This is a genomic window from Kribbella sp. NBC_01484, assembly GCF_036227145.1.
Classification (GTDB): Bacteria; Actinomycetota; Actinomycetes; order Propionibacteriales; family Kribbellaceae; genus Kribbella.
Genome location: NZ_CP109437.1, coordinates 1,875,475 through 1,930,014, shown reverse-complemented (window position 1 = coordinate 1,930,014; position 54,540 = coordinate 1,875,475). Strand labels below are relative to the sequence as shown.

The 54,540-nt window shown below is 69.1% G+C and carries 59 protein-coding genes (2 of these 59 cut by a window edge); 31 read left to right on the top strand and 28 right to left on the bottom strand.

Translation table 11 applies throughout. The features are described from left to right. Window positions 1-421: the 5' portion of a winged helix-turn-helix domain-containing protein gene (locus OG555_RS09455; protein WP_329482435.1), read on the bottom strand. It extends 158 nt beyond the left edge of the window; only the first 421 of its 579 coding nucleotides appear in the window; the start codon lies at window positions 419-421; its stop codon lies beyond the left edge, outside the window. Window positions 422-479: 58 nt separating this feature from the next. On the opposite strand from OG555_RS09455, the gene OG555_RS09450 reads away from it, so the two are divergent. The 6 genes from OG555_RS09450 to OG555_RS09425 all read left to right on the top strand — a co-directional run bounded on the left by OG555_RS09450 (window position 480) and on the right by OG555_RS09425 (window position 10,018). Beyond that, on the top strand, window positions 480-1,691 hold the full coding sequence (locus tag OG555_RS09450; protein WP_329482434.1) for an MFS transporter: 1,212 nt from the start codon (window positions 480-482) through the stop codon (window positions 1,689-1,691). A 9-nt stretch (window positions 1,692-1,700) separates the two neighbouring features. After that, window positions 1,701-3,221 carry a lysine--tRNA ligase gene (gene lysS, locus OG555_RS09445; RefSeq protein WP_329482433.1) on the top strand — a complete coding sequence of 507 codons (1,521 nt, stop codon included), beginning with the start codon at window positions 1,701-1,703 and terminating at the stop codon, window positions 3,219-3,221. 306 nt (window positions 3,222-3,527) lie between these two features. Continuing rightward, a complete protein-coding gene (locus OG555_RS09440; protein WP_329482432.1) occupies window positions 3,528-3,857 on the top strand; it encodes a histone-like nucleoid-structuring protein Lsr2 in 330 nt (109 codons plus the stop codon). A 338-nt stretch (window positions 3,858-4,195) separates the two neighbouring features. Next, on the top strand, window positions 4,196-6,733 hold the full coding sequence (locus OG555_RS09435) for an ATP-dependent Clp protease ATP-binding subunit (protein ID WP_329482431.1): 2,538 nt from the start codon (window positions 4,196-4,198) through the stop codon (window positions 6,731-6,733). A 279-nt stretch (window positions 6,734-7,012) separates the two neighbouring features. Next, window positions 7,013-8,995: a kinetoplast-associated-like protein gene (locus tag OG555_RS09430; protein ID WP_329482430.1), complete on the top strand. Its 1,983-nt coding sequence runs from the start codon at window positions 7,013-7,015 to the stop codon at window positions 8,993-8,995. A 72-nt stretch (window positions 8,996-9,067) separates the two neighbouring features. Then, window positions 9,068-10,018, top strand: a complete 951-nt coding sequence (locus OG555_RS09425) for a hypothetical protein (RefSeq protein ID WP_329482429.1) — start codon at window positions 9,068-9,070, stop codon at window positions 10,016-10,018. Window positions 10,019-10,053: 35 nt separating this feature from the next. Here OG555_RS09425 and OG555_RS09420 read toward each other — a convergent pair whose 3' ends face one another. Next, window positions 10,054-10,932 carry an A/G-specific adenine glycosylase gene (locus OG555_RS09420; RefSeq protein ID WP_329482428.1) on the bottom strand — a complete coding sequence of 293 codons (879 nt, stop codon included), beginning with the start codon at window positions 10,930-10,932 and terminating at the stop codon, window positions 10,054-10,056. A gap of 115 nt (window positions 10,933-11,047) precedes the next feature. On the opposite strand from OG555_RS09420, the gene OG555_RS09415 reads away from it, so the two are divergent. Then, the gene (locus OG555_RS09415) at window positions 11,048-11,680 is read left to right on the top strand and encodes a hypothetical protein (RefSeq protein ID WP_329482427.1); all 633 of its coding nucleotides are present in this window, start codon (window positions 11,048-11,050) and stop codon (window positions 11,678-11,680) included. On the opposite strand, the gene OG555_RS09410 is transcribed toward OG555_RS09415, so the two are convergent. The 4 genes from OG555_RS09410 to OG555_RS09395 form a co-directional block, all read right to left on the bottom strand. Next, window positions 11,651-13,165, bottom strand: coding sequence for a DHA2 family efflux MFS transporter permease subunit (locus tag OG555_RS09410; RefSeq protein WP_329482426.1), 1,515 nt, complete (start codon window positions 13,163-13,165; stop codon window positions 11,651-11,653). The two genes, OG555_RS09415 and OG555_RS09410, sit on opposite strands and share 30 nt — an antisense overlap. Further along, entirely contained in the window at window positions 13,141-13,716 is a 576-nt protein-coding gene (locus OG555_RS09405; protein ID WP_329482425.1) for a PadR family transcriptional regulator, read from the bottom strand. The genes OG555_RS09410 and OG555_RS09405 overlap by 25 nt, the downstream gene beginning before the upstream one ends. Window positions 13,717-13,833: 117 nt before the next feature. Further along, window positions 13,834-14,889: a DNA integrity scanning diadenylate cyclase DisA gene (disA, locus tag OG555_RS09400; RefSeq protein ID WP_328526919.1), complete on the bottom strand. Its 1,056-nt coding sequence runs from the start codon at window positions 14,887-14,889 to the stop codon at window positions 13,834-13,836. 219 nt (window positions 14,890-15,108) lie between these two features. Beyond that, a complete protein-coding gene (locus tag OG555_RS09395; protein WP_329482424.1) occupies window positions 15,109-16,047 on the bottom strand; it encodes a beta-ketoacyl-ACP synthase III in 939 nt (312 codons plus the stop codon). Between the two features lie 251 nt (window positions 16,048-16,298). On the opposite strand from OG555_RS09395, the gene OG555_RS09390 reads away from it, so the two are divergent. Next, the gene (locus tag OG555_RS09390) at window positions 16,299-18,497 is read left to right on the top strand and encodes an FUSC family protein (protein ID WP_329482423.1); all 2,199 of its coding nucleotides are present in this window, start codon (window positions 16,299-16,301) and stop codon (window positions 18,495-18,497) included. Window positions 18,498-18,544: 47 nt separating this feature from the next. On the opposite strand, the gene radA is transcribed toward OG555_RS09390, so the two are convergent. From radA to OG555_RS09355, 7 genes are all read right to left on the bottom strand, one after another. Further along, the gene (gene radA / locus OG555_RS09385) at window positions 18,545-19,948 is read right to left on the bottom strand and encodes a DNA repair protein RadA (RefSeq protein ID WP_329482422.1); all 1,404 of its coding nucleotides are present in this window, start codon (window positions 19,946-19,948) and stop codon (window positions 18,545-18,547) included. Between the two features lie 36 nt (window positions 19,949-19,984). Next, a complete protein-coding gene (locus OG555_RS09380; protein ID WP_329482421.1) occupies window positions 19,985-21,301 on the bottom strand; it encodes a hypothetical protein in 1,317 nt (438 codons plus the stop codon). Beyond that, window positions 21,298-23,070, bottom strand: a complete 1,773-nt coding sequence (locus OG555_RS09375) for a sugar ABC transporter permease (protein WP_329482420.1) — start codon at window positions 23,068-23,070, stop codon at window positions 21,298-21,300. The genes OG555_RS09380 and OG555_RS09375 overlap by 4 nt, the downstream gene beginning before the upstream one ends. Continuing rightward, window positions 23,070-24,317: an ABC transporter substrate-binding protein gene (locus OG555_RS09370; RefSeq protein ID WP_329482419.1), complete on the bottom strand. Its 1,248-nt coding sequence runs from the start codon at window positions 24,315-24,317 to the stop codon at window positions 23,070-23,072. Before OG555_RS09370 ends, OG555_RS09375 begins: the two co-directional genes overlap by 1 nt. Then, entirely contained in the window at window positions 24,307-24,858 is a 552-nt protein-coding gene (locus OG555_RS09365) for a hypothetical protein (protein ID WP_329482418.1), read from the bottom strand. Before OG555_RS09365 ends, OG555_RS09370 begins: the two co-directional genes overlap by 11 nt. Before the next feature lie 104 nt (window positions 24,859-24,962). Beyond that, the gene (locus tag OG555_RS09360; protein WP_329482417.1) at window positions 24,963-25,658 is read right to left on the bottom strand and encodes a class I SAM-dependent methyltransferase; all 696 of its coding nucleotides are present in this window, start codon (window positions 25,656-25,658) and stop codon (window positions 24,963-24,965) included. Window positions 25,659-25,662: 4 nt separating this feature from the next. Beyond that, complete coding sequence (locus OG555_RS09355; RefSeq protein WP_329482416.1) at window positions 25,663-26,895, bottom strand: MFS transporter; 1,233 nt, start codon at window positions 26,893-26,895, stop codon at window positions 25,663-25,665. Between the two features lie 159 nt (window positions 26,896-27,054). Here OG555_RS09355 and OG555_RS09350 point away from each other — a divergent pair, with 159 nt between their 5' ends. Both OG555_RS09350 and OG555_RS09345 read left to right on the top strand, forming a co-directional pair. Continuing rightward, complete coding sequence (locus tag OG555_RS09350) at window positions 27,055-28,479, top strand: beta-N-acetylhexosaminidase (protein ID WP_329482415.1); 1,425 nt, start codon at window positions 27,055-27,057, stop codon at window positions 28,477-28,479. A gap of 152 nt (window positions 28,480-28,631) precedes the next feature. After that, entirely contained in the window at window positions 28,632-30,023 is a 1,392-nt protein-coding gene (locus OG555_RS09345; protein WP_329482414.1) for a WS/DGAT/MGAT family O-acyltransferase, read from the top strand. Between the two features lie 2 nt (window positions 30,024-30,025). On the opposite strand, the gene OG555_RS09340 is transcribed toward OG555_RS09345, so the two are convergent. Beyond that, a complete protein-coding gene (locus OG555_RS09340) occupies window positions 30,026-30,658 on the bottom strand; it encodes a VOC family protein (protein ID WP_329482413.1) in 633 nt (210 codons plus the stop codon). Window positions 30,659-30,832: 174 nt separating this feature from the next. Between OG555_RS09340 and OG555_RS09335 the strand changes: the two genes are divergently transcribed. Further along, window positions 30,833-31,786, top strand: a complete 954-nt coding sequence (locus tag OG555_RS09335; RefSeq protein ID WP_329482412.1) for an NAD-dependent epimerase/dehydratase family protein — start codon at window positions 30,833-30,835, stop codon at window positions 31,784-31,786. Here the strand turns inward: OG555_RS09335 and OG555_RS09330 are convergent. Next, entirely contained in the window at window positions 31,779-32,519 is a 741-nt protein-coding gene (locus OG555_RS09330) for a hypothetical protein (protein ID WP_329482411.1), read from the bottom strand. The two genes, OG555_RS09335 and OG555_RS09330, sit on opposite strands and share 8 nt — an antisense overlap. A gap of 87 nt (window positions 32,520-32,606) precedes the next feature. On the opposite strand from OG555_RS09330, the gene OG555_RS09325 reads away from it, so the two are divergent. Genes OG555_RS09325 through OG555_RS09300 form a run of 6 tightly spaced genes read left to right on the top strand, consistent with a single transcriptional unit; the run spans window position 32,607 to window position 37,080 of the window. After that, window positions 32,607-33,539 carry a Ppx/GppA phosphatase family protein gene (locus tag OG555_RS09325; RefSeq protein WP_329482410.1) on the top strand — a complete coding sequence of 311 codons (933 nt, stop codon included), beginning with the start codon at window positions 32,607-32,609 and terminating at the stop codon, window positions 33,537-33,539. Window positions 33,540-33,546: 7 nt separating this feature from the next. Beyond that, window positions 33,547-34,398 (top strand): sugar phosphate isomerase/epimerase family protein, encoded by an 852-nt coding sequence (locus tag OG555_RS09320; protein WP_329482409.1) that lies wholly within the window; start codon window positions 33,547-33,549, stop codon window positions 34,396-34,398. After that, the gene (locus OG555_RS09315) at window positions 34,395-34,994 is read left to right on the top strand and encodes a TetR/AcrR family transcriptional regulator (RefSeq protein WP_329482408.1); all 600 of its coding nucleotides are present in this window, start codon (window positions 34,395-34,397) and stop codon (window positions 34,992-34,994) included. The genes OG555_RS09320 and OG555_RS09315 overlap by 4 nt, the downstream gene beginning before the upstream one ends. Then, window positions 34,994-35,584, top strand: a complete 591-nt coding sequence (locus OG555_RS09310) for an HDIG domain-containing metalloprotein (RefSeq protein WP_329482407.1) — start codon at window positions 34,994-34,996, stop codon at window positions 35,582-35,584. The genes OG555_RS09315 and OG555_RS09310 overlap by 1 nt, the downstream gene beginning before the upstream one ends. Window positions 35,585-35,623: 39 nt before the next feature. Next, window positions 35,624-36,346, top strand: coding sequence for an ABC transporter ATP-binding protein (locus OG555_RS09305; RefSeq protein ID WP_329482406.1), 723 nt, complete (start codon window positions 35,624-35,626; stop codon window positions 36,344-36,346). Continuing rightward, a complete protein-coding gene (locus OG555_RS09300) occupies window positions 36,343-37,080 on the top strand; it encodes an ABC transporter permease (protein ID WP_329482405.1) in 738 nt (245 codons plus the stop codon). The genes OG555_RS09305 and OG555_RS09300 overlap by 4 nt, the downstream gene beginning before the upstream one ends. 28 nt (window positions 37,081-37,108) lie before the next feature. Here the strand turns inward: OG555_RS09300 and OG555_RS09295 are convergent, their stop codons facing one another. The 4 genes from OG555_RS09295 to OG555_RS09280 all read right to left on the bottom strand — a co-directional run bounded on the left by OG555_RS09295 (window position 37,109) and on the right by OG555_RS09280 (window position 40,494). Beyond that, window positions 37,109-38,170: a hypothetical protein gene (locus OG555_RS09295; protein WP_329482404.1), complete on the bottom strand. Its 1,062-nt coding sequence runs from the start codon at window positions 38,168-38,170 to the stop codon at window positions 37,109-37,111. An 11-nt stretch (window positions 38,171-38,181) separates the two neighbouring features. Continuing rightward, the gene (locus OG555_RS09290) at window positions 38,182-38,685 is read right to left on the bottom strand and encodes a SigE family RNA polymerase sigma factor (protein WP_329482403.1); all 504 of its coding nucleotides are present in this window, start codon (window positions 38,683-38,685) and stop codon (window positions 38,182-38,184) included. 90 nt (window positions 38,686-38,775) lie between these two features. Beyond that, complete coding sequence (locus OG555_RS09285) at window positions 38,776-39,348, bottom strand: dihydrofolate reductase family protein (RefSeq protein ID WP_329482402.1); 573 nt, start codon at window positions 39,346-39,348, stop codon at window positions 38,776-38,778. A gap of 111 nt (window positions 39,349-39,459) precedes the next feature. Beyond that, window positions 39,460-40,494, bottom strand: coding sequence for a DUF695 domain-containing protein (locus OG555_RS09280; RefSeq protein WP_329482401.1), 1,035 nt, complete (start codon window positions 40,492-40,494; stop codon window positions 39,460-39,462). Between the two features lie 155 nt (window positions 40,495-40,649). Here OG555_RS09280 and OG555_RS09275 point away from each other — a divergent pair, with 155 nt between their 5' ends. The 3 genes from OG555_RS09275 to OG555_RS09265 all read left to right on the top strand — a co-directional run bounded on the left by OG555_RS09275 (window position 40,650) and on the right by OG555_RS09265 (window position 43,040). Then, complete coding sequence (locus tag OG555_RS09275) at window positions 40,650-41,579, top strand: proline dehydrogenase family protein (protein WP_329482400.1); 930 nt, start codon at window positions 40,650-40,652, stop codon at window positions 41,577-41,579. 9 nt (window positions 41,580-41,588) lie between these two features. After that, window positions 41,589-42,392, top strand: coding sequence for a pyrroline-5-carboxylate reductase (gene proC / locus OG555_RS09270; RefSeq protein WP_328525863.1), 804 nt, complete (start codon window positions 41,589-41,591; stop codon window positions 42,390-42,392). Between the two features lie 81 nt (window positions 42,393-42,473). Further along, window positions 42,474-43,040, top strand: a complete 567-nt coding sequence (locus OG555_RS09265) for a hypothetical protein (protein ID WP_329482399.1) — start codon at window positions 42,474-42,476, stop codon at window positions 43,038-43,040. A 12-nt stretch (window positions 43,041-43,052) separates the two neighbouring features. On the opposite strand, the gene OG555_RS09260 is transcribed toward OG555_RS09265, so the two are convergent. Continuing rightward, window positions 43,053-43,484 carry a pyridoxamine 5'-phosphate oxidase family protein gene (locus OG555_RS09260; RefSeq protein WP_329482398.1) on the bottom strand — a complete coding sequence of 144 codons (432 nt, stop codon included), beginning with the start codon at window positions 43,482-43,484 and terminating at the stop codon, window positions 43,053-43,055. A 51-nt stretch (window positions 43,485-43,535) separates the two neighbouring features. On the opposite strand from OG555_RS09260, the gene OG555_RS09255 reads away from it, so the two are divergent. Both OG555_RS09255 and OG555_RS09250 read left to right on the top strand, forming a co-directional pair. After that, window positions 43,536-43,892: a winged helix-turn-helix transcriptional regulator gene (locus tag OG555_RS09255; protein ID WP_329482397.1), complete on the top strand. Its 357-nt coding sequence runs from the start codon at window positions 43,536-43,538 to the stop codon at window positions 43,890-43,892. Window positions 43,893-43,896: 4 nt separating this feature from the next. Then, complete coding sequence (locus OG555_RS09250) at window positions 43,897-44,799, top strand: TIGR03560 family F420-dependent LLM class oxidoreductase (protein ID WP_329482396.1); 903 nt, start codon at window positions 43,897-43,899, stop codon at window positions 44,797-44,799. On the opposite strand, the gene OG555_RS09245 is transcribed toward OG555_RS09250, so the two are convergent. The 4 genes from OG555_RS09245 to OG555_RS09230 form a co-directional block, all read right to left on the bottom strand. Next, complete coding sequence (locus OG555_RS09245) at window positions 44,796-45,539, bottom strand: endonuclease/exonuclease/phosphatase family protein (protein WP_329482395.1); 744 nt, start codon at window positions 45,537-45,539, stop codon at window positions 44,796-44,798. The two genes, OG555_RS09250 and OG555_RS09245, sit on opposite strands and share 4 nt — an antisense overlap. After that, window positions 45,536-46,504 carry a tryptophan--tRNA ligase gene (gene trpS / locus OG555_RS09240; RefSeq protein WP_329482394.1) on the bottom strand — a complete coding sequence of 323 codons (969 nt, stop codon included), beginning with the start codon at window positions 46,502-46,504 and terminating at the stop codon, window positions 45,536-45,538. The genes OG555_RS09245 and trpS overlap by 4 nt, the downstream gene beginning before the upstream one ends. 184 nt (window positions 46,505-46,688) lie before the next feature. After that, on the bottom strand, window positions 46,689-47,438 hold the full coding sequence (locus OG555_RS09235; protein ID WP_329482393.1) for a hypothetical protein: 750 nt from the start codon (window positions 47,436-47,438) through the stop codon (window positions 46,689-46,691). Between the two features lie 192 nt (window positions 47,439-47,630). Beyond that, window positions 47,631-48,215 carry a TetR/AcrR family transcriptional regulator gene (locus OG555_RS09230; protein ID WP_329482392.1) on the bottom strand — a complete coding sequence of 195 codons (585 nt, stop codon included), beginning with the start codon at window positions 48,213-48,215 and terminating at the stop codon, window positions 47,631-47,633. 82 nt (window positions 48,216-48,297) lie between these two features. Between OG555_RS09230 and OG555_RS09225 the strand changes: the two genes are divergently transcribed. The 3 genes from OG555_RS09225 (at window position 48,298) to OG555_RS09215 (ending at window position 50,211) form a co-directional block, all read left to right on the top strand. After that, entirely contained in the window at window positions 48,298-48,609 is a 312-nt protein-coding gene (locus tag OG555_RS09225) for a hypothetical protein (protein WP_329482391.1), read from the top strand. A 92-nt stretch (window positions 48,610-48,701) separates the two neighbouring features. Further along, window positions 48,702-49,877: an acetoin utilization protein AcuC gene (locus tag OG555_RS09220; protein WP_329482390.1), complete on the top strand. Its 1,176-nt coding sequence runs from the start codon at window positions 48,702-48,704 to the stop codon at window positions 49,875-49,877. A 118-nt stretch (window positions 49,878-49,995) separates the two neighbouring features. Beyond that, window positions 49,996-50,211: a helix-turn-helix domain-containing protein gene (locus tag OG555_RS09215; protein ID WP_012923942.1), complete on the top strand. Its 216-nt coding sequence runs from the start codon at window positions 49,996-49,998 to the stop codon at window positions 50,209-50,211. A 48-nt stretch (window positions 50,212-50,259) separates the two neighbouring features. On the opposite strand, the gene OG555_RS09210 is transcribed toward OG555_RS09215, so the two are convergent. Further along, window positions 50,260-50,754: a MarR family winged helix-turn-helix transcriptional regulator gene (locus tag OG555_RS09210; protein ID WP_329482389.1), complete on the bottom strand. Its 495-nt coding sequence runs from the start codon at window positions 50,752-50,754 to the stop codon at window positions 50,260-50,262. A 135-nt stretch (window positions 50,755-50,889) separates the two neighbouring features. On the opposite strand from OG555_RS09210, the gene OG555_RS09205 reads away from it, so the two are divergent. Beyond that, window positions 50,890-51,048 carry a hypothetical protein gene (locus OG555_RS09205; protein ID WP_329482388.1) on the top strand — a complete coding sequence of 53 codons (159 nt, stop codon included), beginning with the start codon at window positions 50,890-50,892 and terminating at the stop codon, window positions 51,046-51,048. A gap of 66 nt (window positions 51,049-51,114) precedes the next feature. Then, a complete protein-coding gene (locus tag OG555_RS09200) occupies window positions 51,115-51,549 on the top strand; it encodes a hypothetical protein (RefSeq protein ID WP_329482387.1) in 435 nt (144 codons plus the stop codon). 171 nt (window positions 51,550-51,720) lie between these two features. Here the strand turns inward: OG555_RS09200 and OG555_RS09195 are convergent, their stop codons facing one another. Further along, a complete protein-coding gene (locus tag OG555_RS09195; protein WP_329482386.1) occupies window positions 51,721-52,338 on the bottom strand; it encodes a TetR/AcrR family transcriptional regulator in 618 nt (205 codons plus the stop codon). Between the two features lie 78 nt (window positions 52,339-52,416). On the opposite strand from OG555_RS09195, the gene OG555_RS09190 reads away from it, so the two are divergent. Both OG555_RS09190 and OG555_RS09185 read left to right on the top strand, forming a co-directional pair. Beyond that, entirely contained in the window at window positions 52,417-53,259 is an 843-nt protein-coding gene (locus OG555_RS09190) for an LLM class flavin-dependent oxidoreductase (RefSeq protein ID WP_329482385.1), read from the top strand. A 108-nt stretch (window positions 53,260-53,367) separates the two neighbouring features. Next, window positions 53,368-53,544: a hypothetical protein gene (locus OG555_RS09185; RefSeq protein ID WP_329482384.1), complete on the top strand. Its 177-nt coding sequence runs from the start codon at window positions 53,368-53,370 to the stop codon at window positions 53,542-53,544. A gap of 36 nt (window positions 53,545-53,580) precedes the next feature. Here OG555_RS09185 and OG555_RS09180 read toward each other — a convergent pair whose 3' ends face one another. Together OG555_RS09180 and OG555_RS09175 are read right to left on the bottom strand one after the other, a co-directional pair. After that, on the bottom strand, window positions 53,581-54,087 hold the full coding sequence (locus tag OG555_RS09180) for a GNAT family N-acetyltransferase (RefSeq protein ID WP_329482383.1): 507 nt from the start codon (window positions 54,085-54,087) through the stop codon (window positions 53,581-53,583). Window positions 54,088-54,100: 13 nt separating this feature from the next. Beyond that, complete coding sequence (locus OG555_RS09175; protein WP_329482382.1) at window positions 54,101-54,259, bottom strand: hypothetical protein; 159 nt, start codon at window positions 54,257-54,259, stop codon at window positions 54,101-54,103. A 111-nt stretch (window positions 54,260-54,370) separates the two neighbouring features. Between OG555_RS09175 and OG555_RS09170 the strand changes: the two genes are divergently transcribed. Beyond that, window positions 54,371-54,472 (top strand): 30S ribosomal protein bS22, encoded by a 102-nt coding sequence (locus tag OG555_RS09170; protein WP_008356322.1) that lies wholly within the window; start codon window positions 54,371-54,373, stop codon window positions 54,470-54,472. Window positions 54,473-54,539: 67 nt separating this feature from the next. Beyond that, window position 54,540, top strand: a 1-nt sliver of a protein-coding gene (locus tag OG555_RS09165; RefSeq protein ID WP_329482381.1) for an NAD-dependent epimerase/dehydratase family protein. Its footprint extends 1,007 nt past the window's final position; just 1 of its 1,008 coding nucleotides falls inside the window; the start codon is cut by the window's right edge — 1 of its three bases falls inside, at window position 54,540; its stop codon lies beyond the right edge, outside the window.

Sequence of the window (54,540 nt, the reverse complement as noted above, 5' to 3'; positions counted from 1 at the left end):
GCCACAGCCGGTTCCGGCCCATGGTGCTGAGGTCCTCCCACGGGTCGTCGGCCGACAGTTCTTCGAACTGTTCCAGCACCCGGTCGACGTTGCTGCGCATCATCGCGTGGGTGGCCACCCGGCCGGATTCGGCCGACTGGGACGCGATCTGCAACCCGGTGCCGAGCGCGCGCCAGGGCCGCTCCCGGCCGTCCGCCGAGGCCTCGGCCCGTTCGACGATGCCCCAACGCTCCAGGGCGCGCAGGTGGTAGCTGGTCGCGGACGGGGTCAGGCCGGCCAGCTCGGCGCATTCGGTCGCGGTCAGCACCCGGCCGCTGTAGAGCTCGTCGATGATCCGCTGCCGGGCCGGATGGGCCAGGGCGCGGATCGCCCGTGGGTCTGTGATCACCACGCGCTTGTTCCGGGTCTTCTTCGCGGCCACGAGGTCAGCGTAGCGAAGCCCTTGACGCCGGTAAATATGAAGCATTAACTTCATAGTTGTGAAGCAAACACTTCAGACTTCGATCTGGTCCTACCGCGACATCCGCCTGGTGCTGCCGGCCCGGGCGCTGTCCTACGCGGGCGATTCGGTCGCCCTCATCGCGCTGATGCTGCGCGTCTCCGCCGACGGTGGACCCGGTGCGATCACGGCGCTCTTGCTGGCGTTCGCCGTACCGACCGTGGCGATGATCCCGTTCGCCGGCCGGATCGTGGACGGCCACGACTCCCGCACGGTCCTGGTCTGGTCGGGTTTGCTGCAGGCGGCCGCCGGGATCGGGCTGGCCTTCTCCCACGGACTGATCGAAACCCTGGCCCTGGTCTGCGTCCTCCAGCTGGGCCAGGCCGTCGCCGGACCCGCGTGGAGCGCGCTCATCCCGCGCATCGTCGGCGAGGACCTCGTCGGCCGGGCCACCGGCACCAGCCAGGCCCTTGTCGGAGTGGCCACCCTGGCCGGCTCCGCGGTCGGCGGCCTCCTGGTCGGGTGGTCCGGCGACCGCGGAGCCCTGCTGGTCGACGCCGGCACCTTCGTGGTTCTCGCCGCAGTGGCACGGCTGGTGGTGACCCGGCGGTGCCCCGCGCCCGGCGCCGTACGGGAGAAGGGTGCGATGTCGGCCGGCCTGCGCAGCCTCTTCGGCGATCCGCTGCTCCGGATCCTGGTGCCGTGCCTGTGGGTGCTGGTGCTCGTCGGCGAGGCGATGAACATCGTCGAGGTGTTCCTGATCACCGACGACATCGGGCTCGACGCGGCCGGGTACGGGTGGGTGCTGGCCGCCCAGGGAGGCGGCGCGATCGTGGGTGCGTGGATCACCGGACGGCTGGTCACCGGGATGTCCAGATCCCGGGCCGTGCTGGGTGGGATGGCCGCGATCGGCGCCTCCGCTGTCCTGATGGGGCTGGCCGGCAATGTCATCACGGTCGTTGCCGGCGCCATTGTGTGCGGATTCGGCAGCGGGATGCTCAATGCCGGCACCAGCACGCTGGTCGTCACCCGCTCCGCGGAGGCCGTCCGTGGCCGGGTGAACGCTGCGCTGATGGGCACGGTCCGGGGCTGCAGCCTGGTGGCGCTCCTGCTGGGCGGTCTCCTCGGCGCTGTGCTCGGGGCCCGGTCGACGTTCGTGGCCTGCGGGGTCGCGTGCGCGGTGGCTGCCGTCGCCGCGTCCTTCCTGGTGGTCCGGACAAAGGATTCGGCTGTGGAGGTGCTCAGTCACTAGCCTTTAGGCATGACTGACGCACACGTTGACCCGGTAAACCCCGACAGCGGGCAGGACGACCTGCCCGAGCAGATGCGGGTTCGCCGGGAGAAGCGTGACCGCCTGCTGGCGGAGGGAGTGCAGCCCTACCCGATCTCGGTGCCGCGGACGCACCTGCTGAAGGACCTGCGGGCCAAGTACGACGGACAGGAGCTGGAGCCCGACACCAAGACCGGCGAGCAGGTCTCGGTGACCGGCCGGGTGATCTTCCTGCGCAACACCGGCAAGCTGTGCTTCGTCCGGCTCCGGGAAGGGGACGGGACCGAGCTGCAGGTGATGCTGTCGCTGGCGGACCTCGGTGACGAGGAGCTGGCCCGGTTCAAGCAGCTCGTCGACATCGGCGACCTGCTGTCCGTCCAGGGCGAGGTGGTGACGAGTCGCCGCGGTGAGCTGTCCGTCCAGGCGACCGGCTGGCAGATGGCCGCCAAGACGCTCCGCCCGCTCCCGAACGAGTACAAGCCGCTGAACGAGGAGGCCCGGGTCCGGCTCCGGTACGTCGACCTGATCGTCCGCCCCGAGGCGCGCGAGATGGTCCGGACGAAGGCCGCCGTACTCAAGTCACTGCGTGCTACCTACGACGAGCACGGCTTCATCGAGGTCGAGACACCGGTGCTGCAGCTCACCAACGGTGGCGCGGCGGCCCGGCCGTTCAGCACCCACCTGAACGCGTTCGACCAGGAGATGAAGCTGCGGATCGCACTCGAGCTCGATCTCAAGCGGGCGATGATCGGCGGCGTCGACCGGGTCTACGAGATCGGCCGGACGTTCCGCAACGAGGGACTCGACTCCACTCATGCCGCGGAATTCTCGATGATCGAGGCCTATCAGGCGTACGGCGATTACGACTCGATGGCCGAGCTGATCCAGGAGCTGATCCGGAACGCGGGCGCGGCGATCGGGAAGACCGTGGTCACCGCGCGCGACGGTTCGAGCATCGATCTGGAGCAGCCGTTCCGGCATGCCACGCTTTTCGGGCTGCTCTCCGAAGCGGTCGGCGAGAGCGTCGACGTGACCACGGACCTGGCCGCTCTGACCAAGTTGGCCGAGCAGCACGACGTCGAGCTGCAGCCGGGCCGGAATGCCGGCGAGATCGCCGTCGACTTGTTCGAGAAGCTGGCCGAGCACACCCTGATCCAGCCGACGTTTGTCCGCGACTATCCGGAGTCGGCGCGGCCGCTGGCGAAGCCGCACCGGGAGATCCCGGGACTGGTCGAGGCCTGGGACCTGTTCGTCAACGGCGTCGAGCTCGGGGTCGCCTACTCGGAGCTGAACGACCCGGTGATCCAGCGCGAACGCCTGGTGGCACAGTCATTGCTGGCCGCTGCCGGTGATCCCGAGGCGATGGACCTGGACGAGGACTTCCTCCGGGCGATGGAGTTCGGGATGCCGCCGGCCGGTGGGATGGGGATGGGCCTGGACCGGCTGATCATGCTGTTCACCGGGACCGGTATCCGGGAGACGATTCTGTTCCCGTTGCTCCGGCCGGAGTGATTCCTGCAAACCCGGCCCCGGGGTTGCCGCGATCGTTGCATAGCACAACGGACGGTCACGGCAATTCCCGGGGTCCTTTTCATTCTGGTCTGGCCGGATTCACCCCGGCCGGGCCGGTGTGAATACTCAAGGTGACCTCGGATGCACAGGGTCGATCGCGACCACCTGAGCCGGCGGATTTGGTCACATCTTTCCGGCTCATTCCGGGAGGTGAATGACACGAAGGCCCTTTGTGCGGTACAAATCAGGTGCAACAATTCGGCAGAGGGATTGTGCCCGATGGCGGGCGCGGAAAGGTTGTCATCGATGGCGCAAAGGGTGCAGGTGGTTCTCGAGGACGATCTCGACGGCGGTAAGGCCGACGAGACCGTGACCTTCGGGCTGGACGGCACGATGTACGAGATCGACCTGTCCAAGAAGAATGCCGCCAAACTGCGCGATGCCCTGGCCGGGTACGTCGGTTCGGGACGCCGGGTGTCCGGTCGCCGCGGCGCAGCGGCCCGGTCACGGGGACGGGGCCGGGCGGCTTCGGACTCGGCCGACATCCGGGCCTGGGCCAAGGACAACGGCTACGACGTGAGCGAGCGGGGCCGGATCTCCGCCGAGGTGCGGGCGGCGTACAACGAAGCCAAGTAATTCCGCAGGCCTGCCGGTCCCGGCCCCGTGAGGGTGCCGGGACCGTCCGCATTCCGGTTGTTTCACAGTGTGGACAGCCCGATCCGGGGCGGATGACTGACCGGGCAAGTAGTTCGGTGAAATTCGCTGGTGGCGAACACGCTGTCCGAAGGTGCGCACGCGGGAACACCCTGGAGATCCGCGGGGTTGTTCCCTTGTGATGCCTCCCGGCCGGTCGGCGATGTAGTGATGTTGTGTTCGCCCAGAGCGAGCCTGTCGGCACCGGGGACTAGCATGCATGTACGGGGGTCGGCCCACACGGTACGTCCGACTCCTCTGAGGCAAGGAGCGCTTTGGCGATGTTTGAACGATTTACGGACCGCGCCCGTCGGGTAGTCGTCCTGGCTCAGGAAGAGGCCAGGATGCTCAGCCACAACTACATCGGGACCGAGCACATCCTGCTCGGCCTGATCCACGAGGGTGAAGGGGTCGCCGCCAAGGCTCTCGAGAGCCTGGGTATCTCGCTCGAGGCCGTCCGCTCCCAGGTCGAGGAGATCATCGGCCAGGGGCAGCAGGCACCGAGCGGGCACATCCCGTTCACCCCCCGCGCCAAGAAGGTGCTGGAGCTCTCCCTGCGCGAGGCCCTGCAACTGGGCCACAACTACATCGGCACCGAGCACATCCTGCTCGGCCTCATCCGCGAGGGTGAGGGTGTCGCAGCGCAGGTCCTGGTCAAGCTCGGCGCGGACCTGAACAAGGTCCGGCAGCAGGTCATCCAGCTGCTGAGCGGGTACCAGGGCAAGGAGCCGTCGAGCGCCGGTACGCCCACCGAGGGTGCGCCCAGCAGCTCTCTGGTGCTGGACCAGTTCGGCCGGAACTACACCCAGTCCGCTCGTGAGGCGAAGCTCGACCCGGTGATCGGGCGCGAGACCGAGATCGAGCGGGTCATGCAGGTGCTGTCCCGGCGGACCAAGAACAACCCTGTCCTGATCGGTGAGCCGGGGGTCGGGAAGACCGCGATCGTGGAGGGTCTGGCCCAGCAGATCGTCCGCGGTGACGTCCCGGAGACCCTCAAGGACAAGCAGATCTACTCCCTCGACCTGGGCGCCCTGGTGGCCGGTTCGCGCTACCGCGGTGACTTCGAGGAACGCCTGAAGAAGGTGCTCAAGGAGATCCGCACCCGCGGCGACATCGTGCTGTTCATCGACGAGATCCACACCCTCGTCGGGGCCGGCGCCGCCGAGGGCGCGATCGACGCGGCGAGCATCCTGAAGCCGATGCTGGCCCGTGGTGAGCTGCAGACCATCGGCGCCACGACGCTCGACGAGTACCGCAAGTACGTCGAGAAGGACGCCGCGCTGGAGCGCCGGTTCCAGCCGATCCAGGTGGCCGAGCCCTCGATCGCGCACACGATCGAGATCCTCAAGGGCCTCCGGGACCGGTACGAGGCGCACCACCGGGTGACCATCACCGACGCCGCGCTGGTGAACGCCGCGCAGATGGCCGACCGGTACATCTCCGACCGGTTCCTGCCGGACAAGGCGATCGACCTGATCGACGAGGCCGGGGCCCGGCTGCGGATCCGCCGGATGACGGCTCCGCCGGACCTGCGCGAGTTCGACGAGAAGATCGCGACCGTGCGCCGGGAGAAGGAGTCGGCCATCGACGCGCAGGACTTCGAGCGCGCCGCCGGTCTCCGCGACGACGAGAAGAAGCTGATCAACGCCAAGTCGGAGCGGGAGAAGCAGTGGAAGGCCGGCGACATGGACGTCGTCGCCGAGGTGGACGAGGAGCTGATCGCCGAGGTGCTGAGCACCGCGACCGGCATCCCCGTCTTCAAGCTGACCGAGGAGGAGTCCTCCCGGCTGCTCGACATGGAGAAGGAACTGGCCAAGCGCTACATCGGCCAGGAGGACGCGGTCAAGGCGCTGTCCCGCTCGATCCGGCGTACTCGCGCCGGCCTGAAGGACCCGCGTCGCCCGAGCGGCTCGTTCATCTTCGCCGGCCCGTCCGGTGTCGGTAAGACCGAGCTGTCCAAGGCGCTGACCGAGTTCCTGTTCGGCGACGAGAACGCGCTGATCAGCCTCGACATGTCGGAGTACTCCGAGAAGCACACCGCCTCCCGGCTCTTCGGCTCGCCGCCTGGTTACGTCGGCTACGAAGAGGGTGGCCAGCTGACCGAGAAGGTTCGCCGCAAGCCGTTCAGCGTGGTGCTGTTCGACGAGGTGGAGAAGGCCCACCCGGACATCTTCAACTCGCTGCTGCAGATCCTGGACGAGGGTCGTCTGACCGACGCCCAGGGCCGCGTGGTCGACTTCAAGAACACCGTGATCATCATGACCACGAACCTGGGCACCAAGGACATCGCGAAGGCGGTCTCCCTGGGCTTCTCGCAGGCCAGCGACGTCGGCGGCACGTACGAGAAGATGAAGGCGAAGGTGACGGAGGAGCTCAAGCAGCACTTCCGCCCGGAGTTCCTGAACCGCGTCGACGAGATCGTGGTCTTCCACCAGCACGACATGGCGGCGATCGTGAAGATCGTCGACCTGATGGTCGCGCAGGTGGAGGAGCGGCTGAAGGACAAGGACATGGGTATCGAGCTCACGCCGGCGGCGAAGGAGCTGGTCGCCAAGCGGGGCTTCGACCCGGTCCTGGGCGCCCGCCCGCTGCGCCGCGCGCTGCAGCGCGACGTGGAGGACATCCTGGCCGAGAAGATCCTGTTCGGGGAGCTGCGTCCCGGCCAGATCGTGGTGGTCGACGTCGCCCCCGAAGGCACGGTCGACGCCGACGGCGTGACCGAGTACTTCACCTTCACCGGCAACCCGAAGTCGTCGACTCCGGACCTGGAGCTGACCGACCTCGCCGCCGGCGGTGGCTCGGGCCTGCAGGACTCGTAGTCGACAGCAACAAAACAGCAGGCCTCGCGCGGTCGCGCGGGGTCTGCTGTTTTTCGTAGGCTTCAGGCAGTCGGGGGGACGACTACTGGTCCAGGCCACTGGCGCGAGTACTGCGCCGGTAGCGTGCGTACAGGGAGACACGCGTGAGTTACACGGAGCGACCCGGATGGCCGTATCGTCCTGTTACTTCCCGCCCACGTACCGCGTTGTAACGCTGTGACCACGCTGATGGGACCCGGACTGTCGGAAAGGGGGCCGGGGATGGAATCATCTCGTCGCATGGACGCTCCGCGTCTGCCATTGACCCAGGAACCGGTCGCCGACACCGGTTCCTTTGGCGTGCGGCAAGCGGGTGGCGTGCTCGAGCGGGCCCAGCGGATCGCCGACACCCTGCGGGAGCAGGCGGAGCACGAGAACGACCTCGCCCGTGAGGACGCCGACCGGATCCGGTCCGAGACCGAGCACCTGAAGGCCGAGGTCGAGGCCGCCTCGCAGAAGCTGCGGGCCGACTCGATGGCTGCCGCCCAGCGACTGCTGAACGACGCAGAGCGGGCCGCTGACCAGCTCCGGACCGAGGCCGAGACCGAGGCCGAGCGGGTCCGCTCCGAGGCCGAGGAGGCCGCCGAGCGGCTCCGAGCCGAATCCACCGCCGAGGCCGACCGGGTACGGCGCGATGCCGCCATCGCGGCGCATCAGCTGCGGACAGAGTCGACCGCCGAGGCCGAGCGGGTCCGGGCCGAGGCCACGATGATCGCCGAGCGGCTGAAGGCCGACTCCGAGGCTGCGGCCGAGCAGCTCCGGGTCGCGGTCGCCGACGAGGTGGCCAGGCGCAGGGCGGACTCCGAGGCCGCGGCCGAGAAACTCCGGACCGAGAGCCAGGCGGCCGCCGACCGGCTGCGGGCCGAGTCGCAGGCCGCCGCGGACCGCCGGATCGCCGCGGCCGAGGCCGAAGCGGCCCAGCTGAAGGAAGCGTCCGACGAACTGCTCGAAGACGCCCAGCTGGCCCGCGAGTCGGCGCAGGCGATGGTCGACCGGGCCGGCCGCGAGGCGCAGCAGCTGGTCGCGGACGCCGGTGAGCAGGCCAGGCTGGTCTCCCAGGCCGCGGTGCGCAACGAGGCCGACCTGATCGCCCGCGCCGAGACCGAGGCGAGCGATCTGCGCGCGGCGGTCGAGCGCGAGGTCGAGGCCGCGCGGGAGAAGTCCCGGATCCAGATCGCCGAGGCACACGCCGAGATCGAGCGGCTCCGCGGCGAGAACCGGTCCGAGCTGGAGCGCCGGACCGCGGAGCTGGAGGAGACCGAGCGGGCCAAGCTCGCCGCGATCTCGCTCGAGATCGACAAGCTCCGGGCCGAGGCCGTGGCCGAGATCGCCGAGCGCAAGGCCGAGACCGAGGCCGGTAACGAGCGGCTGATGGCCGACGCGCGGGCCCAGGCCAAGCTGGTGGTCGATTCCATCGAGGCGGATCGCCGGACGGCGACGGGCGAGGCGCAGCGGATCGTCGAGGACGCCAACCGGGCCGCCGAGGCGGCGCTGGCCGAGGCCGAGAAGCAGACGCTGTGGAGCAAGAAGACGGTCGACGACCTGATCGGCGCGGCCGAGTCCGAGGCGCAGTCGATCCGCGACCAGGCCACGGCCGAAGCGACCGACTACCTCCGGCAGAAGCGAGCGCATCTGCGCCGCGTGGTCGGCCGTTCGACCAGCCGGCTCAAGCAGACCCAGGACGCGATCGCCAGAGAGAACGCCGAGCTGACCACGCTCGCGGAGACGAGGTTGTCGTCGGCAACCGAGCAGGCCGAGTCGACGCTGGCCGCGGCCGAGCAGGAAGCCGAGAAGATCACCGCCAGGGCACACGCCCGGGTGGACCGGCTGAAGGCGTCCGCCGGGTCGGACGCCGCCGAGATCATCGAGCGGGCGAACCGGCGCGAGGCCGAGGCCGAGGCCAGTACCCAGGTCCTGCGCGAGCGTGCGGCCAACGATCTGGCCGACGCGCAGCGCCAGTCGCACGAACTGATCCGTAGATCCCGCGCCGAGGCCCAGCAGATCGAGGCGCAGGCCCGCGAGCACGCCGACGACCTGCGTGCCCAGGCCCGAAAACTTCTCGCCGACGCCGAGGCGAGGGTCGCGGCACTGAACCAGCGCCGTGATGAGATCACCAAGGAGCTCACCCAGCTTTCGGGTGTGATCGAGGCACTCGCTGTACCCGGCTTCCGCTCAGGTGGTGGAATGTCCTCCAGCGAGGGTTCCACGGGGGAATCAGGATGAGGACGTGACAGTCAGATCCTTGTCAGTGACAATGTGTGATCCACCCACCCACCGAAGTGAGCATCAGAAGACATGAGCAGTGAAAGCCCAACCCCGTTCCGCACCGTTCTGCGTGGCTACGAGCCTGCCCAGGTGGACCAGCACATCCGTGAGCTGACCACCTCGCTGACCGCGCTGCAGCAGCAGTCCGAGCAGCTGCAGCGGCACGTTCAGGAGCTGCAGTCCCGCACGGACGCCGCGGAGTCGGCCGTCATCTCCGCCCAGGAGGAGAGCAAGGACCGCACCCCGACCTTCACCGAGTTCGGTGAGCGGGTGGCGAAGATTCTGTCGCTGGCCGACGACGAGGCCCGTGACCTGGTCACCCGTGCCCGCACCGACGCCGAGGCGATCGTCGCCGACGCCGAGGCGCACGCGAAGAAGGTCCGCAAGGAGGCCGAGCAGTACTCCCTGGACTGGAAGAGCGAGGTCGACGCGGAGGCGGCTCGCATCCTCGAGGAGGCCCGCACCCAGGCCGACGACATGCGTGACGAGGCCGAGCGCGACGCGACCGCCCGGCGCAGCGAGGCCCAGGCGCTGTACGAGCAGGAGCGGGCCAAGTCCGCCCAGGCCGCGGCCGCCTTCGAGACCACCCTGGCCGAGCGCCGGGGCAAGGTCGAGCAGGAGTTCGCCGCCCGGACCGCACTGGCCGAGCAGCAGCTGGCCGCCGTCACCGACCGCGCCGCGCAGGTGCAGCGCGAGGCCGACCGGGCTCGTTCCGAGGCCGAGCGCCTGGCCCAGCAGCAGCTGGCCGACGCGAACCGTCAGGCGCAGGAGATCGTTGCCGCCGCGAAGGACAAGTCGGAGCGGATCCGGGCCGAGTCCGAGCGCGAGCTCGCCGCCGCGACCCAGCGTCGCGACAGCATCAACGCGCAGCTGACCAACGTCCGCCAGATGCTGGCGACGCTGTCCGGCAGCCCGGCGATGCCGCTCGACCTGCTGGCCGACGACGACGAACAAGCCACCACCGGCAGCAAGAAGAACTGAAGGACCCGAGGCCGGCCCGGATCCCGGGCCGGCCCTCAACTCGGTAGCCGATAGTGGCTGTGGGCAAGCGGCTCCACCAGACCGTCGGCCACCAGGCCGTCCAGCGCGCGCTCCCGCTGAGCCACGTCGTGCCAGCAGGCATCCAGCGCCGTCTTGGGTACGGCGCCTTCTGCGGACCGCAGCACGGCCAGCAACCGGCCACGAACCTGCCGATCGGTGCCCTCGTACGTCTGCCCCTTCCGAGGCGGCCCGTCGTACGGCGGACTCCCGGCCAGCACCCAAGCACACCGGCCACGAATCGGGCACTCGTCGCACTTCGGCGTACGTGCGGTGCAGACCAGTGCTCCTAGTTCCATCGAGGCAACCGCCCAACGGGCGGCTGTCGGCTCGTCAGCGGGGAGTGCGGTCACCGCGAGCCGCTGGTCGGCCGCAGTGGGGGAGATGCTCGGCTGCGCGACTCCGGTGAGGGCTCGCGCGAGCACTCGGCGCACGTTGGTGTCCACGACCGCGTGCCGCCGGCCGAACGCGAAGGACGCGATCGCAGCCGCCGTGTACGTCCCTACGCCGGGCAGTGCGAGCAGTGCGGCGTGATCATCCGGCACCTCACCACCATGGCGCTCCACGATCGCCTGAGCCGCCGCGTGCAGTCGCAGGGCGCGTCGTGGGTACCCAAGCCGGTCCCAGGCCCGCACAGCCTCACCTGGCGCCTCTACGGCCAGGTCCACCGGCTTCGGCCACCGCTCCAGCCACACCTGGTACGCCGGCAGCACCCGACTGACCGGTGTCTGCTGCAGCATGAACTCGCTCACCATGACTGCCCACGGGCCCGCGTCCGGCTCCCGCCAGGGCAGTACTCGCGCGTTGGCGTCGTACCACTCCAGCACCGGCTCGTGAAAGGTGCTAGCTCCGGTCATGGGGCCTCCCGGGAGTCGCAGCCCCATGACCCGCCGTGCCCCAGGCGCGGCATGGGCACAGCGGTGAGCGGCGAGCCTGACTGGTCGAGCACAGAGCCGATATTAGGGTGCGAACATGAGCAGCCTGCTCCGTCCGGTCGGGCATCTGCCCGCCAGCGTGTACTGGTTCCGCCGGGGACTGGTGCTCGCCGTACTGGTGCTGCTGTTCCTTCTCATCGTCCGATTGTTCGGTGGCGGCGGTGACAGCCCGCACAACACGGCCGCCTCGGACCCGAGCAGTAGCGCCCCACCTGCCGCGCCGACCACCACTCCGACGGTTACGGCGACGCCTACCAGAACCACCACGCCGCCAACTCCACGGGACACGAAGTGTTCCGGGTCCGATGTGCGCGTCGAGGTGCTGCCGGCCAACCGGAAGATCGCGTCCGGGTCCGCGCTGAACTTCGTGGTCCGGCTCGACGCGGTGTCGGACGGCTGCAAGGCGACGATCGATCCCAGCGCGCTGACCGTGACGGTGATGTCCGGCACGGACCTGATCTGGACGACAACCCATTGTGGACAAGCGATTCCGCGCGCCACGCTGGTTGTTGCCAAAGGCAAGCAGGCGACGAGTACGGTGCCCTGGAACGGGCACCGGTCCGGCCCCGGCTGCCTTCCCGGGCAGCCGGTGGCCAAACCTGGCACCTATGTGGTGAAGGCCGACTTCGACGACCGCTCGTCAGCCGTGCAGGCTTTCCAGGTCGTCTGACGGCTTGCCCTGCGTGCGCACCGGCTTGGCGAACATGAGCGCGGCCGCCAGACCGATCAGCAGCACCGAGGCCGGTAGGATCAGCGCCTGCGCCATCGAGTCACTGAAGCCCTGCTGCAATGGCTCCGGCAAGCTCCCGCTGAAGGCGCCTTCACCCGCCGCTGCACCAGCCGATGCCACCGGCAGGTTGCGCGCCAGCAGCGACTCCATCAGTACGGCGATGCCGGCGCTGCCGAGCACCGCGCCGATCTGCCGCGTCGTGTTGTAGACGCCCGCCCCGGCGCCCGCCTGACTCAGCGGCAGGTTGCGGGTCGCCGTACTGCCGATCGGAGCCCACATGAAGCCGTTCGCCACGCCAAGCAACGCGATCGGCAGCAGCAGCTCCCAGATCGGTACGTCGGGCTCGATCACCTGGCTGAGCCAGAACAGGGCGATCGAGCAGCACGCGAGTCCGAAGCCGGCCAGGTAGCGCGGATGCGCCCGGTCGGTGAGCCGGCCGACGAACGGCGACAGCAGGCCGGTGATGACGGCCATCGGGACCAGCAGCAACGCCGACTTGGTCGGGCTCAGTCCGCGCACGGCCTGCGCGTACAGAAACAGTGGGAACGTCATCGCGGTGATCGCGAAGCCGACCGTGGTGATCGCGACGTTGGCCAGCGAGAAGTTGCGATCCTTGAACAGGCCCAGCGGCAGCAGCGGTTCGCCGCGGTTGCGGGACTGCCAGACCACGAAGATCGCCAGCACGACCAGACCGGTGATGATCAGCGACCAGACCGAGATCGGTCCCTTGATCGTGCCCCAGTTGTACTTCTGTCCTTCCTGGATGCCGAACACCAAGCAGAACAAACCGATCGAGCTCAGCACCACCCCCGGGATGTCGAACTTGTGCTCGTTCGTCGGCAGGTCGGGCACCAGTCGCATCGCCAGGACGAATCCGACCACGCCGACCGGCACGTTGATGAAGAAGATCCACTGCCAGCCCAGCCCGTCCACCAGCACGCCGCCGAGGATCGGGCCGACCAGCGTCGCCACGCCGGCGGTCGCGCCCCACAGGCTCATCGCCCGGCCGCGCTGGTCCGGCGGGAAGATCCGGGTGATCACGGCCATCGTCTGCGGTGTCATCATCGCGGCGCCGAGACCCTGGAAGACCCGGGCCAGGATCAGCATGCCGATCGAGGTGGTGAACCCGCACCAGAGCGATGCCAGGGTGAACAGGGCCAGACCGGTCAGATAGACCTTCTTCGGACCGACCCGGTCACCGAGTCGTCCGGTCACCAGCAGGGGTACGGCGTACGCGAGCAGGTAGGCGCTGGTCACCCAGATGACACTGCCGACATCGGTGTGCAGGTCTTCCAGGATCGCGGGCGTCGCGACCGACACGATGGTCGAGTCGACCAGGATCATGAAGAAGCCGATGACGAGGGCCCACAGCGCGGGCCACGGCCGCACCTCCGGAGGCCTCACGTGTTCTTGCGGGGTTGCCATGGCAAGTCCTTGCTCTCGATACGTTCGATGGTGGTGGCGAGCCAGTCCCGTTCGGCGGCGATCTGGTTGCGGATGTAGGCGCCGCCGATCCAGTACGGCTCGTGCACGCCGTCCTCGCGGGCCCGCCCGAGCGACTCGTCCAGATCCTTGAGCCAGTCGTCCAGGTCCGCGACCCGGCAGCGGAACCGCAGCAGCGCATCCTCGGCGTCGAGGTTGTGCGCCTCGCTGAGGACCACCGGGAACAACGGGTATTCGTAGACGTACTTCTCGATCCCACTCTCCACCCGGCGCCGCAGCGCTTCGGCACCCGCCGGGGTGATCTCGTAGGTCGTGCGTTCGGGGCGGTTGCCGGCCCGTTCGGTGCCGGTCGCGCGGACGTACTGCTGCCCGGCCAGTCGCTCGACCGTGTGGTAGAGCGAGCCGGGCCGGACCTTCACGATCCGGTCGTTCTGGCGGCTGACCAGCAGTTGGTACATCTCGTAGGCGTGCATCGGGTTCTCGTGCAGCAGCGCCAGGACCGAAATCGCCAACGGCGTGAGCTCGGCCATCATCCTCCACCTGGATTGTTCCACGCGAAATGTTCCATCCGGAGTATTACTCTCCGACGGCCGGACGCGCAAGACCCCCGGCGGGTGGCCGGGGGTCTGGGGTGATCGGGGGAGCCGGGGTCAGACGTACCGCTCGAGGATGCTCGACTCGGCCAGCCGGGAGAGCCCCTCGCGGACGGTGCGGGCCCGGTTCTCGCCGACGCCCTCGACCGTCTGCAGGTCGTCGATGCTTGCCGCGAGCAACTTCTGCAGGTGGCCGAAGTGGTCGATCAGCCGGTCGATCACCGCACCCGGCAGGCGCGGCACCTTGGCCAGCAGCCGGTAGCCCCGCGGTGTGACCGCGGCGTCGAGCTGCTCGGCGCCGCCGAGCTGCAGGGCCCGGGCGACCTGACCGATGTCGAGCAGGTCGGTCGGGCTGACCGCGTCCAGCTCGAGCAGTACGTCGTCCGCCGTCTTGGGCTTGCGACCCGTGGCCGGTGGCAGGTAGTCGCGGACGACCAGTTCGCGTTCACCGGCGACCCCGGCGACGAGCTCGTTGAGCTGCAGGGTGAGCAAGCGGCCGTCGGTGCCGAGCTCGACGACGTACCCGTCGATCTCGGTGGCGATCCGCCGGACCATCTCCAGCCGCTGCGCGACCGCGGCCACGTCGCGAACCGTGACCAGGTCCTCGATCTCCAGCGCGGACAGCGTGGCAGACACCTCGTCGAGGCGGAGCTTGTACCGCTCGAGCGTCGCGAGGGCCTGGTTGGCGCGGGACAGGATCGCGCCGGAGTCCTCGAGGACGTAGCGCTGGTCGTCGACGTACAGCGCGATGATGTGCATCGACTGCGACACCGAGATGACCGGGAACCCGGTCTGCCGCGCGACCCGGTCGGCGGTGCGGTGCCGGGTTCCGGTCTCCTCGGTGTGGATCGACGGGTCCGGCATCAGGTGTACGGCGGCGCGGAGCAGCCGGCTCACGTCGCGGTCGAGGATGATCGCGCCGTCCATCTTGCTCAGCTCACGCAGTCCGGTCGCGGAGAACTCGACCTCGATCTCGAAGCCGCCGGTCGAGATCGAGTCGACGGTCTTGTCGTGGCCCAGGACGAGCAGGGCGCCGGTACGCCCGCGCAGGATCCGTTCCAGGCCTTCGCGCAGTTCGGTCCCGGGTGCCACCGCCGCGAGGGTCGCGCGCATCCGGGCGCCGGTGCTGTTCTTGTCGGAATTCGGAGCCACGGAACCTGAGTCTATGCGGTTACGCGGATGCGATGGAGCCGAAGTCCCCGGTGGGCGTCCGCTCGCGGGGTGCGATGCCGGTCGCGGTTGCCCGTGCGCGTGCAGCCGCTCGTGCATCCGGACCGTGCAGTTGTGGTTTGCCGCGTGAATCAAGCCCTCGCGGCGACGGCGCCTGTCGCGTCAGGGGCAGCGGATGACCTGACCGGCATACGAGAGACCGCCGCCGAACCCGAACAACAGCACCGGCGCGCCGGACGGGATCTCGCGCTTCTCGACCAGTTTCGACAGCGCGATCGGGATGCTCGCGGCCGACGTGTTGCCGGACTCGACCACATCCTTGGCGACCACCGCGTTGACCGCGCCGAGCCGCTTGGCCAGCGGCTCGATGATGCGCAGGTTGGCCTGGTGCAGAACCACGCCGCCGAGTTCCTCGGGCTTCAGGCCGGCCTTCTCGCACACCTGCTGCGCGATCTCCGGCAGTTGCGTGGTGGCCCAGCGGAAGACGCTGAGTCCTTCCTGCTGGAACGGGCCGTCGCGGCCCTCGATCCGGACCGCGTCCGACATCTCCGGCACCGAGCCCCACACCACCGGACCGACCTCGGGCTCCTCACTCGCGACCACCACGGCCGCGCCGGCGCCGTCGCCGATCAGCACGCAGGTGGTGCGGTCGGTCCAGTCCGTCCAGTCGCTCAGCTTCTCCACGCCGATGACCAGGGCCTTCGACGCGGCGCCGGCCCGGATCGCCTGGTCGGCGGTCGCCAGCGCGTAGGTGAAGCCCGAGCACGCGGTGTTCAGGTCGATCGCGGCCGGGTTGCCGAGGCCGAGCCGCGCGGCGACCCGGGCGGCGATGTTCGGTGACCGGTCGATCGCCGTACAGGTCGCGACGACGACGTAGTCGATCTCGGAGCTGTCGATCCCGGCATTGGCGACGGCCTTGTCGGCGGCCCGCCACGCCATCTCGTCGACCGATTCGTCCGGTGCCGCGATGCGGCGCTCCCGGATCCCGACCCGGCTCTGGATCCACTCGTCGTTGGTCTCGACCATGGTGGCGAGCTCGGCGTTGGTGAGCACCCGCTCGGGTTGGTAGTGGCCGAGCGCGACAACTCTGGATCCGGTCATCTCGTGCTCCTGCAGTCATCCGGCGGGGGGTGCCGGCGGGTTCCCGGGTTCGCCACTGAACCCGACGGGGCGCCCCCAGAGTACGTTCCCCATCGACCGTGTGTAGATCCCCGTCTCACCCCACACCCGCAGTTCGGTGCGATCTCTGCGGAGGCATTGCGGCGTAAGGTAACTCGGGGGGATGGGCAGACCTACGCCCGTTCTGTCGGCCACCGAGAACCGCACCTTCGGTAGGGACGGAGCCGGATGACATGACGGCGGACGTCCGGGGATCGACCGCCGCCACCCTCGGGCGTATCAGGCGGCTCGACGACGGCGGGCGGGCCGCGGTACGCCGGGCCGTTCAGGTCACCGTCGCGGCCTGTCTGGGCTTCTACCCGTTGCAGTACGTCGTCGGGGACCCGACGACGGCGGTGTACGCCCTCTTCACGGCGGTCGCACTCGGGGGGCTGTCGGACCTGCAGGGCGCGCCGTCGACGCGGACACGGACCTACCTCGCCGCAGTCGCCATCGGCGCCGTGCTCATCACTGCGGGAACCCTGGCTGCGGTGAGTACCGCGGTCGCCGCCGCGGGGATGCTCGTCGTCGGGTTCACCGTGGCCTACGCGGGAGTGGGCGGCCCTCGGGTCGCCGGGGTGGCCAACGGGTTGCAGCTGTTCTATGTGCTGCCGTGCTTCCCGCCGTTCGCTCCGGACACCCTCGACCAGCGGCTCGTCGGCCTGCTGGTGGGCGGTCTGTTGCTCACACTCGCCGACCGGCTGGTCTGGCCCGCAGCCGCTCCACGACCACACGGTGAGCGGCTGCTCGAAGCGGCGGACGCCGTTGCCGCGTACGCGATGGCGCTGCGACCGGTACTGCAGAGCCCGGCGGCGGCCATCGGCCCGGAGCTCGCCGCCCGCCGCGCTGCACTCGATGCCGTGGCCCGGTTGCGGCTGTCGGACATCCCGCCGGCGCAACGGCCCCTCGGCCCGGGCATCCGCGACCGTGCGCTGCTCGCCGCCAGCGCCGCGACCCGGGTGGCCGCGGGCCGCCTGGCCGACCTGGCCGACCTGCTGACCGACTCGCAGCGCACCAGGCATCCCGGTACCGCCGATCTCGTCGCCGCGTCCGGCGACGCCTTCGCCGCCCTCGCCGCGGCGCTGCGAGCCGGCAGCCCGAGCCCGATCGCCACCACCGGCGTCGACGGCGCGCTGGAGAGGTACGTCGCCGAGCGGGGCCGGCGCCTTGCCAACCAGGCGGGGACCCCGGCGGGCCTCCGGGCCGGGCTCGCGGGGATGGCCGTAGCCGAGAGCGCCCGCACTGCCGTGCTCGCCGGAGGCGGCTTCCTGAGGGCGCCGGCACCCGATCCCGCCACGACGCCGCAGCAACTGTGGTTCCTGCACGCCCGGCCCGCGGAGCTGGTGTGGCAACGCGTCCGCGCGAATCTCACGCCGCGCTCGGTGTATCTGCAGAACGCGGTGCGCCTCGCCGTCGGCCTGGCCGCCGCCCGGGTCGTCGCCGGCGTGCTGGACCTCTCGCACGGCTTCTGGGTCCTGCTGGCGACCCTGAGCCTGATGCGCACGTCGGCAGTGGCGGACCGAGCCGTCTTTCTGCGCGGCTTCGTCGGAACGGTCGGCGGTGCGCTCGTCGCGGCCGGCCTGCTCGCCCTCGTCGGTCCCGATGTCGACGTGTTGGCCTGGGCATTGCCGCTGGTGATGATGGTGGGGTTCGTGGCGGGCCCCCTGTTCGGTGTCGCGGCCGGCCAGGCCTGCTTCACCGTCGTCGTTGCGTTGCTGTTCGCGCAGGTCGCGCCGGCGAACTGGCGGTTGGCCGAAGTCAGGCTCGCTGACGTCGTCGTCGGCGGCCTCGTCGGCGCGCTCATCGGCGCGGCGGTGTGGCCGCGTGGAGGTGGCGGAGAGGTCCGGCGGGCGGCTGCGGCCGGCCTGCACGCGGGTGCGCGCGTCATCCGGGACACCGTCACGCGGCTGACCCGTGGTGTCTCCTCGGGGACCCCGCCCGACCTCAACCGACTGGCGGCGCTGTTCGACCAGGCGTACGTGCAGTTCCGCACCGAGCCGTCCGGCGACCCCGGCCCGGACTGGCTGATCGTGCTGTCGGTCGTGCACCGGCTCGCCGACTACTCGTCCGTGCTGCAGGCCCGTCACGCCGGAGGGCCGTATCCGCCGATGGACGCCGCAGGAGCCCTGGAGGGCGCGGCGGGTGAGGTCAGCGCCGACTACGCGACCGCGGCCGCCGCCATCGCCGTAGGCGACCCCCCTCCCGCCCGCGCGGGCGCTGCCCTGAGCCGACGACTCGACGACTCAGGCACCCCGACACTGTCCGGGGCGCAGGACGCGACGCTGCGGATCGTCGACGGCTGGAGCTGGCTGCACGCGCTGGCCGACGACCTCGACCGGCTCGAGCGGGCGCTCGGCCCTGCGTCCGTCACAGCACCCCAGGCCCGGCGGTGAACGTCACGACCATCGACCCGGGTGGCCGGGAGGGTTGGGTGACGAGATCAGGCGAGGCCGGCGGCCATCAGGGCCGAGGGGAGGTCGGGGGCGGCGAAGACGCGCAGACCGTACTTGGCCTGCATGTCCATCGGCTTCAGGTCCTTGCCGCGGTTGGGGACGTCGGCGGGCACGATCGCCTTGGTGAAGCCCAGCCGGGCGGCTTCGGCCAGGCGCTTCTCGAGGCCGCCGACCCGGCGGACCTCACCGGCCAGGCCGACCTCGCCGATCGCGATCAGGCCGGGATGGATCGGACGGTCCATCACCGACGACGCGACCGCGATCGCGACGGCCAGGTCCGCGACCGGCTCGGTGATCTTCACGCCGCCGACGGTGGCGACGTACACCTCCTGATCGGTCAGCTTGAGGCCGGCCCGATTGCCGAGTACGGCGAGGACCATCGCGACCCGGGACGACTCCAGCCCCGACGTGGTCCGGCGCGGCTGGGGAGCGGCCGACGGGCCGACCAGCGCCTGGACCTCGGCCAGCAGCGGCCGGCGGCCCTCCATCATCACCGTCACGCACGTGCCGGCGACCGGCTCGGCGTGCTCGGAGACGAACAGCCCGGTCGGGTCCGACACCTCGACGATGCCGGTGTCGACCATGTCGAAGCACCCGACCTCGTCCGACGGCCCGAATCGGTTCTTGGTCGCTCGCACCATCCGGAACCCGGAGTGCCGGTCGCCGTCGAACGCGAGCACGACGTCGACCAGGTGCTCGAGCATCCGCGGCCCCGCGATCGCGCCGTCCTTGGTCACGTGCCCGACCAGTACGACGGCGATGTGCCGCTCCTTGGCCAGCCGCACCAGCGCACCGGTGACCTCGCGGACCTGCGTCACCCCACCGGGCGCGCCGTCGACCTCCGGATGCGCCATGGTCTGCACCGAGTCGATCACCAGGAACGACGGGTCCACGGCGTCGACCTGCCCGACGACCGCGCCCAGGTCGGTCTCGGCCGCGAGATACAGCTCGTCGACGAGCGCGTCGGTCCGCCCGGCGCGCAGCCGCACCTGGGCGGCCGACTCCTCACCCGAGACGTAGAGCGTGCGTTGACCGCGCCGGGCTGACTGCGCCGCGACCTCGAGCAACAGCGTGGACTTCCCGACGCCGGGCTCACCCGCGAGCAGGATCACCGCCCCTGGTACGACGCCGCCGCCGAGGACCCGGTCGAGCTCGGCGATGCCGGTCGGACGGGACTCGGCCTCGATCGCGGACACCTTGGCGATCGGCATTGCGGGCGACGAGACCGGACCAGCGGTGATCCGGGCGGCCTTGGGCGCTCCGACCTCGGCGACCGTGCCCCACGCCTGGCATTCACCGCACCGCCCGATCCAGCGCGCCGTCGTCCAGCCACACTCCGAACAAGCGAACGACGTTGCCTTGCTCTTGGTCTGCCCCGCCGTCTTCGCCATGCCCAACAACCTAAGCGAAACCGCCGACAAATCCTGTCAACGGGTGAAGTGGTTGCGGATGCGCTCGAGGCCGCGAGTGAGCCGGCTGACGGCGACGCGGTGCCCGGCGTCTTCGGCGATCACCGGCGGGGCTGCGATCTCCCGTGCGGCTTCGAGGTATCTCGCCAGGATCTCGCTCTCCGACGTACGCAACAGCGCACTCTGCTCGAGCAACTCACGCGCGGAGCGCAGCCGGCCGGCCGCTACCTCGGCCGAGCCCAGGTGCTGAAGACACCGCGCGCGGCCTTCGCGTTCGTCGACCTCGGCGTAGAGGTGTTCGGCGTGCTGCCACCAGCGCTTCGCCTCGTGCGGACTGCGCTGCATCCACGCCGCCACGCCAGTGAGCTCGAGGGCATGCGCCTGACCGCTGATGTCGCCCGCCGCCGTCGCACGGGCCACGGCCGGCCGAAGCTGATCCAGCGCGCCCTCCGGGTCCTGGTGATACAGCTGCACGATCGCGCGGTTGATGTAGATCGCGACCTCGGCGGCAAGGTCGGGACCCGGGCGGCTCAGCCGCGCGTCGTCCAACCGGTCCCGGGCATTCAGGACGGCCTCGTCGCGGTCGTTGCCCGCTGGCGCCAGTTCGGCTCGGGCCAGGTGGAGGAGTGCCCGCTCGACCTGCCTGCGAGTCGTCAGAGCGGCCGCGGTCCGAGTGTGCGTCGCCACATTGTCCGAGACGCCCAGCCGAGTGCTCGCTGCTTCCAGATCACCCATCAGCCGGTACGCCGTTGCAGCGCGGGCGGCGGCGAGTTCCGCCAGGTCGCGGCGCCCACAGGCGTCCGCGACAGCGCTCAGGAACTCACTCAACTCCAGCAATGCACCCGGCTCTGAGCGGCGGAGGTACCAGACCTCGAGTGCGTCACAGATCCGGGCCAGGTCATCGGCCGTCTCGTCGCGCGGCTTCTCCGTGAGCAGTACCTCGCGCAGTTGCGGTTCGTTCATCGAGTACCACTCGGCCGCGGCCATCCCGCCGGCATCGGACCCGAGTGCGATCATCCACTGCTCGGCCTCTTCGGCCGCCGCATGAAGCTCGGGGGCGGCGATCGGCGCGTGAACGCCGTACCGCCGGCGTCGATAGGCCTGGAGTGCGGCCGGCGCGTTGTAGATCGCCCAGATCAGCAAGAGGATGAGGGCCACGGCGACGCCGACGATGCGCACCCAGCCGGTCGCACTGAAGCTCTGCGACCACCCGTCGGTCAGGAGCCCGGTCAGCAGGCCGGATGCGAGTCCACTGATCCCGAAGACGCGTCCGCGTCGCCCCGTCCGCGGCGGCTTCTCCTCCGGAGAAGGCCCGCGATCCTCGTCAGCGCTCATGGCCTGCTCCCAGCGGTCAGCCCGCGCACCACGGTCTGCCAGAACGACAACATCAGTACAGCCGGTACGACGGACGCGACCACAGCTGCAGCGGCCACGGTTCCACTCGACGCCGAGAACTGCCGCGCCTCACCCCACAACACCAGCGACAACGGCGTCGTACCAGGGCCACTGATCAGGAAGCCGACGATGAAGTCGTTCCACACCAGTGCAAACTCCAGCACCGCGACAGCAACCAGTGCGGGCCGATACGTCCGCTGCACAGTCGCGAGTACGGCGCTCTGCCGCGCAGGACCCTGCAATGCCTCAGACACCAACGCCGGTGGAGCTGATGCGAAAGCAGACCGCAGCAACAGCACTGCGAACGGCAGACCGGCGGCCGCATGCACAAGCGCCAGTGCGATCCGCGATCCCGCCAACCCAGCACTACCGATCGCATCCCGCAGCGGAGCGGCATACATCTGCACAGGAGTCACTGCCAGCACTACAAAGGCAGACGTCACCACCCGGCCCAGCCACTGCGGCAAGCCGCCCCATGCGACTAGATAAGCCGTCGGTACGGCGATCACCAGCAGGACAACCGTGGCCGCACCGGCGATGAGCGCTGTGGACAGCAGAGCCCGGAACAGCCCGATATTCGCAGCCGCCGCGAACGATGAGAACCCCAGTCCCGAAAGGGACCACCAACCTCGCAGCCCGGCCTCCCGCGGTGAGTGCAGCGCAGTTGCGACGAGCACCACCGCGGGGAAGATCCACACCAGGCTCACTGCGAACCCGACCGTCCACCCGATCCGTCGTACCCGCTTGCTCGGCTTCGGTCGACCCAGCGACGGGTCGGGCGGCACGACCGTGACGGGCATGGCCCACCGACGCCGCCGCAGTCCACGGACGCCGATCACGCCGACCGCGGCCACGATGGCGAAGAGCACCACACCGAGGGCCGCCGTACGTCCGGAGTCGTCGCCAGTCGTGGTCGCACGCCACCAGTTCAGACCGAGCACATCAGCGGACCGCTGCATCGAACCCGGTACGACGATCAGCACCAGGTCGAACACCCGGACTGCCGCGATCACCAGGGTCAGCGTGACCACACCGGTGATCGGCCGCAGCATCGGGATCTCCAGCGCCAGTAGCCGCCGCCACCCCGTCACCCCTTCGGCAGCGATGGTCCGGGTCACGTCGTCGGGGATCGCGTCCAGACCGGCGCGGAACAGCGACACGACGTACCCGAGCCAGGTCCAGCCGAAGGCGGACACCAGCACGAGCCAGAACAGACCGGGGCCCAGCCACACCGGACTCGACCCGAACAGTCGCGTCCAGACCGCTGTCACGGTCCCACGTTCCGGCGTCGGGTCGAAGATCAGCCGGAACGTCGCACCGGACACCAGCACCGACACCGCGAACGGGATCACCAGTGCAGGCTGCAGGAACGACGCCAGTCCGGGCAGCCGATAACTCAACAGGGCAAGGAAGAACCCGACTGCGACGAGTCCGAAGGCGACCAGCACCCAGAGCAGACTGTTGCCCACGGCACGCAATGCGCCGGGGTCGCCCATCACCGCGAAGTTGCCGAAACCGAGGCCGCCCGGCGTCCGGAACGCCGCGACCACCGTCACCCCGATCGGTATCAGCAGCAGACAGCTCAGCAGGAGCGCCGGCAAGCCCAGCAGGTACGGTCCGGCCGGCCGGCGCGGCTTTCCCGGTACCGGCCGTCCGCTCACCTCCCGGCCGACGACCTCGAGCGACAGGCCGTTCGTCTGCAGGCCCATCAGCCCTCCACCTCCCGCAGTTCGCTCATCGCCGCGTCGACAGCCTCGGGTACGACGGCAGCCCCGCGGCCACCGATCTGGGTCAGGAAGTCGGTGAGGACACGCCACAGTCCGTTGATGTCACCGAGCCGTCCCAGCAGGTCGGACAGGTCGAACTGCAATTGCTCTCCCGGACGGGTCAGCTGTTCGGCCAGCCGGGTGAGCTCGGGGGAGTAGCCCGACACCTGTCCGTCGACCAGGAACCCGCCCTCCTTGATCCACGGGTCCGTGGCGGTTGGAGCGGCCAGCCGACGGACCAGATCGCGCGCGTCCTCGGTGGTCGGCTTCGGCAACACCATGACGTCCCCACCGACGACCACGGGCGCAGCCGCGCCGGGTTCCAGGGGTGGGAAGGTGAAGACACCGGTGTCGTCCGGGTCTGCGGCAAACGACCGTACGACCGGCTCGGCGAAGTCGGACGCGAGCACCATGGCTGCTCTGCGGTGTCCGAACACCTCCACAACCGCATCTGGGAACTGCTGCACGAGCGAGCGCTTCACTCCACCGGCCAGCGCACCAGGAGCCGACCACATCGTCCCCAGCAACCGTAGTGCAGCGGCGAACTGCGGCTGCCGGGACGGACGTGGATCAGCAGCCGTCGCGAGTCCTGCATAGACGGCCGGCGCTATGCCCAGCAGCACGTTCTCCAAGAAGTCGGTCAGCACCCAGCCATCACCAGCAGCCAAGGACAACGGCGTGACCCCGGCCTGCGTCAAGGTCCGGTTGAGGTCCAGCCAGTCCGCCCACAGTCGCGGAGGTTGTACGCCGACCTGCTGGAACACCGACGGCCGATACCAGACCGCCGATTTGTGCGCTGTCTTGAAGGGCACGCCGTACGTAGTTCCGTCGTGCACCAACTGCTCTTTCCACAAGCGGGCCCGGCCGAGGTCGGCGAGGTCGTCGGGGATCGGCTCGAGGTCGTGGAGATGACGAGGGACCAGACCGGGTTGCGGCAGCATCACGATGTCCGGCCGGCGCGTGGATCGGGCGCCGAACGCCGTGGAGATGTCGTCGCCGAGCGGTACGACCTCCACGGGATAGTCCAGCCGGCCGAGACCGTCGAGCACCTTGTGGAAGGCACGTAGCTCCTGACCGCTCCAGCTCACGGCGACCCGCACGCTACGGCGCAGTCCGAGCACATCGCTCGAACAGCCCGCGACCACTAGCGTCGCGGCGGCTCCCAGGAACGCTCGGCGACTACTCCGCATCGAGGAAACCCGCCGTACGGGCTGAACTGGTTGTGATGAGCAGGATCGCCGCGGACGAGAGGTCCGGGTTGTGTTCGATGCGCAGTAGGGATCCCCAGGTTGGTAGGCCGTTCGCGTCCTCCAGCAGGATCACCCGCGGGTACGCGCCGAGTGCTCGGGCCACACCGGCCAGCCGGCGACGGCCTGGGGTGATCTCGTGCGGGTAGCGGTCGAGCACGTCCGCGAGTCCGCACCGGCCGGCTTTGACCAGACTCTGTTCCTTCGCGGCCTGCTTGGTGACCGGATGCGCGACAGTGTGCCCGTGGATCACGTTGTCGAGGACAGTCAGGTGCGGAAGCAGGCCACCCTCGGCGGGCACCAGCCGGACCGCGCCGCCGATCTTCACCACCGCGCCGTCCGGCGGATCCTCGGCACCGGTCACCAGGTCGGCCAGCCGACGGCGGTCCACCGCGGCGGGCATCACCACGGCTCGCTGCTGACCTACGTCGATCCGAAGTCGATCCGGCAACCCCGGCACGCGGTCGAGCAGCAGTCCGTCCATCCCTGGCTGGCGCCTCCCCCAGAAGACCCGTCGAGTGGTTCGTCAACCCTATGGGCCCCGGAGGTCCGCCCGCAGCCGGTCCCGGGTGTCGTTTCAGAAGACGTTCAGAAGGTCTTACTCCAGAGGTTGATCGCGTAGTCGACCTCGACGCCGGAGTGGGACGCGATGATGCGGTCCGCGTCGGCCGGCTTGAACTCGATCCGGATCACCGCCTCGAGGTCCTCCCGTCGCTCGAACCGCCAGCCGATGTCCAGCGGCGTCCGCGTCCACCCCCGCTCGGTGAAGAACTTCTCCACGACCGCAGGCTTGATCATCGGGTACGCAGCACCGAACCAGCCACCGAACGTCGATCGGCTCGCGTCGTTGTCGATCACGAACGCGGTCCCGCCCCGCCGCATCACCCGGTCCAGTTCGGCAAGTCCGGGCTCACACCCCGGCCCGAAGAAGTACGCCCAGCGCGCGTGCATCACGTCGATCGAGGAGTCCGGCACGGGCAACCGCTGCGCCGTACCCTGCCGCACCTCGACGTTGGGCAATTCGCGCGTACGACGCCTGGCCGCGTCGGCCAGCGCACCGTGCGGCTCGACCCCGATCACCCGGGCCGCGGTCTCCGCGAACCGCGGCAGGTGGAAGCCGGTCCCGCAGCCGATGTCGAGCACCGTCAGTCCGGCCCAGTCCCGGATCGCCCGCATGGCCGGCTCGATCACGCCGTCCGGATCCACCGCCCGGTTCTCGACCTCGTACACCTTCGGGTGCTGCCAGATGTTGGGACTCGGGATCCCACCCTCCGCAATGCTCACAGCGCTAGACCTTAGTTGCCACCGGCAGCGGCCTGGTCGTGGCGGCGGCGAGGAGGGCGACGGGGATGAGCAACAGGCCGCAGAGGATGGCGAGCCAGTGGAAGCCGAAGTGGGCGAGGATCGGGCCGGCGGCGATGCCGGCGATGGAGGCGAGTGCGCCCATCATCAGGTCGGACAGGCCTTGGGCCGAGGTGCGGATGTCTGCTGGGACCGAGCGGGAGAGAAGTGTGGAACCCGCGACCAGGCAGGCCGACCAGCCGAGGCCCAACAAGGCCAGGGCGGCAGCGGTCAGGCCGTGTGCGCCGTCGGGAGCCAGCGCGGCCACCGTCATGGCCATGGCGAGGATTGCCAGGCCGATGCCGATAGTGGGGATCCGGCCGAGGCGGTCCGCCAGCCAGCCCATGACTGGGGACAGGGCGTACATGCCGGCCACGTGGCCGCTGATGACGAAGCCGACGATCATCAGCGAGGCTCCGTGGTGCCTTAGGTGGACGGACGTCATCGACATGACCCCGACCATGACCGCGTGCGCGACTGCGATCGAGAGCAGTCCGAGGCGGGCATGAGGGATCGCCATCACACGCCGGAAGGTGGGCGCCAGCGGCTGCCGCTCCAGTTTGTGTTGGGGTGTGGATTGGTGCAGCCGACGCAGTCCGAACCACACCGTGGTCAGACTGAGCCCGAAGGCGACCACGGAGAAGACATACGGGCCGGCGAGCGCCATGATTCCGATCGACGTGCCCACCGAGCCGCCGACACCGGTCAGGTTGGGTCCGACGACCACACCGATCGTGGTGGCCCAGACGACCAGCGACAGCGACCGGGCGACGCGTGTCGGGTCGGCTGAGTCGGTAGCGGCGTACCGGGACTGCAGGTTGGACGCTGAGCCGCTGCCGAACAGGCAGCCGGCGACCAGGAGCAGTGCGAGCGAGTTCACCTGTGCGGCGACGATGCTGAGCACCGCACCGATCGTGGCGAGCAGATAACCGACTGTCAACGACACCCGCCGGCCACGCGACCGCGCGAGCCGAGCCAGGGGTACGGCGAGGATCGCGGCGCCCAGTGTGGTCGACGTGGCGACCAGTCCGGCCATCGACGTCGAGCCGGAGATGTTCTCGGCCAGCAAGCCGGCGACCGCGAACCCGCTCGCCACCGCGACGCCACCGAGCACATTGCTCGCCACCAGCACCCGCAAGGTCGTCCGCTGCAGCTCGGCGGGTCTCTGGTCGACGGTCACGGGCTCACCTTCTCATCAACCTGACCGGGAAGCAGCTCGATTTGGTGTGTTCGGCGATGCTCTGAGTAGCCGGGTTGCACGCATTTCCGAACGTGGACGTGCGTCGATCCGCGCTTATAGGATTGTCCTGACGTAATTCGACCCTGCTTTGGAGTCCGGATGCCTGACATCGCGATCGTCCCTGCCCCGCGTGAACTCACCGTCGAGGAGGGCCAGTGGATCAGCGCGGATCCCGGCGCCGAGGCGATCCGGGACGTGGTCGAGAACCTCGGTGAGACCGAGTACCGCATCGACGTGACCGCGGACGGCGCCCGGCTGTCGGCCGGCTCCGAGGACGCGCTCCGGCACGCGGAATCGACGTACGCGCAGTTGCTGGATGCTGCCGAGCCGGCCGCGGACGGCAAGGTCGCGGTGCCGGCGGTGCGGATCGCGGACGCGCCGAGGTTCGCCTGGCGCGGAATGATGCTCGACGTCGCCCGGCACTTCATGCCGAAGGACTTCGTGCTCAAGGTCATCGACGTGCTCGCCCTGCACCGGCTGAACACGCTGCACTTCCACCTCACCGACGACCAGGGCTGGCGGGTCGAGATCGAGGCCTACCCGCGGCTCACCGAGATCGGTGCCTGGCGCGACGAGACCATGGTCGGCAAGATGTCGCGCGGCCAGAAGGACTTCGAGTACGACGGCAAGCGGCACGGCGGCTTCTACACCAAGGACGACCTGCGCGAGATCGTCGCGTACGCCGCCGAGCGCGGGATCACCGTCGTCCCGGAGATCGATCTGCCGGGGCACATGCAGGCCGCGATCACGGCGTACCCGGAGCTCGGCAACAACCCGGACACCCAGCTGAGCGTCCGTCAGTACTGGGGTATCAGCGAAGACGTGCTGAACGTGAACGACGAGACCGTCGAGTTCGTCCGGACCGTGTTGCGCGAGGTGCTGGAGATCTTCCCCAGCCCCTACATCCACCTCGGCGGTGACGAGTGCCCGTCGGTGCAGTGGCGCGACTCGGAGGTGGCACAGAAGCGGCAGGCCGAGCTCGGGCTGACCGAGCCGGGGCAGCTGCAGGGCTGGTTCACCGAGCAGGTCGCGTCGGTGCTGGCCGAGGAGGGCCGCCGGCTCGTCGGCTGGGACGAGATGGTCGAGACCGACTGCCCGAAGGATGCCGTGATCATGGCCTGGCGCAGCGCCCACCGCGGCGAGGTCGCGGTGAAGGCCGGTCACCAGACCGTGATGGCGCCGTGCGAGTCGGTGTACTTCGACTACTACCAGGGCGACCCGGCCACCGAGCCGCTGGCGATCGGCAACTTCATCCCGCTGGAGAAGGTCTACGACTTCGAGGTGATCCCGCCGTCGCTCACCGAGGAGGAGGCGGCGCTGATCGTCGGCACCCAGTGCCAGATCTGGACCGAGTACATGCCGGACGAGCAGCAGGTCGGCTACATGCTGCTGCCGCGGCTGTCCGCCTTCGCCGAGCGTGCCTGGGGTTCGCCCAGGACGTCGTACGACGAATTCCTCACCCGCCTGCGCCCCCACCTGACCCGCATCGAGAAGATCGGCGTCAACTACCGCCCCCTCGACTAATCCCCCCGCCCTCCCTCTTATCGACTTTGGGCACCGGCCAACCATTTTCAGCGCGCGAAAGTGGTTGAGGGGTGCTCGAGGTCGGGGGGTAGACGGGCCGGGGTACGGCGGCGACGATGGGGTGCCGGGACCAGGTCGGGAGCGGAGGGGTCGTGACCGCGGTGGGGCCGCTGGACGCGATGTTCTTGCTGGGGGAGACGCGCGAGCAACCGATGCATGTCGGTGGGCTGATGCTGTTCGAGTTGCCGGAAGGCGCTGGGCGGGATCATGTGATTCCGGAGGGGTCGCGGGACTACGTGTCGGGGCTGTACCACGACATGGTCGCGGCGCCGTCGGTCCACCCGCTGTTCGCCCGGCGGATGCGGCACCGGCCGTTCGACCTCGGCTACTGGTCGTGGGAGCAGGACGACGACATCGAACTCGACTACCACGTGCGGCTGTCGGCCCTGCCGCGCCCGGGGCGTGTCCGGGAGCTGTTCGAGCTCACCAGCCGGCTGCACGGCACGCTGCTCGACCGGCACCGCCCGCTGTGGGAGATGCACCTGATCGAGGGAGTGGAGGGCCGCCGGTTCGCGCTCTACAGCAAGATCCACCACTCGCTGATCGACGGCGTGACAGCGCTCCGCTGGATGCAGGACACCCTGACCTCGGACCCGGCGCGGACCGGGATGCCGGCGACCTTCGCGTTGCCGGAGTCAGCGGCCGAGCCGGCGGAGAGCGCTGATGGGTTGCTGACGACGGTCGGCCGCATCCCAGGGAGTGCGGGCAGAGTGCTGGCCGACGTCGCCGGCCTCACACCCCTCGGGGTGAAGAGCTTGGTGCGTTCCTCGGTACCGCTGCGGGCGCCGCGGACGATCCTCAACCAGTCGATCACCGGGTCGCGGCGGTTCGCGGCGCAGTCCTGGCCGGTCGACCGGTTGGAGAAGGTGCGGGCGATCACCGGCGCGACGCTGAACGACGTGCTGCTGGCGATGTGTTCAGGGGCCCTGCGCAACTATCTGCTCGAGCTGAACGCCCTTCCGGACCGGGCGTTGACGGCCATGGTCCCGGTGTCGCTGCGCGATACGCCCGGCGCCCCCGGTGGCGGCAACTCGCTGAGCACGCTGATCGCCGACCTCGCCACCGACGAGCGGGATCCGGAGCGCCGGATCCGCCGGATCATGGCGTCGACCACGTATGCCAAGGGCGTGTTGTCCGAGCTCAGCCCGTTGCAGCGGCTGCTGCTCGGAGCCCTCGGCTTCGGTGTCGCCGGCCCCGCCGCGGTCCTCCCCGGAGTCGCCGGCCGGACGAGGCCGCCGTACAACGTGGTGATCTCCAACGTGCCGGGCCCGAGCGAGAGTCCGCTGTACTGGAACGGGTCGCGGCTGCTCGGGATGTATCCGGCGAGCATCGTGCTCAACGGTCAGGCGCTGAACATCAGCGTCACCAGCTACGACCACCAGCTGCACTTCGGGCTGGTCGGCTGCCGCCGTACGGTGCCACACCTGCAGCGGCTGCTGACCCACCTCGAGACGTCGCTCTCCGACCTCGAGAGCCTCCATTAGGGCTACAGCCGGACGATCCCGTTCGGGGTGTCGAAGACGGCGGCGTTGAGGCCGGGCTGGCCGTTCGGGCCGACCCAGGCGACGTCGAGGTCGTCGAGCAGGTGGTCGGCGGGGTGGCCGATCCAGTCGGTGACGCGAGCCGGGTCGCCGGCGATCTCGAGCGCGGTCAGCTTGACGCCCTTCCCGCCGGTCGACGGGTGCTCGCTCAAGTCGTCCCAGTGGATGAAGAACGGCAGCTGCGGGTCGGCGATCAGCCCCTTCACGCCGATCTGCCGCCAGGTCAGGTTCACCCCGTCGGGCCGGTGCCGGTTGCCGGGCACCGCCGGCCGGCCGAGGCGCTTCTCCATCCGCTCCATGTCGCGGACCGCCACCACCCAGCCGAGCCAGCCGCCGCCGAGCTCCTTGCGGGCGCGGACCGCCTGACCGAACGGTGCCTTGTCGGAGGCCGGGTGGTCGAGGACGTCGACCACCTCGATGTAGCGATCGTTCTCCAGCGGGAGGATGTGGTTCACCGTGCCGAAGCGCGGGTGCACACCGCCGTCGACGAACTCCGCTCCGAGCAGCGCGGACAACCGCTCGACAGTCGCGCGGCACCCATCCGGTCCGCACGCGTACGACAGATGATCCAGACGCATGCCAGTCATTCTGTCCTCACCCACCGACAGTCGCCGCATCCGGGGTGTCGCTTGCGTGCATTTTCGACAGGACGTGTCCGTGTCCGCCGGGGCAACCCACGCTCGGACGAGCGCCATATGCCTGCTCAGTGGGGGTATACGTCCTGTCGAGCTGCACGCCGCTAGGCTCGGCGCATGCGTACGGTCGTTATCGGAGGCACCGGTCATATCGGCACCTACCTGGTCCCGGCGCTGGTGCGTCTCGGGCATGAGGTCACGGTGCTCAGTCGCGGCGAGCACTCGCCGTACCAGTCCGACAGGGCTTGGCGGAAAGTCGAGCAGATCCAGGTCGACCGGCAGGCCGAGGATACCGCCGGGACGTTCGGGCAGCGGGTCGCCGAGCTGCGGCCGGACGTTGTGATCGACCTGATCTGCTTCACCGAGGACAGTGCGCGTCAGCTCGTCGAGGCAGTGGAAGGGAAGATCCAGCACCTGCTGCACTGCGGCACGATCTGGGTGCACGGCCCGAGCATGACGGTGCCGACCCGGGAGGACGCACCACGCAAACCTTTCGGCGACTACGGCGTACAGAAGGCGGCGATCGAGGCCTACCTGCTCGGCAAGGCTCGCCGCGACGGGCTGCCGGCCACGATCGTCCACCCCGGTCACATCTGCGGTCCCGGTTGGACGCCGGTCAACCCGGCCGGCAACTTCGACCTCGGCGTGTTCGAGAAGCTTGCCCACGGCCATGACGTGCTGCTGCCGAACCTCGGTCTGGAGACGCTCAATCCGGTCCACGCCGCCGACGTCGCGGGCGTCTTCCTGGCCGCGATCGCGAGCCGCTCGACGGCGATCGGCGAGAGCTTCCACGCGGTCGCCGATGCTGCGGTGACACTGCGTGGGTATGCGCACGCCGTTGCCGACTGGTTCGGTCAGGAGGCGCAGCTCGGACTCCTGCCGTACGGCGAGTGGCGGGAGAAGGTGCCGGAACGAGACGCGGCCGCCACCTGGGATCACATCGAGCACAGCCCGAACTGCTCGATGGACAAGGCGGCGCGGCTCCTCGGCTTCCGGCCGCGCTACACCGCGCTCGAAGCCACCCTCGAAGCGATCGGCTGGCTCGTCGACAACGGGGAGATCGCTACTTAGAGGCTGGGTGCGGCAGCAGCGGCCGGGCCGTTTCCAGGTGCTGACGGCACAGTTCCGCGAGTACGTCGTACGCCTTGTGGCCCATCAGGGTCTGGAGCTCGACCTTGCTGGACTCGAAGACGGCCTCGACGCCGACGTGCGCCTCGGTGTTGCCGGTGCAGTACCAGTCCAGGTCGTGACCGCCCGGCCCCCAGCCGCGCCGGTCGTACTCACCGATGCCGACCTCGGTGTACGTCGTACCGTCCGGGCGCTCGACCTCGCGGAAGGTGCGGCGGATCGGCAGCTGCCAGCAGACGTCCGGCTTGGTCTCGACGAAGTGCACGCCGCGCTTGAGCGCCAGCCCGTGCAGCGCGCAGCCGGCGCCGCCGGGGAAGCCCGGACGGTTCAGGAAGATGCAGGCGCCCTCCCAGACCCGGGTCTTACGGTCGCCCTCGTCGTCGGTCTCGACCCAGCCGTCCTTCCGGCCCTCCTTGCGGAACTGCCATTCGTCCTTGGTCAGCTCCTTGGCGTAGGCCTTGACCCGCTTCTCGTCGTCGGAGTCGGAGAAGTGTGCGCCGAGGGTGCAGCAGCCGTCGTTCGGTCTGCCCTTGTAGATGCCCTTGCAACCACCGCCGAAGATGCAGGTCCAGTTGGACGCCAGCCAGGTCAGGTCGCAACGGAAGACCTGGTCGGGATCGTCGGGATCGGTGAACTCGACCCACGCGCGGGGAAAATCGAGAGAAACCTCAGGCACCTGGAAAGCGTACGCGCCAAACCCGCACAACTGTGAACGACGACTCCGGAACACGCTGGTACTCCGATAGTCCAGTAGCGTGAGGGTATGCGGCTCGGCGTACTCGACGTGGGATCCAACACCGTCCACCTGCTCGTGGTGGACGCACACCGCGGTGCCGCGCCGCTTCCGGCGTACTCGCACAAGACGGAACTGCGGCTGGCCGAACACCTGGACAAGGACGGCAAGATCGCGCAGTCGGGGTCCGACGGGTTGGTCGCATTCGTCAAGGAATCGGTCGAGCTGGCCGAGGACAAGGGCTGCGAGTCGGTGCTCTCCTTCGCCACCTCGGCGCTGCGAGAGGCGCCGAACGGCGAGAAGGTGCTGGACCGGGTCCGCACCGAGACCGGGGTCGACCTGCAGGTGCTGAGCGGCGAGGACGAGGCCCGCCTGACCTTCCTGGCGGTACGGCGCTGGTTCGGCTGGTCCTCGGGCCGCCTGGCGGTGTTCGACATCGGTGGCGGTTCGCTGGAGATCGCGGCAGGGTCCGACGAGGAGGCGACGATCGCCGTCTCGGTCCCGCTCGGCGCCGGCCGGCTGAACCGGGAGGGCCTGACCGCCGACCCGCCGGACAAGAACGAGGTCCGGGCGCTGCGGAAGCGGATCCGGATCGAGATGGCCGCCGTGGCCGGTCCGGTACTGCGGGCCGGCAAGCCGCAGCGTTCGGTCGCCACCAGCAAGACGTTCCGCTCGCTGGCCCGGATCTGTGGCGCGGCGCCGTCGGACGACGGACCGTACGTGCCTCGTGTCCTGGACAGGGACGACCTGACCGAGTGGATGCCGAAGCTGACCAAGATGTCCGCCGCCGAGCGGGCCGACCTGCCCGGGGTCTCGGCCGGACGGTCGTCGCAGCTGCTCGCCGGTGCGATGGTCGCGGACGCGGTGATGGACCTGTTCGACCTGCCCGCGCTCGAGGTCTGTCCCTGGGCACTGCGCGAAGGCGTCATCTTGTCCCGGCTCGACCAGCTGCAACCCCGATAGGCTCCCGATGACTACCAGCAAGACCGCGCGGATCGGCCTGTCCACTGCGTCCGTGTACCCCGAGTCGACCGCCAGCGGATTCGAGCTCGCCAGCCGGCTCGGGTACGACGGTGTCGAGGTGATGGTCGGCATCGATCCCCTGAGCACCCAGATCGACGCGATCCAGCGGCTGGTCGACTACCACCAGCTCCCGGTCCTCGCGATCCACGCGCCCTGCCTGCTGATCACGCAGCGGGTCTGGGGGACTGATCCGTGGGGCAAGCTCGAGCGCAGCGCCGAGGCCGCGAAGGACCTCGGCGCCGACGTGGTCGTCGTCCACCCGCCGTTTCGCTGGCAGCGCGACTACGCGCGCGGGTTCGTCGAGGGGATCGCCCGGCTCGAGGCGGAGACCGGCGTGATCTTCGCGGTCGAGAACATGTACCCGTGGCGCGCGCCCGGCAAGGGCCTGCAGGCGTACGCCCCGAGCTGGGACCCGACCGAGCAGTCCTACGCCCACACCACGCTGGACCTGTCGCACTCGTCGACCGCCGAGCAGGATTGCGTCGAGCTCGCCGCGACGATGGGCAGGACTCTCAAGCACATCCATCTGACCGACGGGACCGGCTCGGCGAAGGACGAGCATCTGGTTCCCGGCCGCGGCACGCAGCGCGCGGCGGATCTGCTCGCCGAGTTGGCCAATCAGGACTTCCGCGGTCACATCATCATCGAGATCAACACGCGGCGTGCGACCAGCCGGTCCGAGCGTGAGGTCGACCTGGTCGAGTCGCTCGAGTTCACCCGGAAGCATTTCGCCCGCGGATCACGCCGTACGTCGTTCGCCGTCACCCCCGAAGGCGAGATCTCGGAACTGATCCCGTGAACGAGCGTACGGCGGGGAGTGGGCGGGCCGGCCGTCGTCCGGGCGGACCGGATACCCGCGGTGAGATCCTGGGAGCGGCCCGGAAAGCCTTTGCGGACAAGGGATTCAGCTCCACCTCGATCCGTGCGGTCGCCCGCGAGGCCGGGGTCGACGCGGCGCTGGTGCATCACTACTTCGACAGCAAGGACGAGCTGTTCATCGAGGCGATGGCCATCCCGGTCGACCCGCGCCAGATCGCCGCGGAGATCCTGGACGGACCTCGGGAGGAGATCGGCCGGCGGATCGCGACCGTGTTCCTCGGGATCTGGGAGTCGCCCGAGGGACAGCAGCGGATGAAGGCGATCTTCCGCAGCGTGGTGACCAGCGACGAGGTGGCCCGTTTGATGCGCGAGGGCATCACCCAGATGATCATCCAGCCGATCTCGCGCACGCTCGACGTACCCGATGCGCACCTGCGCGTGAGCCTGGCCGCGACCCAGCTGATCGGCGCCGCGATGGCCCGCTACCTGGTCGGGCTCGAACCGGTCGCCTCCGTCGACCTCGCGACCCTGATCGACCGGCTGGCGCCCGTTCTCCAGCTCCACCTGACCGGCTGATGCGGATCCCCACCGACCGCGAGATCCACGCCCTGCATCGCGATCACGCGCCCACTCGCGAAGCCTTCGAGTCGGTGTATCCCCATTCCGTGGTGGTTTGCCAGGTCGCCGAGCAGCTGTTCGACGGTCTCGACGTCGACACCGACCTGATCCGGGCGGGCGCCCTGCTGCACGACATCGGCGTCTATCGCCTGTACGGCCCGACCGGCGAACTCAACACGGTCGACTACGTGCGGCACGGCGTACTCGGTCATGAACTGCTGGACGGCCTCGGCTTCCCCGAACCGATCTGCCGCTTCGCGTCCCGGCACACGGGCGTCGGCATCACGCGGGACGACGTACTGCGCCAATCGCTGCCGATCCCGGTCGACGACTACATCCCGGCCTCCGCTGAGGAGGAGTTGGTGATGTACGCCGACAAGTTCCACAGCAAGCGCACTCCGCCGGTGTTCCTGACCGGGGACACCTATGCCGCGTCCGTCGGGCGATGGGGCGAGGACAAGGTCACGGCGTTCGCTTCGCTGCGGGCGAAGTACGGCGAACCCGTCCTGGGCCCGCTCAGCGAATCCACCGGTTACTCCGTCATTTGAAGGCTTGTCAGAGGGTGCCGCGCGAGCTAAATTCATCACATGATGAAAAATGCGGTGAGTTGCCGGGACGTCGTGGTGGTGCGCGGCGACCGGGAGGTCCTGCACGGGGTCGGGTTCGACCTCCGGGCCGGGACGGTGACCGGGCTGCTCGGTCCGTCCGGCTGCGGCAAGACGACGCTGATCCGGGCGATCGTCGGTCTCCAGGCCCGCGTGACTGGCGATGTCTCCGTGCTCGGGTTGCCCGCCGGAGCGCCGAAGCTGCGCGGGCGGATCGGGTACGTCACCCAGGAGCCCAGCGTGTACGGCGATCTCACCGTCACCGAGAACCTGCGCTTCTTCGCCGCGGTGCTCGGAGTCCCGACCTCTGACGTGGATCGGGTCATCGACGCCGTCGACCTGCGCTCGCACGCGGATGATCGCGTCGATCGGCTGTCCGGCGGGCAGCAGTCGAGGGCCTCGCTGGCCGCGGCTCTGCTCGGGGATCCCGAACTCCTCGTCCTCGACGAACCGACCGTCGGCCTGGATCCGGTGTTGAGGCGCGACCTGTGGAACCTCTTCCACTCCTTGGCAGACGCCGGCGCGACGCTGCTGGTCTCGAGTCACGTGATGGACGAGGCTTCGCGCTGCGACCGCCTCCTGCTGATGCGCGACGGCGACCTGCTCGCCGACGACACCCCGCAAACGCTGCTCGACTCCGTCGGGACCATCGACATGGAGCAGGCCTTCCTCACCCTGATCGAGCGAAAGGCAAGTGCGCGATGACGCCCCGGATCACCTTTGCCGTCGCTGCACGGGTCCTTGCCCAGCTGCGCCGCGACCGTCGCACGGTGGCGATGCTGATCGTGCTGCCGACGGCGCTGGTCACCCTGATGTGGTGGATGTTCATCGACTCACCGAACGCTTTCGACCGCTTCGGCGGGCCGCTGCTCGCGGTGTTCCCGGCGATCGTCATGTTCGTCGTCACCTCGGTCGCGACCCTGCGCGAACGCTCGAGCGGCACGCTGTCCCGGCTGTTCACGATGCCGATGGCGAAGCTGGACTTCCTCCTCGGCTACGCGCTCGCCTTCGCCCTGATCGCCGTCGTCCAGGCCGTCGTGGTCGTGTCGATCGCGCTGTACGCCCTCGACCTCAAGATCGAAGGCCCGGCTTGGCAACTCGGCGTGGTCGCCGTTCTCGACGGTGTGCTGGGTATGGCGCTGGGCTTGTTTGCCAGTGCTTTTGCGGCGACCGAGTTCCAGGCCGTGCAGATGATGCCGGCAGTGATGATCCCGCAGATCTTGCTGTGTGGATTGCTCGTTCCACGGGATCAGCTGCCGGCAGTCCTGCATGCGGTGAGCGACGTACTGCCGTTGTCCTACGCGGTCGACGCGGTCATCGGAGTTGCCCAAGGCAACGGGTTCACCAGTGGCGCCGGCGGAGATGCTCTGGTGGTGCTGGCGTTCATCCTGGCAGCTCTCGGCCTGGGTGCGGCGACACTGAAACGTCGTACCGCGTGACGCCGGACAGAGAGTCCCGCAGCCTGTCTCAGGCCGGTTGCCGGGGCTCCAGGATCTTGACGACCCTTCCGTCCTTGTCGTAGGCGGTGGCCTTGAAATCGGTCGCCTTCGCCGTCGTCGGTGGGCTCAGCCAGAGGTAGGCGAACCAGCCGTCGGTGACCGGAATGTCGGTAGCCGCCGACGGGCCCATCTGCAGGTGGATCCGGGTTGCCGTGCTCGCCACCCGTCCCCAGGCGCGAGCCTCCCAGCAGAGCTTTCCGGAGCACTCCCGGCCGCTCAGATCCCTACCGGTATAGAGATCCGCGCGTTGCGAACCCTTCGCCGGGGTGAGGATCGGGTCATGCCCCTGCCGCACCGAGTCGGGGTTCAGGAAGGTGGTCCCGCGCATCACCATGCCGCCGTCCAGCGAGTTCTTCTCGATCTCGCAGGCGATCGCCGTTCGCCCGTTGGGTGACACCGCGGTCAGCAGCACGCTCGGCCAGATCTTCGACCGCGCCGAAGCGACGATGCGCCACTTGGTGACATCCACCCAGGTCTGTGCGGAACAGTTCAGCAACTGGATGGCAGGGTCCGTCGGAACCGGATCCTTCCGGAGCTTCGCCATCAGTGCGGCCGTCGGCTTGTCCGCACCGGGGACCGTGCACAGCAGCATCTTGTCGCCGACCTTGATTTTTGCACCCTTACCGATACTCGCCTGGTCTCCGATCCGGTATCCGCCGACGGTGTCCGCCAACGGACCCTTCATGTCCGGAAGTCGCAGCCGGCAACGGCGCAGCGCCTCCGCGTTGGTGACTGGCGCGCCGACGACATCGTCGCCGCGCGGTATGCCCTGCACCGGCGCGAAGTACGCCTCCTGCTGCTGCTGATCGCCCGCCACCGGGGCGTCGTTCGCGCGGAGCTGGTTGGGCAGCAGCGCGGCGGTGGCGGCGATCGCTGCCAAGCCGGCCACAGTGCCGCCGACGGCGAGCATCCTGCGGCGGCGGCGCCCTCGGCGACCGCGGTCCAGCAGTCGGGCGGTGTCCAGCGGGTCGAACTGCTCTGCATCGGCGAGGCGGTGCAGTTCGGCACCGACCTCACGTACGTCCTCCATGGGGTTCTCCTTCACAGTGCTCGGCTCGTCCGTCGCCGGTCGATGGCTTGCCGGAGAGTGTCGAGACCGCGGGCCGCCTGGCTCTTCACGGTGCCGGTCGAGCAACCGAGGATCTCCGCGGTCTGCTCGACGGACAGATCCTCGTAGTACCGCAGCACCACACAAGCGCGCTGACGCGGCGGCAGACCGCGAAGCACGTCGAGAACCTCGTCGCGCTCGGCGTGCCCGGTGGCGAAGTCGGCCGCCGTTCGATCCGGCACGGCGTCTGTCGCCACTTCCCGGCGCCACGGCCGGCGGCCACCGTCGTGTGCCACGTTGACGACCATCCGCCGTGCGTACGCGAACGGGTTGCCCACCCGCCGTACCTTCGGCCAGGCCAGGTACAGCTTGTAGAGCGCGTCCTGGACGATGTCGTCCGCCTTGTGCCGGTCGCCGCTGATCAGGTAGGCCGTCCGCCGCAGCGATGGACTCGTCGTTTCGACGAATTCCACGAAGTCTTGGTCTCGCACGGCCATGCCGCCGCCTCCACTCTCTCCGAATTCCCCCTCAAGACGGAAACCCCGGGCGATCAGGTTGCATCCCGATCTGCCGCGACCGGCGGGAGGTCAGCGGACGACGTCGTACACGAGCTTCTGGATGCCGTTGGAGTAGGACTCGCTCTCGACGACCTCGAGGCGTTGTTTGTCCTTGTCGGTCTCGCTGAAGAGGCGCTTGCCGGCTCCGAGGAGGACCGGGAAGACCAGCAGGTGGTATCGGTCGATCAGGCCGGCGTCGGACAGGTTGCGGTCCAGGGTGGCGCTGCCGTGGATGATGATCGGCCCGCCCTCGGTCTGCTTGAGCGCGGCGACGTCGTCGAGGGATCGCAGGATCGTGATGTCGCCCCAGTTCGTCACCAGGTCCTCGTCCTGCAGGGTGGTCGACACGACGTACTTCGGCATCACCCGGTAGCCAGGGAACTCGGGCATGTCCGGCCAGACCGGAGCGAAGGCCTCGTAGCTCGCACGGCCCATCATCATGGCCCCCGCCTCCTCCTGCTCGCGGCCCTTCAGCTCGTACGCGGCCGGGTCGAACTCGATGTCCTTGAACGTCCACCCCGAACTCCGGTAACCCGCCTCTCCACCAGGCGCCTCGACAACGCCATCGAGCGAAACGAACGCGGTCGCGATCAAAGTACGCATCACAAACTCCTTGTCAGTCCTACCGTCCTGTCACCCTTGCGTCGCCCGACGCCCACCGAACTAGACATTCTGCCGCTTGTGACCCCAATCACACCCCATCAACCGGGGCAGCTACCCGGCGAGGTGGGAGACGTTGTGCCAGGCGGGGTCAGGGTTGGTGGTAATGGTGACTTTGCCGTGGGGCCAGCCCGTGGTGGCGGCTTGGAGTTGGGCACCGGCCGGGGTGGTGCCGTCGGTGTAGTAGTGCAGGATGCGGACGCCGGCCGAGGTTTCGTGGGCGAGGAGGTTGCCGGAGCCGCCGAGGCGGTCGGTGAGGTGGTCTTCGAAGGCGCGGAGTTCGTCGAGCATGTCGGACTCGGGCAGCCCGTCGTCACGCACCACGGGATAGCCGATCGAGACCGCGACGTGGGTGTCGAGGTGTGGGCGGCGGATGGAGCGCAGCGGGTACTCCGCGGTCGCGATCAGCCGGTGTCCGTCGCGCGTACCCTCGAGCATCTTCCACGCCGGACTGCCGTCCTCCAGGGTGTGCTCGGCCGCGAACGCAGCCACCGCCGGCAGCAGCGAATCGATCGCCACCGCATCAGCCGGCGCGGAACTGAGGGTCTCGATCGCGCCGACCCAGGTCTCCACCATCTCCTCGCCGAGCACCAGGTCGAGGATCAGGAAGGTCACCCGCCGCTGCACATCGATCGGCACATCAGGAAAGACAGGGTGATGTACGCCGACATGGATCGAAGCCGCATCCGGTTCGATCGAGACGACCGCCTCGTCGACCGGGATCGGCGGCAGCCCGTCGAAGCGGATCGTGAACGCAGGCCCGGGCCGGCGCAGGTCGGCGTACTCCCAGGTCTCGTCGGACGGCGGCGCGGCGCGCAACCAGCGGCGGGCGACGGCGCGGTGGGTGGGGTTGCCGGCCGCGGTGACGATCAGGGCGTGCTTGGCGTGCAGTCCCGGACCGAGTTCCCACTCGAGGTCCTGGTGGATCCGCCCGATCAGGTCGGTCAGCGCGGAGCTCGTCTCGGTCGGCTCCTTCCGGGCGATCGCGTCTGCCACCTGTGCCGCGCCGGCCCCGGTCCACCACGACCAGAACGCGCCGATGGGGTCGGCCTCCACGACGGTCCGCTTGCGACGCTTGAAGATGGGCATGCCCGCATCCTTGCCGACCAAGGGTGCGAGTATCGGACCAGTGGACCGGCTGGTGTGGTCCCCGCCACACGATTGGCGAGCGTCTGGTTCAGGCGCGTAGCCTGCTGACACCACTGGCATATGGGGCCGGGTGGGTCGATGAGGAGGAACACGTAGTGCTTCGGCGAGTCCTGCTGGGCATGTCCCGCAGCCCCCAGATCAAGAAGGCCGTGTCGTCGCTCCCGGTGTCCAGTGGCATCGTCGCACGGTTCGTCGCCGGCGAGACCGCTCCGGAGGCCGTGCTGGCCACCGAGAAGCTGGTCAGCAACGGTCTCGACGTCACCCTCGACCACCTCGGTGAGGACGTCACCGACCTGGCCGCCGCGACTGCCACCGCGGACGCCTACCTCGAGGTCTTGAAGCAGCTCGCCGCCGCCGGTCTGACCAACAACGCCGAGGTCTCGGTCAAACTGTCCGCGGTCGGCCAGGCGCTGCCCGGCGACGGCGAGAAGATTGCGCTGGAGAACGCCCGGACCATCTGCCTCGCGGCCCGCAACGCGGGGACGACGGTCACCCTCGACATGGAGGATCACACCACCACCGACTCCACGCTGGGCATCCTGCGCGAGCTGCGCCAGGACTTCCCGGAGACCGGCGCGGTGTTGCAGGCCTACCTGCGCCGGACCGAGAGCGACTGCCGAGACCTGGCGTACGCCGGATCCCGCGTCCGGCTCTGCAAGGGCGCGTACAAGGAGCCGGAGTCGGTCGCGTTCCAGGACAAGCGCCAGGTCGACAAGGCGTACGTCCGCGCGATGAAGATCCTGATGAACGGCACCGGCTACCCGATGATCGCCTCGCACGACCCGCGGCTGATCGCGATCGCCGGCTCGCTCGCCGACCGCGCCAACCGTCGGCCGGGCAGCTACGAGTACCAGATGCTCTACGGCATCCGTCCCGAGGAGCAGCTCCGGCTCGCCGGCCTGGGTCACACCATGCGTGTCTACATCCCGTACGGCGAGGACTGGTACGGCTACCTGGTCCGCCGGCTGGCCGAGCGCCCCGCGAACATCCAGTTCTTCGCCAGGTCCCTCATCAGCAAGAAGTAACCTGTCGGCATGACTAGTCAGGTGGCCATTCTCGGGGCCGGTGTGATGGGGGAGACGTTGCTGTCCGGGCTGATTCGGGCCGGGCGGCGACCGGAGGAGCTCCTGATCACCGAGCGCCGGGAGGAGCGGGCCACCGAACTACGCGAGCGGTACGGCGTCGACGTCGTGTCCAACGTGGATGCGGCGGTCAAGGCGGACACCCTGGTTCTGGTGGTGAAGCCGCAGGACATGCCCGACCTGCTCGCCGAGATCGCGCCGGCGGTCCGTGCGTCCCAGACCGTGGTCTCGCTGGCCGCCGGCATCACCACCGGGTTCATCGAGTCCCGGTTGCCCGAGGGTGTGGCCGTCGTCCGCGTCATGCCGAACACGCCGGCCCTGGTCGACGAGGGGATGGCCGCGATCTCTCGTGGTGCGCACTGCGACGAGAGCCACCTCGAGTTGGCGGAGGGCCTGCTGGCCGCGACCGGCCGGGTCATCCGGGTGCCGGAGAAGCAGCAGGACGCGGTGACCGCGATCTCCGGGTCGGGCCCGGCATACCTGTTCTTCGTGGTCGAGGCGATGATCGAGGCCGGCGTCCACATGGGCCTGCCGCGGAGCACCTCGACGGACCTCGTCGTCCAGACTGTGGTCGGCTCGGCGAAGCTGCTGCGGGAGACCGGTGAGCACCCGACCGTGCTGCGGGAGCGGGTGACGTCACCGGGCGGTACGACGGCCGCCGCCATCCGCGAACTGGAGGACCACAAGGTCCGGGCCGCGTTCCTGTCCGCGATCGAAGCGGCCCGCAACCGGTCGCGCGCGCTGGCTGCCGAATAACACCTCTCCGACGGGTGGCGTTATTGTTGGCGCCGCAGTTTCCTGCCTTGTTCGAGGGATGAGTCGACTATGGTCCCGCCCATGGGTAATCGTTCGGTCGATCCTGCCGCCGCGCCTGCGCAGCGGCAGGAGGTGCCACAGCTGCCGTGGCAGGTGCCATTGGATCCGGCGCCCTGGTGGGCCTGGGCACTGTTCGTCGCCCCGTTCATCGTCGTGCCGGCGCTGAACTCGTGGCTCTGGATGGGCGCTCGCGACATGCTCGCGGTCGGTCTGCTCACGATCATCGGCGCCTCGGTCGTCCGTGTCGCCGGCGGCGTGGTGCTCTACCGCGTGGTGCTGACCGACACCGCCCTCAAGGCCCGCACCAGCATGCTCATCCGCAGCCTCGCCTGGCAGGACGTCGACAAGATCGAGATCGGCGACGACAACGTCGTACTGAGTCGCGGCCAGGACGAGAGCGAGATCAACGGCATCCCGAAGGACCGCACGGCCGAGGTCGGCGCGGTGATGGAGGCCATCCGCGGCCAGGCGGCCGACAGCCCGGTGCGGCGCCATCGGCCGCGTCCCGGGATCGGAGCCCTGCTCGTCCTCGCCTACTTGATCCTGTCGGTCGGCGCCTTCCTGCTCCGCTGGCACATCGTCGTCTGACCAGGGCGTGTCCTAGGCGGTCCACGGCCCTTCGCCGGCAACCCGGTCCACGGTGATCCGGGCGATCACGCCGGTGTCCCAGATGCCTTCGCCGAAAGGGAATTCCGGTACGCCGAGGTAGCGCTGGGACTGGCGATCCATCAACGCCTTGTAGTCCGCCGCAATCCCGGGGCCTTCGACCTTCGCCGTACCGCGGATCACCAGGTACTGCGTGATGCCGCGAGAGCTCACCTGGTCGTCCTGGATCAGCAGTGTCACGCGGGGATCGCGGAACAGGTTGCGGGTCTTGCGATGCGGGGCCTGGAGACCGAGCAGGATCTCCTCGCCGTCGCGCTCGGCCCAGACCAGCGATGCCTGCGGTGAGCCGTCGGGGTCGACGGTGATGACGGTGACGTCCTTGGGTTCGGTGAAGAGCCGGTGGGTGCTTTCGGGAAGAGCGTTCATACCGGAGACGGTAGGCACCGCCGTGGGAACCTCTGAGTACCCTTGACGGTCGTGGATGGATTGGATCCCGGCGATGTCTTCCTGGCCGACTGCCCGGCTCGGCTCGCGGTCGAGGTGATCGCCGACAAGTGGGCCGTAGTCGTCCTGTGGGGTCTCAACGAGGGACCGCGGCGGCACTCGGAGCTGATCGCGCTGATCGGCGGCATCTCGAAGAAAGTTCTCACCCAGACCCTGCGGCGGCTGCAGGCGAACGGCCTGGTCGACCGCCGGGACTTCGGCGGCGTCCCACCCCGCGTCGAGTACGGGTTGACCGACCTCGGCCGGACCCTGATGGGGCCGATCCGGATGCTCACGATGTGGGCGGAGGAGAACGGGGAGGCGGTCCTCGCGGCGCAGGAGGGAGGATGACGGCATGGATTTCTCTTTGTGGCCCGCGGCATCCAGGACCTGGTCGGAAGTGCTCGAAGGAGCCGAGTACGCCGAACGCACCGGCTGGCACGGGGTCTGGATAGCCGATCACTTCATGCAGAACGGCGACGACCTGTCCGTTCCCGTCAACGAAGCCTTCGCCCTGCTGGCGGGGATCGTCGCCCGGACCGAGCGGGTCCGGGTCGGCTCGATGGTGCTCGGCAACACCTACCGGCATCCCGCCGTCGTCGCGAACACGGCGGCGACGATCGACCAGATGGGCAACGGCCGGTTCGTCCTCGGGATCGGGGCCGGCTGGCAGGTGAACGAGCACGAGGTCTACGGCATCGAGCTGCCGCCGGTGCGTGAACGGCTGGCCCGGTTCGAGGAGGCCTGCCAGGTGATCAAGGGCCTGCTCACCCAGGAGCGGACGACCTTCGACGGGACCTACTACCAGCTGACGGGCGCCCCCTTGGAGCCGAAGCCGGCCCACCTGCCGATCCTGATCGGCGCCGCCGGCGAGAAGGTTGCCCTCGGCATCGTTGCGAAGTACGCCGACGAGTGGAACCACTGGGGTGACCCGGCGCTGGCCGCGCACAAGGGCGAGGTCTTCGCCGTGCACTGCGAGCGCCTCGGCCGCGACCCGAAGACGGTCCGCCGGTCCGCCCAGACGATGCTGGAGGTCGTCGTACCGGGTGACACCGAGGCGGCCGAGCGGAAGGAACGGCTCGAGAGCCGTGGCGGGCACGTGATCATGGGGTCGGCGCAGGAGGTGCTCGACAGGGTCGCGCACTACCCGGCCGCGGGGATCGACGAGTTGCTCGTGCCGGACGCGTTCCTCGGCTCCGGCAACCGGCGGTTCGACGCGCTGGAGCGCCTGCGCGAAGACGTTTTCGCCAAGATCTAAAGGGACAGCGTGGCCATGACCGGCCAGTGGTCGCTGGGCAGCCGTCCGTCCGGGCGGTAGTGGGAGACGGCTGCCTCGACCACGGTCCACCCCGCGCTGACCAGGATGTGATCGATCCGGTCGCCGTCCTCCACACCGGTGAAGTCGTTCCAGCTTCCACCGGCTTCGATCGGTACGGCGAGGCGCAGGCCGGACTCGGTCAGCGTCTTCAGCGGCGGGGAGTCCGGCGTCGCGTTCAGATCGCCCATCACGATCCACGGCAGCTCGCCCGAGGTCCAGCGCGCGATCAGCCGCGACGACTGCAGCTGGGCCATCTCGCCGGCGTGGTCGTAGTGCGTGTTCGCGACGCCGATCGTCGTACCGTTGCGGTGCCGCAGCCAGACCAGCGTCGCGATCCGGGTCAGGTCCGCGTCCCAGCCGACCGAACCCGGCGTGCCCGGATCGTCGGACAGCCAGCGGGTCTCGTGCTTCTCGACGCGCCAGTCGCCGGGCCGGACCATGACGACGGAATGCTCGCCGGCGCTCATCCCGTCGTCCCGGCCGACGCCGACGATCTCGTACTTCGGGAATCGCCAGCGCAGGTAGTCGAGCTGGTCGGGCAGCACTTCCTGCAGCCCGACCACGTCCGCGTCCAGGTGCTCGATCGCCGCCACTGTCGCGTTCCGCCGGACCGGCCAGGCGTTGTCGCCGTCGGGTGCGGAGGAGTTGCGGATGTTGAACGTGGCGGCGCGAATCTTCATGGTGCCGATCCTGCCAAACCCATCGCCCGCGTCGCCGCTCGGAGTCGGGGAGTGCTCGCGTCGATGGCCCGATCCCGTCCTTGCGCGAGCAGCTGGTCGATCGCACCGGGGTCGCCCGTCAGCCGCGCGTACTCCTTCTGCAGCGGCTCGATCACGGCCAGCACGGCGTCCGCGACGTCCTGCTTGAGTGATCCGTACGACGAGTACGACGCGGCCAGCGTGACCGGATCGCCATCCGTACACGCCGCCAGGATCTCGAGCAGGTTGGTGACGCCGGGCTTGTTCGCCTCGTCGTGGCGGACCTCGTTCCCGGAGTCGGTCACCGCGCGCATGACCTGCCGGCGGATCACGTCCGGCGGGTCGAGCAGCCGGATCACGCCGATCGCGTCGTCGGCAGCGGACTTGCTCATCTTGGTCGTCGGACTGGCCAGGTCCTTGACCCGCGTCGCCAGCGCGGCCTTCGCCAACTGCGGTACGACGAACGTCTCGCCGTACTCGCGGTTGAACCGGATCGCGATGTCGCGGGCCAGCTCGACATGCTGGTCCTGGTCACCGCCGACCGGGACCTGCTGGGCGCCGTACAGCAGGATGTCCGCGGCCATCAGGCACGGATAGGTGAACAGCGAGGCCCGCGTCATCGGGCGCCCGTTGCCCTTCTCCTTGTACTGGATCATCCGCGACAGTTCGCCGACGTACGACGTGCACTCGAGGAGATACGCGAGCTGCGCGTGCGCGGGGACGTCGGACTGGACGAACACGGTCCCTTCGGGGACGCCGGCCGCGAGCATCAGCGTCGCGAACTCGCGGGTCAGCGCAGCGAGCCGGCGCGGATCGTGCTTGGTCGTCATCGCGTGCAGGTTCGCGACGAAGTAGAACCCGTCGGGGTCGGTGAACCGGCGCAGCGCGCCGAGGTGGTTGCCCAGCGTCAGACGGCCGGACGGGGTGATACCGGACAGCGAAGTCATGATGATTGCCCTTTCGGTGAGTGTGAGAGCCCCACCGAGGGCATCAAAAAGGCCGCCTCGGCGAGGCGGCCTCTTGGATGCGTGCGAACACGCCGGGGGACCGCCCTAGGCGGCCCACCACAGCTGCAAGTTCGTGTTCACGGCATCAAGCCTAGCTCATCGACCGGGGCGGTGGGGAAGGAATTCAACGCTGTGTGAGCGACTGGACGATCAGCTCGTTGCGGGCGTCCTGACCGAGCGGCACCGAGGGGTGGACGCCGTCACGGAGGTAGTTGGCCAGGCGGTACGGCTTGACCCAGAGCCACTCTGCCCAGCGGATGATCCGCAGGTTCGGGTACTTCTTCTGGGCGTCGTACAGCTGCATGTTGAGCCAGGAGCTGTTGCGCTGGTCGGCAAGCTGCACCGCCGCGGTCTGGGCCGTGCGGACGACCTGGAGGTCGACCCAGAACAGCGTCCGGTTCTGGCCGACGATGCTGATCGCCCGGTCGACCTGCGCCGCGAACTTCGGCGGGTCGAAGATGTCGTTCGACCCGCTCGCCATCAGGATCCGCCGCGGCAGGCCGTACGTCGACGCCCACTGCTGCAGCGCGTCGACCGCGCCCGAGGTGGGCCGGCTGGCCCAGTTGTTCACAGCCATCTGGCTGCCGTCACGGTTCAGCAGCCGGATCGCCAGCGACTTGCCGTCCTGGACCGAGATGCTGTCCCCGAACATGTACACGCCGTTGGTCTCGACCACGCGCCTGGTCTGCGTCTCGGTCGAGATGGCCCGGGTCCCGTTCGCCCAGGAGCCGAGCGTGCCGGAGCCGTACAGGCCACCGGGCGTCGCGGCCGTCGCCGGCACAGTCGAGGCGGCCACGGTCGACGCGGCGACGGCCGCTCCCGCCGTGAAGACCTGCCGCCGATTGGGTCTGATCGAGCTCAAGCGCTTCCTCACGGGAAGGAACTGTGCGGCCTGACCACCGATCGGCGCAACTCCGGTTCGCGGCGGCCGGACGCCGGGCAGAGTACAGGACTAGACCGGCTTGTGTCACCCTCCGCAACCGAATCGCTCCCCGGTTTGCAGTTACGTGCAAATCCTGTAACGCCTTGCAGTCTTTGAGCGATGAAGCACCTGTCGGACCAGTTGTCACACGGGTCGGCGCGGCTCTGGAGGGGTGTCGCGCCGGCTCGTGTCCTTCGTCAGGGCGGTGATGAGGGGCTCCGCCACCGCCATCACGTCTTCCGGTGGCGCATCCAGACCGTCCAATCGGACCAGGTGCCGCCCGATCACGAGCCCGAGTGTCAACGCGCCGATCACGCCGGAACGCAGTACGGCGTCGTCCCCGGGCAACTGTGCTGCCACCTGACGCTGCTGCCCGGTCATCGCGGACCGCACCTCGTCGGCCGCCTCGGGGTGACTGAACATCGCCCGCAGCGCGGCCAGCGCCGCCGCCGGCTCGTCCGCCAGCTTCTCCGACAATGCGCTGGTCAGTTGTGCGGCGATCTCCGCCGGCGATCCCACGATCGGCCCGTCCGCGGGCATCGCGGCCGCCTGGGCGAACAGTCGCTCCTTCGATCCGAAGTACCGCATCACCAGGCCGGGATCGCTGCCGGCCGCGGTCGCGACCGCGCGGATCGTCGTCCGGTCGTACCCGTGCTCGCCGAACAACTGCCGCGCCGCCGTCAGGATCCGCGCCTCCGTCCGCCGCCGCTGCTCCACCCTCGTCGTCATCGGCTCAGTCTACGCATGTTGACTGAAGCTCGCTGAGAGGTCTAGGGTTTCAGTCAACGTACGTAGACCGAAATGAGGAGAGATGATTCAAGCGATCGTGCTGACGTTCCTGGCCGGGTTGATGGGCACGAACGGCATCCCACACTTCGTCCAGGGCATCAGCGCCCGCGAGTATCCGAACCTGACCGGCAACTCGCCGACCAGGAACGCGGTCGGCGGCCTGGGCGCGTTCGCGATCGCCGCCGCGCTGACCGCCTGGGCGCACGTCGGCGCGCATCCGTGGGCTGCACTGATCGCGGCCGCTGTCGGCATCCTGGCGATGACCGTCTTCCATGCGCAGCGCGGCGCTTACCGATTGAGCGCCAGGTTTGGCAAACCACTTCCTCACGTCTGACGGTTAAGGTCGGAGCATGAACGAGCGGAGCGAGTTCATCATCAAACACAGCAGCAATGCTCATCCGCGCCCGGAGCGAAGCGAGGACGCGGATGAGCGGTGAGGCGATGCTGGTCTTCGACGACGGACTGACCGAGTACGACTTCGGCCGCGGGCATCCGATGAGTCCGATCCGCGTGCAGTTGACGATCCGGCTGGCGAGCGCGCTCGGTGTGCTCGACGAGCTCAAGGTCGTGCCGGCGCCGACGGCCGACGACGCACTGCTCGAGACCGTGCACACCGCCGAGTACATCGCCGCGGTCAAGCGGGCCGGCGTGAACCCCGACACCTCCGATGAGGTGCACGGGCTCGGCACTCACGACACGTACTGTTTCCCGCGGATGCACGAGGTCTCCGCGCACATCGTCGGCGCGAGCGTCGAGGCGGCGCGGGCGGTCTGGGAGGGCGATGTCCTGCACGCCGCCAACATCGCCGGCGGCCTGCACCACGCGATGCCGGACCGGGCCAGCGGTTTCTGCGTCTACAACGATCCGGCCATCGCGATCCAGTGGCTGCTCGACCACGGCGCCGAGCGGATCGCGTACGTCGACGTCGACGTGCACCACGGTGACGGCGTACAGGCGGCGTTCTACAACGATCCGCGCGTACTGACGGTCAGCCTGCACGAGTCGCCGACCACGCTCTTCCCCGGCACCGGCAGCGCGGGGGAGACGGGCGGGCCGGACGCCGAGGGTACGTCGGTCAACGTGGCACTGCCGCCGGGGACGGGCGATGCCGGCTGGTTGCGGGCGTTCCACGCGATCGTGCCGGATGTGGTGAAGGCGTTCCGGCCGACGGTGCTGGTGACGCAGCACGGCTGCGACTCGCATGTCGAGGATCCCCTGGCCCACCTGACGAAAACGATCGACGGGCAGCGGGCGGCGTACCTGGCCCTGCACGACCTCGCGCACGAGGTGGCCGGCGGGAAGTGGATCGCCACCGGTGGCGGTGGGTACGCGATCGTCGACGTCGTACCGCGGGCCTGGACTCACCTGCTCGCGATCGTCGCGGGCAACCCGATCGACCCGCTGACGCCGGTGCCGGAGTCGTGGCGCGAGGAGGTCCGGATCCGGTTCGCGCGGGTCGCGCCGCTGCGGATGACGGACGGCCGGGACGCGTCGTACGTGGACTGGTCGAGCGGCTACAACCCCGACACCTGGCTGGACCGCGCGATCAAGGCGACCCGCGACACCAGCTTCCCGCTCCTGGGTCTCGATCCCTCCTATTGAGTCACACGAGTCCCCCTCTTTCCCATTCGTACCAACAGCCACTACGCTCGTTGCATGCACGGACGGAGGTGCCGGAGGGGAAGCCGGCGCACGATCCGTGCTGGAAGTGCGGTGCGCAATGGCATCAAAGAAGTCCGGTGGTGAGCAGCCGCTCGCCGAGGTGAAGTTCCTGACCGTGGCGGAGGTCGCCACGGCCATGCGCGTGTCCAAGATGACGGTGTACCGCCTGGTGCACTCCGGTGAGCTGCCCGCAGTGCGGGTGGGTCGTTCGTTCCGGGTGTCGGAGGACGCCGTGCACGACTACCTCAAGGGCGCCTTCTTCCAGGCCGGATAACCACGAGAAGCCGAAGCGGCCGGATCCCTCCGGGGACCGGCCGCTTCGTCATGTCTCCGGCAGTCCCGAGAGTGCCCGCAGTGCGGCGGTGGCACGCTGGACAGTGTCGCCGGGCAGGCTGTCCCACAGCTTGTGATGCGCTGCAGCACTCGCGATCACGGCCTCCTCGGCGAGCGCCACGCCCTCGGCGGTGAGCCGGATCTGGGTGCCGCGCCCGTCGTCCGGGTCGGGCTCGCGGGCCACGAATCCACGCCGTACCAGCTGGTTGACGACATTGCTCGTGCCGCCCGAGGACAGCAGCAGACTGCGGCTCAGGTCCGACGGCTTCTGCCGGTACGGCGCTCCCGAGCGACGCAGCGCGACGATCACGTCGTACTCAGCCGCGGTCAGACCGAGCTCCCGCAGCACCGGCCGAGTGGCCTGGTCCAGGGCGTCGGCCAGCACCATCAGGCGCTTGGTCAGCTCGCTGGTCGGGTGCAGCGCGTCCGGCAGCTCCTGCTGCCAGGCCGCGAGGATCCCGTCCACCCGATCGCTCGTGGTCATGGTTGACAGCCTATCTGTCTTTGGTTATAGCTTTCTATAAAGCTTTCTACTGAGGGGATTCTTCATGCGCATGCTCGGCATCGGCTCGCGGCCATCACCGCAGCCGAGGAACGAGGCGATGGTCTGGATGATCCGGTGCTCCTGGCCTTTGCGCTCAACGGTCAGTTCATGCAGACCTGCTACCGGGCCGGCCTGGCCCCTGAGCGCGACGCGATCGGCGCCGAGCTCGTCACGCTGTCCCAACGCAACGCCCTCATCACGTACGAGGTCCTCGGCCACCTGATCCGGTTGTAATCCGCCTGCGCCCTCGCCGACTACGCCGCTGCCGACCACCACGCTGCTGCCGCCGACGCGTTGGTCGTGCGGCATGAGCTCCCGCTGGTCGCCGTCTTCACCGGCTGGTACGCCGCACTCCGCGAAGACACGCCCGCTGCCTACCGCTCGGCAGCCGTGCTCCTCGACAACGCCGGCATGCCAGGCCTCGACCAAGGCCTACTCCCGCTGGCGCTGGCGTGCTGGTCGATCCGCCACGACCGCCCGATCCCGCCGGCCGACTACGGTCCCCACACACCGTGGATCCGCCCATTGCTTCTCAGTGATCTCTACGCCGTACCGGACTCGCCACCAGGGCTACTCCTGGAGGCACACTGGGCTCTGATCGCCCATGCAGCACGACAACTCGGGGAACCTCACGTGCTCGAGCGAGCGCGAGCCGCCCTGGCTCCAGCAACCACGGAGCATGCAGGAGCCGCCTCCGGCTTGCTCACCCTCGGTCCGGTCTCCAACTACCTCTAGACGCACTCGGTCGTCACGTCGCTGGGCCACAGCTGGTCTCCGGAAACAAAAGTGCGCCAGGTGACCGAAATGTTCCGGAAAGCGGCAAGCCCCGGGGGCGCACGCCAGAGCCGACTTTGTGCACGAGATCCGTACCTCGACGCCGTCAGCTTGCGGATCTGGTGCACAAAGTCAGCGGCTGAAGGCGGTTTCGAGTTGGGCGAGGAGGGTGGCGGCCTCGCGCTGGACGCGGGCAACGAGTTTCGGGCTGTGGTGGCCGGCCAGGACCTCGGTGCGGATCTCGGCGACGATCGCTCGCTGGACGCCGATGAGGGCGTTCGCGATCGCCCAGGCCGCCAGCCGATCCGAGCCGTCCGACTGCAGCATGCCGGCGAGCGCGTCGGTGGTTGCGGCGACGATCTCGCGCTCGCGGGCGCGCAGCGACGGGCTGCTGTCGACCACCCGGGCCGCGGTGGTGATGAGCTCGACCGCACCCGGGTCGGCGGTGTGGGCGACGTTCGCGACGGTGAAGCGGCGGAAGGCGGCGATTGCCGACTCGCCGGGCGGGCGGTCCCGGACCGCGGCCAGCGTCGCGGCCTGGAACTGTTCGAGTCCACCGCCGAAGAACAGGTCGTCCTTGGTCGGGAAGTAGTTGAACACGGTGGCCTCGGACACCTGCGCGGCTCGCGCGACCTCGACCACGGTGACCTCGTCGAACCCGTGCGCCACGAACAACTCCCGCGCGGCCGCCGCGATCCGCTCGCGCGTCTCCCGCTTCTTCCGCGCCCGGAGCCCGTCCACTGCCTTCACAGCGTCAGCGTAATGCGCTTAGAGTGGCTCTAAACATAGGGTGACCCTAAAATCTGGAGTGGCCGGATGAAGGTCAGCATGACGGTGACGGATCACGCCTGGGCCGATGGTGTGGACGGGCTGCGGCGGATCGCGGCGATCGCGGACGAGGGTGGGCTGGACACGATCTGGGTGCCGGACCATCTCTTCCAGGCGGATCCGACCAGTCATCCCCAGGCCGAACTGTTCGAGGCCGTCAGCATGCTCGGGTTCCTGGCCGCGATCACCAGCCGGGCGCGGCTCGGGATGCTGGTGTCGCCGGTGCCGTTCCGGCCGCCCGCCGTCCAGGTGAAGGCGATCGCGACGCTGGATGCGTTAACCCGGGGGCGGGCATGGTTCGGGGTCGGGATCGGGTGGGAGGGTGACGAGGCACGGGCGATGGGCGTCCCGCTCGGGCCGACCAAGGCGCGGTTCGAGCAACTGGAGGAGTTGCTGGACATCGCGGACCGCATGTTCACGGGCGACAGTTCGCCGTACGTCGGTCAGCACTTCCAGCTCGAGGGGCCGATCTGCAGCCCGCGGCCGGCCAGCCGTCCGCCGGTGCTGATCGGTGGCACGGGGGAGCAGAAGACGTTGCGGATGGTGGCGCGGCGTGCGGACGCGTGCAACCTGTTCGACCTGCCCGATGGTGGTACGACGGTCCGCCACAAACTCGACGTACTGCGCAAGCACTGCGAGGACAGCGGTCGTCCGTACGACGAGATCGAGAAGACGCTGTCCACCCGGCTCACCCCGGACGACACCGTCGGCAGTTTCGTCGAACGTTGCCGAGAGCAAGCATCGTGGGGAATCGATCACGCCGTCGTGATCCGCACCGGACCGTGGACCCCGGAATCCGCGCGGATCCTGACCGCCGCGGTGCCGGAGGTCACGGCGTTCTGACTGCCAGCCGGCTCCCAGGTTTCTCCCAGGACGGTTCCAGCGCGGGCGTCGAGGATTGAGTCACCGCCGGGAAACAAGCCCCGGCCAAAGACTTCCAGGGAGCCCGTCATGCGCACGAAGATCGTCAAGACCGTTGCCGTCGGCACCATTGTCGGCCTCGGCCTCGCCGCCTTCACCCCGGCCGCCTACGCGAGCACCACTCAGCCCACCGCCCGAACCGCCACCCCCCACCTGGCCATCCTCACCGACCCCATCGTCCAGATCCCAGTCCGCAAGGCCGCGTGAGGTTGGTCCCGGCCACCAAGTTGCTGACCGACACACCTAAAGGTCGAGGGACCAGTCGTTGCAGCGCATCCAGTGGCCTTTGGGGTATTCGAAGTCGCGCTCACCCAGGAGTGTGAAGCCGGCCTTGCGGCAGAGGGCGTTGGAGGCGGCGTTGGTCACGCCGGGATAAGCGTGCAGGCTGCTGTGGGTGCCGGTCGTCGCGGCGATCTTCGCCACCGCATGCACCGCCGCGGTCGCGAGCCCATGGCCCTGGAACTCCGGCAGGATCGCCCAGCCGGTCTCCCAGACCGTCTCGGTGGCTTCGGTGTGTTCCCAGTAGCCGACCGAGCCGGCGCGCTCGCCGTCGTCGGTGACGATCACGTACATCTGCCCCGGAAAGGCGTTCTCGACGTACCGGCGGTGCCGGTCGTGCAGCTTCTCGGGACTCTCCGGACCGCCCAGGTGAGCGGTCATCTCGGGTGTGTTGCAACGCTCAAGCAACCAGAAGTCCTGCTCGCGCCACGGATCCAGCGTCACCATGCGGAAGATTCCATCAGCCGCCACCGACAAGCTTCGCTCAGCTGCTGCGACGGGCGCGGACTGCCAGGGAGTAGGGGACGCCGACGGGGTCCGGTTCTTCGCGCAGGCCGGGTTGGTGCGGCTCGGCGCCGGCCACGTAGCGGGCGTCGTACCAGTCGGCCAGACCGTCGTACCGAGCCGTCGTACTTGTCGCCATGCGCGCCTCCCCAGGTCGTTCCCCACCCGACCGAGCGGCCTGCTTTAGGTTCACGCGGTGACCTGCGGGTAAGCTTTGCCGACGTTCTCTTTGAGTTTGGATGGTCCAACTGTGGGTTCTGTTATCAAGAAGCGCCGTAAGCGGATGGCGAAGAAGAAGCACCGCAAGCTGCTGAAGAAGACGCGGGTGCAGCGCCGCAAGCTCGGCAAGTAAGCAGTTCCCGCCGCGCCGGCGCCCGGCGCGGCCTCCGGTGGGGTTGCTGTCTGGCTGGGGGTCTCTCG

Bases quoted from the DNA above. Each gene is read 5' to 3' on its own strand.
- OG555_RS09285 (WP_329482402.1), bottom strand. From the start codon at position 39,348: ATGCGTACTTTGATCGCGACCGCGTTCGTTTCGCTCGATGGCGTTGTC.
- lysS (WP_329482433.1), top strand. From the start codon at position 1,701: ATGACTGACGCACACGTTGACCCGGTAAACCCCGACAGCGGGCAGGAC.
- OG555_RS09340 (WP_329482413.1), bottom strand. From the start codon at position 30,658: ATGCGTCTGGATCATCTGTCGTACGCGTGCGGACCGGATGGGTGCCGC.
- OG555_RS09370 (WP_329482419.1), bottom strand. From the start codon at position 24,317: ATGCGGAGTAGTCGCCGAGCGTTCCTGGGAGCCGCCGCGACGCTAGTG.
- OG555_RS09365 (WP_329482418.1), bottom strand. From the start codon at position 24,858: ATGGACGGACTGCTGCTCGACCGCGTGCCGGGGTTGCCGGATCGACTT.
- OG555_RS09250 (WP_329482396.1), top strand. From the start codon at position 43,897: ATGGATTTCTCTTTGTGGCCCGCGGCATCCAGGACCTGGTCGGAAGTG.
- OG555_RS09225 (WP_329482391.1), top strand. From the start codon at position 48,298: ATGATTCAAGCGATCGTGCTGACGTTCCTGGCCGGGTTGATGGGCACG.
- OG555_RS09375 (WP_329482420.1), bottom strand. From the start codon at position 23,070: ATGGGCCTGCAGACGAACGGCCTGTCGCTCGAGGTCGTCGGCCGGGAG.
- OG555_RS09350 (WP_329482415.1), top strand. From the start codon at position 27,055: ATGCCTGACATCGCGATCGTCCCTGCCCCGCGTGAACTCACCGTCGAG.
- OG555_RS09320 (WP_329482409.1), top strand. From the start codon at position 33,547: ATGACTACCAGCAAGACCGCGCGGATCGGCCTGTCCACTGCGTCCGTG.
- OG555_RS09325 (WP_329482410.1), top strand. From the start codon at position 32,607: ATGCGGCTCGGCGTACTCGACGTGGGATCCAACACCGTCCACCTGCTC.
- OG555_RS09295 (WP_329482404.1), bottom strand. From the start codon at position 38,170: ATGGAGGACGTACGTGAGGTCGGTGCCGAACTGCACCGCCTCGCCGAT.
- OG555_RS09265 (WP_329482399.1), top strand. From the start codon at position 42,474: ATGGGTAATCGTTCGGTCGATCCTGCCGCCGCGCCTGCGCAGCGGCAG.
- OG555_RS09310 (WP_329482407.1), top strand. From the start codon at position 34,994: ATGCGGATCCCCACCGACCGCGAGATCCACGCCCTGCATCGCGATCAC.
- OG555_RS09410 (WP_329482426.1), bottom strand. From the start codon at position 13,165: ATGGCAACCCCGCAAGAACACGTGAGGCCTCCGGAGGTGCGGCCGTGG.
- OG555_RS09190 (WP_329482385.1), top strand. From the start codon at position 52,417: ATGACGGTGACGGATCACGCCTGGGCCGATGGTGTGGACGGGCTGCGG.
- OG555_RS09230 (WP_329482392.1), bottom strand. From the start codon at position 48,215: ATGACGACGAGGGTGGAGCAGCGGCGGCGGACGGAGGCGCGGATCCTG.
- OG555_RS09430 (WP_329482430.1), top strand. From the start codon at position 7,013: ATGGACGCTCCGCGTCTGCCATTGACCCAGGAACCGGTCGCCGACACC.
- OG555_RS09305 (WP_329482406.1), top strand. From the start codon at position 35,624: ATGATGAAAAATGCGGTGAGTTGCCGGGACGTCGTGGTGGTGCGCGGC.
- disA (WP_328526919.1), bottom strand. From the start codon at position 14,889: ATGCGCGCGACCCTCGCGGCGGTGGCACCCGGGACCGAACTGCGCGAA.
- OG555_RS09335 (WP_329482412.1), top strand. From the start codon at position 30,833: ATGCGTACGGTCGTTATCGGAGGCACCGGTCATATCGGCACCTACCTG.
- OG555_RS09405 (WP_329482425.1), bottom strand. From the start codon at position 13,716: ATGATGGCCGAGCTCACGCCGTTGGCGATTTCGGTCCTGGCGCTGCTG.
- OG555_RS09175 (WP_329482382.1), bottom strand. From the start codon at position 54,259: ATGGCGACAAGTACGACGGCTCGGTACGACGGTCTGGCCGACTGGTAC.
- radA (WP_329482422.1), bottom strand. From the start codon at position 19,948: ATGGCGAAGACGGCGGGGCAGACCAAGAGCAAGGCAACGTCGTTCGCT.
- OG555_RS09435 (WP_329482431.1), top strand. From the start codon at position 4,196: ATGTTTGAACGATTTACGGACCGCGCCCGTCGGGTAGTCGTCCTGGCT.
- OG555_RS09245 (WP_329482395.1), bottom strand. From the start codon at position 45,539: ATGAAGATTCGCGCCGCCACGTTCAACATCCGCAACTCCTCCGCACCC.
- OG555_RS09440 (WP_329482432.1), top strand. From the start codon at position 3,528: ATGGCGCAAAGGGTGCAGGTGGTTCTCGAGGACGATCTCGACGGCGGT.
- OG555_RS09390 (WP_329482423.1), top strand. From the start codon at position 16,299: ATGACGGCGGACGTCCGGGGATCGACCGCCGCCACCCTCGGGCGTATC.
- OG555_RS09380 (WP_329482421.1), bottom strand. From the start codon at position 21,301: ATGAGCGCTGACGAGGATCGCGGGCCTTCTCCGGAGGAGAAGCCGCCG.
- OG555_RS09420 (WP_329482428.1), bottom strand. From the start codon at position 10,932: ATGACCGGAGCTAGCACCTTTCACGAGCCGGTGCTGGAGTGGTACGAC.
- OG555_RS09185 (WP_329482384.1), top strand. From the start codon at position 53,368: ATGCGCACGAAGATCGTCAAGACCGTTGCCGTCGGCACCATTGTCGGC.
- OG555_RS09220 (WP_329482390.1), top strand. From the start codon at position 48,702: ATGAGCGGTGAGGCGATGCTGGTCTTCGACGACGGACTGACCGAGTAC.
- OG555_RS09415 (WP_329482427.1), top strand. From the start codon at position 11,048: ATGAGCAGCCTGCTCCGTCCGGTCGGGCATCTGCCCGCCAGCGTGTAC.
- OG555_RS09425 (WP_329482429.1), top strand. From the start codon at position 9,068: ATGAGCAGTGAAAGCCCAACCCCGTTCCGCACCGTTCTGCGTGGCTAC.
- OG555_RS09290 (WP_329482403.1), bottom strand. From the start codon at position 38,685: ATGGCCGTGCGAGACCAAGACTTCGTGGAATTCGTCGAAACGACGAGT.
- trpS (WP_329482394.1), bottom strand. From the start codon at position 46,504: ATGACTTCGCTGTCCGGTATCACCCCGTCCGGCCGTCTGACGCTGGGC.
- OG555_RS09260 (WP_329482398.1), bottom strand. From the start codon at position 43,484: ATGAACGCTCTTCCCGAAAGCACCCACCGGCTCTTCACCGAACCCAAG.
- proC (WP_328525863.1), top strand. From the start codon at position 41,589: ATGACTAGTCAGGTGGCCATTCTCGGGGCCGGTGTGATGGGGGAGACG.
- OG555_RS09300 (WP_329482405.1), top strand. From the start codon at position 36,343: ATGACGCCCCGGATCACCTTTGCCGTCGCTGCACGGGTCCTTGCCCAG.
- OG555_RS09210 (WP_329482389.1), bottom strand. From the start codon at position 50,754: ATGACCACGAGCGATCGGGTGGACGGGATCCTCGCGGCCTGGCAGCAG.
- OG555_RS09215 (WP_012923942.1), top strand. From the start codon at position 49,996: ATGGCATCAAAGAAGTCCGGTGGTGAGCAGCCGCTCGCCGAGGTGAAG.
- OG555_RS09395 (WP_329482424.1), bottom strand. From the start codon at position 16,047: ATGACCGGATCCAGAGTTGTCGCGCTCGGCCACTACCAACCCGAGCGG.
- OG555_RS09280 (WP_329482401.1), bottom strand. From the start codon at position 40,494: ATGCCCATCTTCAAGCGTCGCAAGCGGACCGTCGTGGAGGCCGACCCC.